The organism is Paenibacillus sp. FSL R7-0128, from assembly GCF_038002245.1.
GTDB classification, from domain to species: Bacteria; Bacillota; Bacilli; order Paenibacillales; family Paenibacillaceae; genus Paenibacillus_AQ; species Paenibacillus_AQ silagei.
The window spans coordinates 7,261,792-7,319,462 of sequence record NZ_JBBOCD010000001.1; the positions used below are offsets into that span (position 1 = coordinate 7,261,792).

Here is a 57,671-nt window from a genome sequence, read left to right on the forward strand (position 1 = left end):
GCTCGTTGCCAAGGTGAACCCTATCCGCTTCTTCCGCAAAATCTATCCGATGCTGACCGTTGCCTTCACTACCAGAAGCAGCTACGCCACCTTGCCGATCAATCTGGAGGTCATCACGAAACGGCTGCATGTCTCACCGCGCATTGCCAGCTTCGTGGCTCCGCTCGGCGCATCCGTCAACTTCAATGGCTGCGGCGGCGTATGGCCGGCCATTGTGGCTGTGTTCACCGCCCAGGTCTACGGGATTCAGCTTACCGGAACTGACTATATCACGCTGGTATTGGTTAGCATCATCTCCTCTATTGGGGTAGCGGGAGTGCCTGGACCGGCTGTAATCTCTACCACCGTTGTATTGACAGCACTAGGCTTGCCGCTTGAGGGTATAGCCATCGTTGCCGGGGTGGAAGCCCTTATCGATATGGGCCGCACCGCAGTTAATGCTACCGGGACTACCGTAACAGCCCTGCTGGTGGCGAATTCAGAGGGCGAATTCGACCGCGAAGCCTTCAACCGTGGGGATAAAGAGGATGATGAGCTCCTCCTGAACCCAATCTAAGCAAGCTCCCTCTATAAAAGCATAAGGACGCCAAAAAGCAGCGATTCCTCCATAACCGGAAGAATCGCTGCTTGGCGTTATTAACAGATAGAACAAATGATTACGTCAAGCTGATCCGCTCACGCCTCCGGGCTGATGTAAGACAGCTCTCGATCAGCCTCATATTCTGCACCGGGTCCTCTTCCGCAATCCAGGGCTTGCCGCTGAAGACTGCTGTAGCGAAATGGTCGGCCTGCTGGACGTAAGGATTGGCTCCGACGGCTTCGACACGCCGGGGCTCTCCGCCGCCGTATATGAAGAACTCCGCATCATCGAATCTCGCATTGAACGGCATCGGAATCTCGATCCGTCCCTGCGTACCGAGCACCTCCAGGAGCTGGCGGTTGTACGCCCACATCCCGCAGTCGAAGATCAGGCTCTTCCCGCCGGGAAACTCCACCAGCCCGGAGGCCATCATATCTACATCATCATGCTCCGGCGAGAACAGCGCGTGCACGGTTACCGCCTCCGGCTCTGTACCGAACAGCAGCCGCGCGGCCGTGAGCGGGTAGCAGCCGACATCATAGAGCGATCCGCCTCCCCAGGCAGCGTTGAAGCGGATGTTGGAGGTATCCGTAGCATCGTTGTAGGTGAACGTGCCGCGGATGGTACGTACCGCGCCGATCGCGCCGCTGGCGATAATCACCTGCAGCTCATTGATGCGCGGATGATGCCGGTACATGTAAGCCTCCGCCAGGTGAACGCCCGCCTTCCGGCAGGCCTCTACCATCTCGGCCGCTTCACGGCTGTTGAGCGCAATCGGCTTCTCGCATAGGATATGCTTACCCGCTTCAGCCGCGCGGATCACCCATTCACAGTGGAGATGATTGGGAAGCGGAATGTAGACGGCATCCACCTCCGGGTCGGCAAGCAGCTCTTCATAGCTGCCGTAAGCCTGCTCAATGCCGAATTCGGCGGCTACGCTGCTGCTCTTCGTGAGTCCGCGGCTGGCCACCGCCCGGATCACTCCGGTCTCGGACTCCTGGATCGCCGGCATTACCGAGCCTGTGGCGATCTGCGCACAGCCCATAATTCCCCAGCGAAGCTTCTCTGCCATAGTTATCACCTTCCTTATCTTAGTGTGACCCATATAACAGCTATACCCAGCACAAGGATTCTTGCCGCACTCATCAGCACGAAATTCTTCACCGCCAGAATGAAGGTCGTGCCTTTATGCTGCTCCTGATAGAAGCGTGCAATATTGCGGCGCAGCGGAATCAGGGTCAGCAGGAGCAGCAGGACCAGGACCGGATGGACCCCGAGCAGCACCAGCACAATCAGATCGGCAAAAGACACATAATAGAGCAGCTTCCACAGCAGCAGCGCATTCTCCCGTCCGATGTACACCGGCAGCGTGTATCTGCGGTTCTCGATATCATCCTCGATATCGCAGATATTGTTCGCCAGCATAATTCCCGCAATGCCCAGAATGGCCGGGACGGAGAACCAGAACAGATACAGCACCTCAAGGAAATTGATATGCAGGCTGATCCATTCGCCCTTCAGCAGCAGAGTGACCACCGCCTGATCCGAATGAATATAGGCCGAGATGAAAATAATGACGAACCCCATGAACAGCCCGGAGAACAGCTCGCCGAGCGGCATCCGCGAGATGGGGATCGGTCCGAAGGAGTACAGGATGCCGATCAGGAAGGAGAGTCCCCCGAGCAAGAATACCAGCAGTCTGGTCTGGAATACCAGAGCAATGCCCCCGCCTGCCGCCAGCACAAGGAGAATGACGATCAGCGCCACCACCGTAGACTCCTTCAGCTTGAAGCGGACAATCGGATTATGGGTCTCATACCCGTAGCCATGGGTTTTGGCGGCCTTTTTGAAATCATAGTAGTTGTTGATCGCTGTTGTCGCCATATCAAAGCTTAAGAGGGATACCAGCATCAACACGAAGCGCAGGATATAGAAGTCCTCGAACCGGTACAGGGCATACAGCGTTCCCAGCAGCAGCGGGAGCATACTGGCCACCTTCGTCGGCAGCTCGACAAACTTGAAGAAAGTTCTTAGATTCACGGCCATTCATCCTTATCAGTCATATGAGCACGTTATTGTGCAGTGGTTGTAATAGTAACCGGCGACCATTCAGCGATAACCGTCTGTCCGTGCGCCGACACGCTGCCTTCCGGGGTCAGGTCCTTCTCCGTCATAATGCCCAGCGCGATGGTGAAGCTGTTGAATTTCACGGGCACATTCCGCTCGCGCCGCACCTCATTGCCATTCACATAGAAGACAGCCTCATTGTTGCCCCGGTGGTAGGTGATGGTGTACGTATTGAATTCGCGCGGCTTGAAGTCCGTATCCTCCTTGAAAATACAGAAGTATTTGGTCCCTCCCGTCTCGGGTACGGTTACCCCGGGGAACGGAAGGATGCCGTACACACTGGCGTATTTGTCGTTGCCGGCGAAGAAATCAAGCGCAGCGCCTGTGGTGAAGTCCAGCAGATTCAGCGACACATAGCCGTCATACAGATCCCCTGGTGCAGTGCCCTGTGTGCGGGCGCGGATCTGGAGCTCGAAGCGGATTTCGCCTTCCTCCGGAATCTTTACCGGCTGGGCCGAATAGTACATATGCTTGGCATTATCCAGAATCTGCACCTGATCATGTCGGCGGCTCAGCTGAGCCCGCACATACAGATACTCATTACGCACAATTACCACTGCTTCCGGCTCACGATACGCCCAGAACGAGCCGTCCGGCAGCTTGAAGCCGCCCGTCTGCCAGACCTTCCCTTCCTCCAGAATGGTATGGAAATCCCCAATTACCGTTTGCTTGCCCTGTGTTGCAGGCATACCTTCGTTCGCTGGCAGATGCTTGTCCATGAATTCTCCCGCTTTCTTTAGTGTAGTAGCCTATCTATTTCTTATATTGTTAAAATAGACCTTGGATCAGCAGCGCCGCTGTCATGACCCCTCCGCAGCGTACCGATGCGCGCTGTGAGGCACCCATAAGAGGCAGATAAGCTTCAGAAGGATTCTCCGGCCGGAGGCTGCGGTAGATCCGTATCGGGGCAATGGCTGTAAGCAGAGCGAGCAGCGCGTATACCGGCAAGATATGAAGCAGCACACATACAATCAGCGAAGCATAGGAGATGTAGAGCAGTACCTGCGAGAAAATCAGCGCTCTGCGCTCCCCCCATACCACGACCAGTGTGCGTTTGCCGGCCTGCCGGTCGGCTCTCCAGTGCAGAAAGTGATGATTGAACAGCAGCAGGGTTGTGAGCAGGCCACTCGGCAACGATAACAGCACCGGCTTAAGGCTGAATGCTCCGGTCTGTACGAAGTAAGCGCCAAGCACCGGCATGAGTCCAAAAGCCAGGAAGATGGCAAGCTCGCTGTAGCCCTTGCCCCGGTAGCCGAACCGCAGCGGCGGCGCCACATAGAAATAGGCGATCAGCGCCCCTCCGGCCACGAACCACAGAATTTCCCAGCCGCTGTACAGGCTGAGCAGCAGGCCGCAGCCAGCCGCAACGGCCAGCAGCCCCCAGGTCAGCAGGGCAAACAGCGACTCACGCATGACGCCCCCGGACAGAAACCCGGAGTTCGTAGAGATGGCTCCAGGTGTATGCTGCGCCTCTGTATCCGTGCCGTTGCGGAAATCCCAGAGGTCATTCACCATATTGGAGAATAAATGGGCCGCAGCCGCTCCGATGAACGTTATTACAAATAAAAACGGATGGAACACTCCCTGCCATACATAGGCCCCGGCTGTTCCCAGGACAACCGGTATGAGCATAACGGGGATCACTCCAAACCGTGAGGCTTTCTTAAATAAGGTCCACTTCTCCAGCATGCCAAGAAAAATCTCCTTTTATTATTATTTGATAATTATTATCATTAAATTATTATACATCAAAATTCGACACTTCGGGCAGATTTACGCTGCAAAATATTCCCTAATCGTGGTACACTATTACCGATGGTACTTATTTCCTATTAAATCTTAAATAATGAAGGGGATCAGATGAAACTCCGCAAAAAAATAATCATCTTCATTAGTTTTGTCGCTATCCTCGGCATTGGCTCCACCTATCTGATGCTTCATGTGTTTCTGCTGAACCGCTTCGAGAAGCTGGACGAGGCAGAGCTGAAGCGCAACCTGAGCAAGGCCACCGCAGCTTATCATCAAGAGCTGGACAACCTGAGAACGGGACTCCTTGATGTTGCCGTCCGGGATGAAACCTACCGCTTCATAGAGAACGTAGTGGCTACCGGCTCTGCGGACTCCGGCAGTACGGCTGCTTATCCAATGAATCATTTCGATATGATTGCCCTGCTTGATCTGGATGGACAACCACTGTACGGCGGCTCCTACGACCTTCCGGCAGGAATATTCACCCCGCTAACTGAGGAGCAACTGACGTTAATTAAGCTGATCCGAAGCCGTCTGCCTGTGCCGGGATCTCCCGGCAAGAGCCGGAGCGGCTTCGTTAATCTGGATAAAGGGACTATGCTAATTACCCTTACGCCTATTCTTAACAGCAGCAAGAACAAGCCGGTCATCGGAACGGCCATTGCCGGACGGATGCTGCACCAGGATGGAATCGCACAGATCTGGGAGGATACCCTGTCCACAATGGAGATGTCGCGTCTCACTACCCCGCTGCTTGCGGACAGCGGAGGGGAACGCGTCTGGACCAGCCCCGCCCGGGGCGGGCAGATGTCCATCCATACCATACTGGACGACCTGTTCGAAGATCCCGGGATGGTCCTCACCCTGAAGGAGCCGCGGCAGTTCTACAACAGCGGGCTCAAGTCGCTCTCCACCTTCCGTATGTTCTATTTCATCTCCATTCTGCTAATGCTGGGTGCCAGCCTCCTCTTCGTGAACCGGTTCATTCTGAGAAGGATGTCCACTCTGGTACGCAACATCCGAATGATCGGCAGCAGCAAGGATCTCTCCATCCGGATTCCCAGCTCAGGCAAGGATGAATTCAGTGAAGTGGAGGTTGAATTCAATCGGATGATTGATTCGCTGGAGCAGACCCAGGATGAGCTGCGGCAGCAATCGATGCTGGACCCGCTGACCCGTCTGCCCAACCGCTCGCTGTTTTTTGACAAATTGAATGAAGCGATTGCCGCCGTTAAGGGAAGTGACCGGCAGATCGTGCTGGTCTTCATTGATCTGGATCATTTCAAGACGGTGAACGATACCCTCGGCCATGACTTCGGAGATGCCATCCTGAAGGAGACCGCCTTCCGCATCACACAGGTTGTCGGCAAGCATGACGTTGTCTCCCGGCTCGGCGGAGATGAATTCACCATTCTGCTCTATGATGTGCCTGATGAAGGCAGCATTGCCCGGCAGCTCTCACGGATTCAGGAAGCCCTCTCCATGCCGCATCGGATCAAGGGGCATCTTCTATATAATACCGCCAGCATCGGCATCAGTATTTATCCGCAGAACGGGGAAGACGCCGATTATCTGGTCAAGCAGGCAGATCTGGCCATGTTCCATGTCAAGGAGACCGGCCGTAATAACATTTTCCAGTATTCAGAGGATCTGGAAGCAGGCATCCGGCGCAAAAAGGTACTAGCCCAGCAGCTCCTCTCCGCTGCCGCCGGGAACGAGTTCGAGCTGCACTACCAGCCGATTCTCAACACGGGACAACTGCAGGTATCCAAGGTGGAGGCCCTGCTGCGCTGGCACAGCCCAGCCTATGGCCCCGTCTCCCCGGCCGAATTCATCCCGCTGGCAGAGAGCAGCGGCTCCATTGTTGGCATCGGCAGCTGGGTGCTGCGCCAGGTCTGCTCTGATATGCGCGATTTCCGCAGCCGGGGCCTTGAGCTCACCGCCGCAGTGAATATCTCCGCGCTGCAGCTCATGCAGCCGGGCCTGCTGGAGCTGCTCTTAGAGCTGCTCGATGAATATGAGCTGCCCGCTTCCAGCCTGGAGCTGGAGATCACAGAGAGCGTGCTCGTCTCCGGGGACGGCATCTTCCTGTCGCTGCAGCAGCTTCGGGCCCACGGGTTCCGGATCTCGCTGGATGATTTCGGCACCGGCTTCTCCTCCCTCAGCTATCTGCGCCGCTTCCCGGTGGATGTGATCAAGATTGACCGCTCCTTCATCTCCGAGATGTCACGGGAGGCCCAGGGCGATGTGCTCGTCAAGGCGATTATCGAGCTGAGCCATAATCTGGGGCTGCGCGTAGTCTCGGAAGGCATTGAGCATAGAGAGCAATTCGATATGCTGCGGGAGCTGGGCAGCGACGAGCTTCAGGGCTACTATATCAGCAGGCCGCTTCAGGCCCAGGCACTGTATTCTTTTCTGGAGCAGGGTAATTATTACACCGGCCGTTAAGAGACTTCTTTTATAGGCAAGCTACTGGCGATATGATATGATAGGCAGGCTGATAACAGCACCCGACTTAGGGTGCTGTTATCCTATGCGAACACTTATGAAAATTGGAGGCTTTCATTGTTATGTCAGCGCAACCGCACACCGCACAGTCCGTCAAAATCGTTACCGCCGACCCCAGCGCCATCGGCTTATTCGGACTAGCCATCGTTACCCTGGTCGCTTCTTCACAAAAGCTCGAAATTACAACAGGTCTCAGCTACTGTATTCCATGGGCCATCTTCCTTGGAGCCTTCGCCCAGCTATTCGCATCCATCCAGGATGCCAAGCACAACAATACCTTCGGCATGACTGCCTTTGGCGCCTATGCGTTCTTCTGGTTCGGCATGGGGGCAAGCTGGCTGATCAAGCTCGGTGTATTCGGTGCAGTGCTGGCAGAGGGCGTGGACCCCAAGCAGCTGGGATTTGTTTTTGCAGGATATCTTGTGTTCACCCTCTTCATGACGCTCGGTGCTGTTGAGGCAAACCGTGTACTGCTGATTATCTTCATCCTGATCGACTTTCTGTTCCTCGGACTCTCGATGGATGCCTTCGGCGTCGCTGCGGAATTCTTCCACAAGCTGGCTGCCGTATCGGAAATGGCTATCGGTATCGTATCGCTCTACGGCTGCGGCGCATCTGTGCTCAACGCCCACTTCGGACGTACCTTCCTGCCGATTGGTGCCCCGCTAGGCATCTTCAAAAAATAGCACCGGCCTTCCAGCCGGGCAGGGCCATGCCCTTCTCTCCAAAGACTCGGATAAATGCTTACTGCCCTTTTATGCAGATGGTGTTTATCCGTTTTTGGATTCAGGCGGGTTTTGTTAGGAATTCCCTTGCGCAAACACGATAATAATGACATGCTATAGAGACCCAAACGACATTTATCGACATTTCCCTGCGGTCTAGGAACCGCTTATTATACACTTTGACATCTGCGGCTTTTATTTTTCCGGTATCGGGGGCAATCCATGGCTTTCCTTAGTAAAAAGCCTTTAAGCATCATCATCGGCTTCATCATCATCCTGCAGCTCTGCCTGTTCTATTATTATTCCGTATCCCTGGCCCGGGAATATAGAGCCGAGAAGGCGGATCTGGCCTCACAGGCGGTCATGCTGGCCTCGAACATCGAAGAGCGGGTGGCCATTGTGAAAGGGGTCAGCTCCTTTATCCAAACCGTCGGCTTCGATGCCGATCCCGCACTAATCCAGAGCTACCTGGTCACCGCACACGCCAAGAACACCAGCAATGTCACGAATATCATGATCGCTCCGGATGGTCTGATCCGCTACCTCTACCCGCTTGAAGGTAATTCGTCACTGCTAGGCAGAAGCCTGCTGCTGGATTCCTCCCTGGCCTCTCCCGGCATGATCCAAGAAACGCTCCGCTCCCGCAGCATTACAATAGACGGTCCGCGCACACTTGCCCAGGGCGGCTATGGCATGGTGATCCGGCAGGCCATCTATAAGGATAACTCTCTGGAGGGCATCGTCTCCGTCACCGTAAAGATGGATAATATCGTTAACCAGCTTGTATATAAGGACAGCAAAATATCTGTCACCACCAAGGATCATACCTTCCTGTTCGGCAATGAAGCCCATTCGAAGGACCCGCAGCTTACGGTTCCCGTGAACACCTATAATCAGCACTGGCTGATGGGTACTTCCATGCAACCGCATAAGAAATGGCAGGTGCTGCTCAGCGTACTGTGGATCGATATTGCTTTTCTGCTGGTGATTGCCTTTATTCTATATATTTTCTGGTATCAGAGCCGCTTCAACCGTGAGCTGGAACGGGTGGTCAGCATCCGGACCCGGGACCTGCGTATTTCCAAGCGTCTCTATGAAAAGCTTGCGCACTACGACAGTCTGACGGAGATCCCCAACCGGCGGTTCTTCATGGACGAATTTGAGCGTCTGCTGCAGAGCTCGGAGCCCACACAGACCTATAGCTTATTCTTTTTCGACCTGAACCGGTTCAAGGAGATCAACGATACGCTTGGCCACTCTACGGGGGATCAGGTGATCAAGACCCTGGCCGGACGGCTCAAATCCGGGAGCCTGCCCTTCAAGCTGTTCGCCCGTACCGGCGGAGATGAATTCGTGATGATCTTCGCGGGTCTGCCGCACACGGATATTCCTGTGATCGCCGGGCGGATCAGCACGCTGATCTCACAGACCCTCCTGATCTCGGGAGCGCATCTGAGCCTGTCCACCAGCATTGGCATCTCCCTGTACCCCGAGCATTCGCAGAATACGGACGATCTGCTGAAATTCGCCGATATGTCGATGTATCAGGCCAAGTCGCAGGAGGACACCAATTACTTCATCTTCGACTGGGAGCTGCGCGAGAAGCTGGAGCAGAAGACGATGATCGCCAAATATCTGCACTCCGCCCTGGAACGGGAAGAATTCGTGCTTTATTATCAACCCCAGATCAACGCCATCACAGGCGAAATGATCGGCATAGAGGCGCTGATCCGCTGGAATCACCCCGAGAAGGGGCTGATTGGACCAGGGACGTTCATCACTGCCGTTGAAGAAGCCGGACTGATGATCCAGCTCACCGATTGGGTGCTGCGCGAGGTGTGCCGCCAGCTCTGCGAGTGGCGCAGCCTGGGGATGCCGCTGCTGCGGACCTCAATCAATATCTCCAACAGCTGGTTCTACAACCGTAACCTGATTGAGAATCTGTTCGCCGTGCTTGACGAGTACGGGCTGGATACCGGTGTGCTCGAATTCGAGATCACCGAGAGCACCGCACTACTAGAGGAGCATTATCCGCTGCTGCAGCAGATGCGCGATCACGGGATCATCGTCTCCATCGATGATTTCGGTACGAAATATTCGTCGCTGAATTACCTGAAGCATTTTCCCGTGAACAAAATCAAGATTGACCGCACCTTCATCACAGGCATCGGCGTCAGCTCCATAGATGAGACCATCATCAAATCCATCGTCTTCGTCGCCTCCCAGCTTGGCTATGACCTGATTGCCGAAGGGGTCGAGACGCAGGAGCAGCTGGCCTTCCTGGTGCAGCATAATTGCCCGCATATTCAGGGATTCCTGTTCTTCCCTCCGCTTCCTGCCGATGAGATCCGCAAGCTGTTCTCCTGAAGCTGTCCGGATGCTTTGCACGCGGGTATGGGGATCGTTATAATTAGCTTCATCCGATGTTAACCCGAAAGGATTCTGAGACCATGAATAGATTGACTACCGGCGAAATGGCCGGAACCGCCCTGTTTGCGCTGATCCTCGCCCTCCTGGCGTACCGGATTATCCGCGGCATGCCGAAGATGGCCGGAGACATTACCGCCTTCCGCAAACGGACCCTCGTCTGGACCCAGGTCGCCCTGGTGCTTACCGTCCTTCAGCTCAACTTCAAGGCCGGAGACTGGCGCTTCGGCATTATCCTCGGCCTGATCGTCCTGTTCACCGGCAGCATCTGGCTGTCCGCCCGCCGCTATGACAACGCCCGCCGGGCTGAGGCTGAGCAGGGAGAGGAGTAGTGAGGAACACGGTGCGTTTGCTGCGTGGAGCGGGGATAGCTGACTGGAGACAACGTGGAGTAACCCGTCCACCATTCGCCCCCCTCTCTATCCGCATCCAGTAGATTATGTGAGCACAATGTATGCTGTTTTCCACATACATTCTGGCCATACGCCTGCATATGAACACAATGTATGCTGTTTTTCGCATACATTCGGCCATACGCGGTATGTGAGCACAATGTATGCTGTTTTTCGCATACATTCGGCATTCGCCGCTGTACCAGCTTATATTTACGTTTCAGGCTCCTGCCAGGGAGCCTTTTCTGTGTCTTCCGGCCGGGCAGCAGGCATACTTTCCCTCTCCCTAACCATACTAATGACATTCTATGGATACCGATGGAGGGCTGATGAATGGGCAAAAAACTGAATCTGCTGATGTTCAGCGGGGAGTATGACAAGGCGATGGCCGGGCTGATTTTGGCGAATGCGGCCAGGGATATTGAGGTGGAGGTTACGATGTTCTTCTCGTTCTGGGGGCTGTTTCTCGTCCGGGACCCGGAGACTATGACGCTAGAGGATAAGAGTATCTATGAGAAGCTGATGGATGTCATTACTCCCAAGGGACCGGAGCAGCTTCCGCTCTCGCGGATGAACTTCAGCGGGCTCGGCAAGCTGATGCTGGAGGAGATGATGGAGGATCAAGGAGCACCGAAGCTTATACATTTTCTGAAGGGCGCGCGCAAAAAGAACATCAAGTTCTACGCCTGCAAGCTCTCGGTGGAGATCATGGGCTTCAAGCCGGAGGAGCTGCTGCCCGAGGTGGAGATTATCGATGCCGCCGCGTATCTGAAGGATGCGCTGGAGAGCGATATCCAGCTCTTCATCTGATGGCTATGGGCTTTAACCTAATTACGCCACCGGGCATATACTGAGGCAGACGAAGACGGATTGGTTACCCCCGGCGGGCATGCAGAGGCTGCGACTCACACGATACTTGCCTTGCGCAGCACCAGCGCCTGCCGGAATCCGTCTCATTGATAGAGCATTCATTGCCTGGAGGGATTGTCCGTGCTGAGTATCCACCGCGCCGCTGCGGCAGACGCGCCGTCTTCACTGCAAGAGCATTTCGCGGCATTCCGTGAGCACACTGTCGGCAGCCGCCATCTGATCTCCACCCCCTACGGACGGCAGCCGCTGCTGTACGCCGACTGGACGGCCAGCGGCCGACTGTATGAGCCGATTGAGCGCAAAATACAAGAGACCTTCGGCCCCTATGTCAGCAATCCGCACACCGACTCCAACACCACCGGCCTGACCATGACCCTGGCTTATCATGAAGCACGGAGCATCATCCGGCAGCATGTGAACGCCGCCCCCACAGATGCCCTGCTCTTCTGCGGCAACGGCACCACCGGCGCGGTGAACAAGCTGCTGCGGATTATGGGCCTGAAGCTGCCGGAATGGCTGAAGCAGGAAACCCTCTGCGCACCGGAGGAGCGCCCGGTTATCTTCATCAGTCATATGGAGCATCATTCCAATCTGCTGCCCTGGCAGGAGAGCTTCGGCGATGTGGTTACCGTTCCATCCGGGCCAGGAGGAGAGGTGGATCTGCAGCAGCTCGGGGAGCTACTGACGATCTACCGGAACCGCCGCTTCAAGATCGGCTCCTTCACCGCCTGCTCCAATGTCACCGGCATGGAGACCCCGTATCATCAGCTCGCTGCGCTCATGCACCGGCATGGCGGGGTATGCTTCGTGGATTTTGCAGCCAGCGCCCCTTATCAGGAGATCAATATGCATCCGGCAGCCCCGCAGGAGAAGCTGGACGCCATCTTCTTCTCGCCGCATAAATTCCTCGGCGGCCCGGGAACCGGTGGCGTGCTGCTGTTCGACACCGCGCTCTGCACCGGCCGGCTGCCGGATGAGCCCGGCGGCGGCACCGTGGTATGGGTGAACCGCTGGGGCGGACGCCGCTACATCGATGATGTTGAGGTCCGCGAAGACGGGGGCACCCCCGGCTTCCTGCAGGCGATCCGCACCGCCCTCTGCGTGAAGCTGAAGGAGCAGATGAACGGAACCGGACAATATATGATCGTCCGTGAACAAGAGCTGTGCCGGAAGCTGCTCTCGGGGCTGGCGCAGATTCCCGGCTGCTCCGTGCTGGAGGGCCTACACCGTAAGCGGCATGGCATTGTCTCCTTCACGCTGAAGGAGATTCATTACAATCTCGCGGTACGGCTGCTGAATGACCGCTTCGGCATTCAGGCGCGTGGCGGCTGCTCCTGCGCCGGTCCGTACGGCCATCAGCTGCTCGGGCTGAACCCGGCGCAATCCCAGGCATTTATCCAGGCGATCCACGCCGGGGACCAGTCGCTGAAGCCGGGCTGGATCCGCCTGTCCCTGCACCCGATCATGACGGACCGGGAGGTGGAGCATATGGTCTTCGCCGTACAGTCTATCGTCAGCAATATTGGAGAATGGAGCAAGGATTACCGCTACAATGCTGTCACCAATAGCTGGCTTCATACCGGGGAGAGAGGCGTTACAGAGGACGGGGAGATTCGTGAATTATTTGTGCTGTAGCGGCGCTTGGCCGCGCAGCTCCCGCTCCCGCGCCAGCCGGGCGAACCTGGCTTCAATCGCTTTAACCCCCCACAGAGAAGCTCCGATAAACAGCAGCACATAGATGATTTCCGCCGGATGACGGATGAACCGCTGCACATCATTGCCGATGTAGGATACCGCAAATACCATAATGGCTTTGCCGGCACACAGTGCAATCAGATAGGAACGCAGCCGCATTCCGGCCAGACCCGCCGCCATATTAATCACCACGAACGGACCCACCGGGAACAGGCTAAGCAGGAACACATAGCTGAACCCGCTCTGGCGGACCCAGGTCATCGCTTTGGCTACCTTGGGCCGCTTGGCCCATTTGGTGAGGTAGGGATGTCCGGCAATCTTGCGGATAATCAGGAAGGTGACCGTGCAGCCTGCGACCAGACCGATCCAGGAATACAGGAACCCCAGCCATAGCCCGTACACCGCCCCGTTAAGCCCTACAATTGCTATAGTCGGCAGCGGAGGTACGAACGATTTCATGAAGGTAAGCCCCACACCCGGCAGCGGCCCGAACGAGCGGTATTGCTCCAGCAGCTGCAACAGGCGCTCCTCGGTCAGCCATGACATAATATCTATATAGAACATTTCTTCAGCGCTCCTCAAGTACGATCTGGAATTTCAATTATACAACACTTCCGGCGGGAAGTAGAAGGAAGCTGGACAAGCGCAAGCTGCCGGAGATATGATGAAATTATGAGAACATTTGATTATAGTCTGCTGGCCAAAAGAGTGCTCGCCCTGTTATGCATCGGCCTGCTCGCCGCAGTGGCGCTGATCCCCCTGCTCGGCTCCTCGTCTGCCTGCTACAGCCCAAGGTCAGGATGGGCCGATTTATCCTCCTGCACCTTCGATAATTCTGCCGTCTACCCGCTTGAAGGGAAATGGGAATTCTATTGGCAGGAGCTGCTGGAACCGCTGGATACCTTATCCGGAACAGCAGAGGCACCGGCCTATATGTCCGTGCCCGGCGCTTGGGGCCGGGCATCGGAGGCTACCGGCTTCTCCCGCTACGGATATGCAACCTACCGTCTGCTGGTTCAGCTGCCGCCGGAGGTTCCCGCCTTCGCCCTCAAGGTGAGCAATATCCGCAATGCCAGCGAAGTATATGTAAATGGCGAGCGGCTGGGCGGAAGCGGAACGCCGGGGGAATCCCGGGAGACCACCAAGCCGCGCAATCATCCGTATTCCCTGATTTTTCACAGCAAGGATAACCTGGCGGAGATTCTGATACATACATCCAATTTCACTTATTCAAACGGAGGCATTGCGGAGCCTATCCGGATCGGCACGCCTGCTGCTATAGCTGCCATCGACCAGCGGAACCGGACCTACGACACTTTGCTGGTGGCAGGCTTTGCTTTTATCGGCTGCTATTTCATCGGCCAGGGCTTGCAGCGCAAAGAGGACAAGTCTTCGCTCCAGCTGGCTGTCTACTGCTTCGTGATCGCCCTCTACATGCTGACTCACAGTGAGAAGCTGCTCTTCGAGTACCTTCCATCCCTCTCCTATGAAGGATTCAGCAAGCTGCAGGCGGTGTCGGGTGTAGTCGGGTTCTATTGCGTGTCCAGCTATACCCATTCTTTGTTTCCCGCACTGTATTCCCGGCTCTTCAAGCGGATCTGCTTCGTATATGCCTTGTGCTTCTGCACCATTGTACTGTTCACCACACTGCCTGTATATTCGCGGATTACAGGGGTCCTGCTGGCCTTCAGCTTCATCTCTGTCTGCTATACCTTCTATGTCATGGTCAAGGCTGCCTGGCTGAGGGAGACCGGTTCTAACTATCTGCTGATCGGTGTGATTGCCGCAGTCATGTTCACCTTATCCTTAGCCAGCAATCTGTTCTTCGGTACCGAACTCTACGCTGTTCCGCCGGTAGCCGGTCCGATCTTCATTCTTGCCGAAGGGCTGTTCCTGTCTGCGCGCCACGCCCATGCCTACGAGACCATTAAGCAGCTGTCCCGGCAGTTGGAGCGCAAGGACAGGGATAAGGATGAGTTCCTGCTGAAGACCTCCGCCGAGCTGCGTATGCCGCTGAATGCCATCATTAACGTGGCTTTATCCATGCATGAGGGAGCCGGAGGACCGCTAAGCCCGTCCCAGCGGGAGGATATGCGGCTGATTCTCGGTACTGGCAGAAGGCTGGCCTTCCTGGTCAGGGATATTCTCGATTATGAGCAGATCAAGCGCCAGCGCATCACCCTGCAATGGGGGACCGTCGATGTCCAGGGGGTGGCAGCCATTGTCATTGAGGTCTTCCAGTTCCTGAACAAGAAGGGCAGCATCCGCATCAAAAATCACATCCCGCCGGGCCGCTTCCTGGTCCAGGCTGATGAACAGCGGCTGATGCAGATCCTCTATAGCCTGCTGGATAATGCACTGAAATTCACGGACCGCGGCAGCGTGGTCATCGAGGCCGCCTGGCAGGAGGAGTTCCTCTCCATTGCCGTCACCGATACCGGAAAGGGCATTCCCGAGGATCAGCTGGAGTGTATCTTCCATGACTATGAGCAGCTGAGCGAGGCCGATTCCCTTGAGACCGGAGGCCTCGGGCTGAGCCTTGCGATCAGCCGTAAGCTGGTAGAGCTGCATGGCGGGAGCATCTCCGTCTCTTCCCGGGTTGGCCGGGGCAGCACATTCACCTTCACGCTTCCGGGCAACGAGACGGAAGCCGCCGCTGCCGCCCAAGCCGGAGAACAGGCGCTCTTAAGACAAGCGTATACCCAGCCGGAAATGCTGGATGACCTCTGGAAATACCGGTCGGCTGATCCGCCGCAGTCCAGCGGACAAGCCGTTCCCTATGCGCCGCGTATCCTGATCGTAGATGACGACTATGCCAGCCTGAAGGCTCTGACCAACCTGCTGTCGCTGGAGAATTACAGCATCGCAAGCCGCAGCAGCGGCAAGGAGGCGCTTGCGCTGCTGGCTGTTGACCGTAATTTCGATCTCTGTATGATCGATGTTATGATGCCCGAGATGTCCGGCCTTGAGCTATGCAGGATCATCCGCCAGACTTACACCCCGCTGGACCTGCCGATCCTGATGGCTACAGCCGGGCAGCAGCTTCACTTCAACGAGGCGGCCTTCCGCGCCGGAGCCAATGATTTTATCCATAAGCCTTATATCTGGAGTGATCTTAAGGGACGGGTTAACACGCTGGTTCAGCTAAGGCGGTCTGTCTCCGAGCGGCTCAGCTCGGAGATCGCCATGCTGCGTGCGCAGATCAAGCCGCATTTTCTGTACAACGCTATTAATACAATCATCTGGATGAGTACGCGTGACACCGAGAAGACGCAGCTGCTGCTATACGATCTGAGCCATTTCCTGCGTGGCAGCTTCGACTTCAGCAACCAGGAGACCGCCATTCCATTTGAGAAGGAACTGGAGCTGATCGAAGCCTATCTGTCACTGGAGCAGGCCCGGTTCGGGAAGCGGCTGAATGCCGAGTATCATATTGAGGTTAGTGAATTCCCGCTGCCGCCGCTGATTGTGCAGCCCATTGTAGAGAATGCTGTTCGTCACGGACTGATGGAGAAAATTGACGGAGGAACAGTGATCATCTCCACCCGGCAGGAGGGCGGTGATATCCTGATCACCGTCTCGGACAACGGAAAGGGAATGAGCGATGAACAGCTATCCTCGTGGATGAAGGACGACTACCGATCTTCGCATGGCGAAGGCACCGGAATCGGCCTGCGGAACATTAACCGCCGGCTGCTCACACAGTTCGGGCGCCCGCTGATTCTTACCCGGGGAGCCAGCGGAGGTATAGATGTACTGATAACAATCCCATGGAAGGAGGAGGTCTCCTGAGTATGAGCATCTCTGTAATGGTAATTGATGACGAATGGCCGGCACTGGATCAGATGAAGCGGCTGCTGCTCCAGTGTGAAGGAGTATCCTCTGTCCTGACGTACGATAACCCGCGCGAAGCCCTCGCTGCTGCTTCCGAACTGAAGCCGGATGTTCTATTCCTGGACATCCAGATGCCGGAGCTGTCCGGCCTCACTTTTGCCGAGAAGCTGTTGCCAGTATCTCCGGACACAGACATCGTATTCGTAACCGCCTACCGGAATTATGCTGTCGAAGCCTTCGACTTGTCTGCGATGGATTATCTGCTGAAGCCCGTTGATCCTTCGCGGCTGCTCAAGACCTGGAACAAGCTGCTCAGTAAGCGTCTAGCGCCTGGGGCTGCCGGAGCAGCCGGAGCAACTGGAGCAGCCGGGAGGACAACTGCGTTCCGGCTCCTGGGGGATTATGAGCTAACCAGCCCTCAGGGCTTGGTGAAGTGGAGAACACATAAGGCCCAGGAATTATTTGCGTATCTGTGGATTCACAGGCAGGGCAGTGTCAGCGTGATCCTGAATGATGTGTTTCCGCAGTGGAATTACGAGAAGGGCAAGCAATATCTGCACACTACAGTCTACCAGATCCGCACCACCTTGAAGAAAGCCGCGCTGGAGGACAAGATTGAGCTGACCTTCGGCAGGGAAAACTACAGGCTGGAATCGAGGGGGATTGAGGGGGACATTGAGAAATTCCAGGAAGCTGCGGCGCTTGCGCTGCAAAGCAGCCAGCTAGAGGGTATGCAGCAGGCCGCCGCTCTGTACACCGGTGATCTGCTTCAGTCGCTGGACAGCCTCTGGGTGTATTCCGCCCGTGACAAATACCGCCGGCTGTACCTCAAGCTGCTGGAGCAGCTTACCCTGGGATTGGTGCAGGCTGCACGGCCACACGAGGCCGAAGATTACGCCATGCGCCTGACGGAGCTGGAGCCGCTGGAGGAGAGCTACGCCCTGCGGCTGATTGCGATCTATTACGAAACCGCCAAACCCCTGCGCGCCCAGCGCAAATTCACCCAGTTCAGTGAATCCTACATTGCAGAGACCGGCGACGCCTTGCCGGACTGGTTCGTCGACGAATACCGGCGGCTGGGTAAATAGGGTCCGGGTATTTTCAGGGGGGGAATTGGGTTGTGTTATACTATCATAAAATAAATCCCAATATTCAAGTGAGGTGCTATCCTAATGCTGCCCCAAAGAGAAGAATTACAACGGTTACTAAAAAAGGCAAACCAGCATGCAGTCGCAGAAGCCAAGAAAGCAGGAGCTTCCATCTATTATATAAAAAACGGGAAACGAATTCGTGAAGATGCCACTGGTCAAAAATTCGAAATTACTTATGATGTAGCCGGTAACCGGACTGAGCTTGTTAGTCATGAGTGAATCTAAATCTGTAATGACGGTTTTTGCCGGAACTAATGGAGCTGGAAAAAGCACAATTAGTTTCCAGTTGAGGGACTATGTTGGAACCATTATTGATCCTGACCAGATTGCTAAGAGGATTAATCCGGAAAATCCCAGAAGTGCAGATCTGTCTGCTGGACGAGAGGCTGTAAAGCAAATAAGGGAACTAATCAGTCATAAAGAAAACTTCGCTATAGAAACTACTCTATCGGGAAGTTTTGTCTTACGTCACATGAAGACAGCTAAGCAACAAGGTTATAAAGTCGTCATGTATTATATTGGATTACAGGATGTGCAAATGCATATAGATCGGGTAGCTTCAAGAGTGGAGCAAGGAGGGCATTGGATTGCCGAAAAAGATATCCGCTGGAGATACGGTGAATCCTTGAGCAACCTGAAACCTGCTTTAGAGATCTCAGATGAAGTCACCATTATCGACAACACCAGTGAACCTGAGGTGGTGATGGAAATCCAGAACTCACAAATCGGCTTTTGCAGAGATGAAATTCCTGCATGGGCTAGAAAAGCTTTAGAATTTTATTTGTAATCCCGGCATTTTTTCGATATTTTACGCCATGGTTCGACGTTTATCAGTATTTTATCAGTGACAATTGTTACCATTGTTCATATACAAGATCATTCGTGCATAGGGATGCATCATTATGATGGCAATGGGGGATGTAACATGAATAAAAGGAATAGATTCAAGCGGGCAATCAGAGGGATGAAGGTACTGCCGCTTATGATGTCCATGATTCGTGAGGCTGCAGTGGATACCACCGCTCCTGCGATGTTTGTTGAGGTGACCACTGACAAAGAGGCCTATAATCCGGGGGATGAAGTTACCGTGCTGGTGCATTTAAAAGACTTCGCGCCAAATGACCTTGGCTACAGCTATCTTAACTTCATTATCCAATATGACAGCCAGGTATTTGATAACCTTGAATATACACAGCATTCGGTCTATACGGAAGGAAATTATACGGCTGGCAATGAGGTCGATAACCTGTTCCAGTTCAATTTCCAGAGTCCTGTGGATGGCAGTATCTATCTCGGAAAAAACACAAGTATGCGCGGCATTGATATTCAGGTTGAAGCGGGCAGCGGGCAGCAGGCGATTCCGGCAGTAGATCAGACGCTGGTCACGTTCAAGCTGAGGGTCAAAGAACTTACACTTGCCTCCTCCTCAACGATCAGCCTGGCCAATGAATTCACCAGAATCCGCACCTCTGAAGCCGCGAATAGCATCTATCTCTACTCGCCCGATGTCACAGCGAACGCCCCGGCAAGGATCGAAATTAGCCAATCTCCGTCCGTCTCCGTCTTCTCTGCACTGGAGTCCGTTAACCGTCTTCTGACGTAGCAGTGTACCCTGCAACTGCGGCAGCTCCATCCACATACATATCCCTTACATCATTAGCTGCCGTCTATATTTCTTGTACTATGGTGTATATACATATCCTAATCTCACACTCTGTATCAAGCGGATTGTAATACAGACCAAGGATCGCGGCTACGGAACAATGGCGCTGAAGCTGCTGATCCATTGGGCATTCAATCACACGGATACGCACCGGCTGTGGCTCGACGTTAAGGATTACAATGTCAGAGCGCAGCATGTCTACGAAGCGGCCGGCTTCAAAAAGGAAGGCACCCTCCGCGAATGTATCCGGACGGAGGGTGGATTTGAATCGCTGACAATCATGTCGATCCTTCGTGAGGAATATAAGGGGAATGATTCACTGTAATGCGGGTTCACCGATGAATCTCAGCAGCAGCCTGTCTGCTTCCGCCCACAAGCAGCGTCGTCACATGCTTACGTGCGTCCGCTGTGAGCAGCAGCAGCTCCACCGGCCCGCCGGCCGGCTCCCTGCGGATGAAGGTAACCCTGGCACCGTCCAGATCCTCATAGATCCCGGCCACGGTATAGCCTAGCCCGATGAGATTGTCAATTTCCTGCCGTTCCCGGTCGAACTCTGCAAATGCTGACATCCTAGACCACTCCTCCGCTGATTTCTGCCTGGGCCGGATGGGGAGCTTCGGCCTCGAAGCGCTTGCGGTGCAGGTATTTACCCTGTCCTGCGGCACCGACGAATACTTTGTCCCGGATCACGAACTCTCCCCGGCTCAGCACAGAGACCGGCTCTCCCTTGACTTCCAGCCCCTCGAACGCATTATAGTCCACGTTCATATGATGGGTCTCTGCCGACAGTGTCCGTTCCACTGCAGGATCGAAGATCACGATATCAGCATCGCTGCCCACGGCAATCGTACCCTTTTGCGGGAACAGGCCGAACAGCTTGGCGCTTGAGGTGGCGATGATATCCACGAATTTGTTGAGCGTGATCCGGCCCTTCTGCACCCCTTCGGAGTAGAGGACACTGAACCGGTCCTCGATGGTGGGTCCACCGTTCGGGATCTTCGAGAAATCCCCCCGTCCCAGCTCCTTCTGTCCCTTGAAGTTGAATGAGCACTGGTCGGAGCCGATGGTCTGCAGCGTCCCGCTCCAGAGGGCATCCCAGAGCACATCCTGATTCCACTGTTTGCGCAGCGGAGGAGACCAGACATACTTGGCGCCTTCGAAGTCCGGCTTCGCCAGCGCCGACTGATCCAGCACCAGATACTGCGGGCAGGTCTCGCCGTAGACGCGCAGCCCTTTCTTGCGGGCCTCCGCAATCTTCCAGGCCGCCTCGGCGCAGGTGACATGCACCACATAGAGCTGTGAATCCGTCAGCCCGGTCAAATACGCCGCCCGGCCCGTCGCCTCGCCCTCCAGCTCAGGGGGACGGGTCAGCGCATGATAGAGCGGATCGGTATTCCCTGCGGCCAGCGCCTGGTCCACCAGATATTCGATAACATCGCCGTTCTCGGCATGCACCATAACCAGCGCCCCTTCGTGCTTCGCCGCCTGAAGCGTCTTATACAGAACCCCGTCGTCCGCCTGGAACGTGTTCTTGTAGGCCATGAACACCTTCAGCGAGGTGATGCCCTCCTGCTCGATAATCTGCGGCAGCTCGCTGAGCACCTTGTCATTCAGCTCTGATACCATCAGGTGGAAGCTGTAGTCGATGACCGCTTTATCCTGCGATTTGTGATGCCAGGTATCTACAGCCTGCTGGAGCGGCTGCCCCTTCGTGGTCAGGCAGAAATCGATGACCGTGGTGGTTCCGCCGTAAGCAGCGGCAATCGTGCCGGTCTCGAAGTCATCGGCGGTAACTGTACCGCCGAAGGGCATATCCAGATGGGTGTGGGGATCAATCCCTCCCGGAAAGACATAACAGCCGGAAGCATCAATGATCTCCGCTCCCGGCGCTTCCAGATTCAGGCCGATGCCACTGATGATTCCATCCTCAATCAGGACATCCCCCGTGTACGTATCTGCCGCTGTAACGATAATTCCGTGCTTGATGATCTTCTTCATCTTATCCCACCTCCGCTTCCGAATAAGAACCGTTAACCCCGCTGATGATCCGGCTGCGCTGATTCCAGCTCATCGGGGCCGCTCCGCCCTCCAGTGCAATCATATCAATGGCTCCGTCTGCCGGGCAGACAATCGAACACAGATTGCAGCCCACACAATCCTCCTCACGCACTTGCAGAATCGCCTTGCCCTCCGCATTCGTCAGCATATCGATGCATTGATGAGAGGCGTCTTCACAGGCAATATGGCATTTATTGCAGTTGATACAGTTCTCCTCGTTGATCCGCGCAACGACTTGATAGTTAAGGTCAAGATCGCCCCAGTTGGAATACTTAGGCACCGACTTGCCAATCAGCTCGGTTACCGAAGCCAGCCCCTTCTCGTCCAGGTAATGGTTCAGACCGTCGATCATCTCCTCCACAATCCTGAAGCCATGATGCATAACCGCTGTGCAGACCTGAATACCTGTCGAGCCCATCAGCATGAATTCGACGACATCCTGCCAGGTGGAGATGCCGCCGATGCCGGAGATCGGTACACCGACTTCACGGTCCCGGGCACATTCTGCCACCATGCTAAGGGCAATCGGTTTGACGGCCGGGCCGCAATAACCGCCGTGCGCTCCCTGGCCGCCGACATTCGGAATCGTATTCCAGCTGTGGATGTCCACCCCGGCCAGACTGTTGATGGTATTGATCAGGCTGATTGCATCCGCTCCGCCCTTGACGGCGTGCCGGGCCACCACGGTAATGTCGGTGATGTTCGGCGTCAGCTTCACAATGACCGGGGTGGTTGCCACCTCCTTGACCCAGGCGGTCTGCGCCTGCACCAGATCAGGCTGCTGGCCCGAAGCCGCGCCCATGCCGCGTTCAGCCATGCCGTGCGGACAGCCGAAGTTCAGCTCCAGACCGTCTACCCCGATGGCCTCCACGCGCTTCACAATCTCATGCCACTTCTCCCGCTTCGGCTCCACCATCAGGGAAGCAATGATCGTATGGTCCGGGAATCTCCGCTTCGTCTCATAGATTTCCTTCAGGTTGACCTCCAGCGGACGGTCGGTAATCAGCTCAATATTGTTGAAGCCCGCTACACGCTGGCCGCCAAAATGAACGGCGGCGAACCGGGCCGAGGTATTGATGACCGGCTCTCCGAGCGTCTTCCACACCGCGCCTCCCCAGCCTGCCTCGAACGCACGCTGCACCTGATAGCCTGTATTGGTAGGCGGCGCAGAGGCCAGCCAGAACGGATTCGGTGACTTGATGCCTGCAAAATCAATACTGAGATCTGCCATTGCCATTCCCTCCCCTTCTAAGAAATACGCTTTATACGGCAGAGCCGACTACGCCATCCTGACGGCCTGACCACTGCTTCACAATCGCATAGGCAACATCCTTGCCCTGCTGCGCGGCTGAGACCACCATGGCCTCCCCCGTTCCTGCCCCAAAAACAATATCGCCGGCAGCATAAATCTGCGGATCAGAGGTACGGCCGGTCGCGGGATCAATCTCCACTACCCCCCGCTTATGCTTAAGCCCCAGCGCCTCAATGAGGTCCATCCGCCGCTTCTGGCCGATAGCCACCACTACAGCATCCACCGGGAGCAGGAATTCCGAGCCTGCCACCGGCACGGGAGACAGGCGTCCATCCGGCCCGGCCTCACCGCTCAGCTCCATCCGCACACATTCCAGTGCCGCGACATTCCCCTGCTCATCCCCGACAATCCGCTTCGGCAGCGTCAGCCAGTTGAACTCCACACCCTCCTGCTTGGCGAATTCATATTCAAAATCATAAGCCGTCATCTCCCCGCGAGTCCGGCGGTAGATCATCTTCACGTTCGCCGCGCCGAGCCGCACCGAGCAGGTGGCCGCATCAATGGCCGTATTGCCTGCACCAATGACAGCCACACGCTGTCCCATCAGCTCCAGGGCAGGAATCCCGGTCTTGGTGGTCTCCACCAACTCAATTGCATCATAGACACCGGACAGCTTCTCGCCTTCAATCCCCAGCGGAGGGACGTACCCCATCCCGGCCGCCAGCACAATGGCATCATATCCGGCCTTAAGCTCTTCTATGGAAATATCCACGCCCACCTTCATTCCCGTGCGGATCTCTACGCCCAGCCTCTCCACCTGCTCCACTTCCCAGAGCGAAATATCCTGCGGCAGCCGGAAGGAGACAATCCCGTGGGTATCCAGGCCTCCGGCCAGCGGCTTCGCCTCATAGATCACCACCTGGAAGCCTTCGCGCGCCAGCTCTCTGGCCGCTGACAGACCTGCCGGTCCGCCGCCGATCACCGCTACTTTCTTGCCGTTAGGCTCACCTGCCCGGAAGAGCTGAAGGCCGCTGCGGATCGCCCAATCCGTGGCATAACGCTGCAGCAGGCCAATCTCAATCGGTGCGGAAGCGCCGTTCAGCACACAGGCCCCCTCGCACAGCTCCTCCGTAGGACATACCCGTGCGCAGCTTGCGCCGACCGGATTGGCGTCCATGATCGTCTGCGCCGCCCCTCTGAGATTGTCGGTAGCGATTCTTTTGATGAAGGAAGGGATATTGATGCTGGTCGGACAGGCCTGGATACAGGGCGCATCATAGCAGTACAGACAGCGGTTAGATTCTTCGATAGCTCCTTTGCGGGTAAGCCCCGGCTCTGCCTCGGCAAAATTACGCATGAACAGCTCAGGTGTAAATGTGGTTAACGGTGAAGATTGCTCCATTGGGTACCCCTCCTTCTGGCCAAAGTAGCTTCCACTCTCGGCTTCGATTTATGTTATATAATATAACATTATTACGATGATCGCCTTAATATTTTGCATACTTGTAAGAATTATTGTAGTAAAATAAACTTCAAGCCGATAAAATCGCTAATCGCACTCCAATTTGAGTTAAGTTTCCTGACATATTATATTCAAACTATAGTCAATTCGTTTTTTCGTTACATTAGACAGATTGTCTAATTTCAAAAGTCTATTTTTTACCTGTGAGAATGGCCTGAGAACTATGTTAACGAGGGGGAAGCTTATGGACTTTGAACTTGTATTTACGATCCGCGACGCGCTGAAGCGGCCGCTGTTCGCTGAAGCTGAGCTGATCGGGGGAAGAAACGGCCTGAACCGGGCAGTCCGCTGGGTGCATGTGCTGGAGAGCGCGAGCCTGGAGAGTCTGATTCACGGGGAAGAGATGATTCTGACTACCGGAATGAGCGCAAGCACGGATCTGGACGCCGCCCTGTCCTTCATGCAGAATCTGATTGATAAGAACGCCGCCTGCCTGTGCATTGAGCTGGGAGCCTACTTCAGTGCCATTCCGCAGGAGATGATCAATCTGGCCAACCTGCATGATTTTCCGCTGATCCAATTCGCCCGCACTGTACGGTTCGTCGACATTACACTCGATCTGCATTCTCTCATCATCAACCGCCATCACCGGATGCTGCAAGAGCTGGAGAGCATCTCCCGCGAATTCCACCGGCTGACCCTAACCTCCCAGGGGACTCTTAAGGTCCTGCAATTGTTATGTAAAAGCACCCGCACACAGATTCTCTATATGCAGCTGCAAGGTAAACCCCTCTTCTTCCCCGCCCTCGCGCCCGAGGAGCAGCGCCCGCTGCTGGGCTTCTTCGAGACCTTCAGCGAAGAGATGGAAGGGGTACAGCCCGAGGCGGCCCCCTATATCCGCGAATACGGCCACAAGACCATCGCCGTGAAGCCCGTTGGAGCCTTGGATCAGACCTGGGCCTATATCCTGATGGTCTGTAATCACAAGCCGCAGGAATTCGACTGTCTGCTGCTCGATTCCGCCTCCTTATCCATCGCACAGGAGCTGCTGCGCACGCGGTACATGGAGGAGCGGAAGCTGTTCTCGGAGAATCTGTGGGTGGATGAGCTGGCCTCTGGACGCACTCAGGACGACAACCGGCTCAAGGGGCTGGTCGGCCCGGACTTCAACCTGGTCAATGAGCTGCCCTACCGGGTCTGTCTGATCGAGATTGAGAATCCCCGGGATGTCAAATGGAACAGCTCGGAGAATGACTGGGAATCCATCACCTTCCATCTTTCGCTCATTCTGCGCTCCATCTTCGAGAAGTACTCCCTCCGGCCGTTGATCACCCTGAAGAACAACCGGCTGACCGTCATTGCACTGGATATCCAGTCCAAGCTGCCCGGCAAGCTGCGCCTGCAGCAGGCGCTTGATTCCCTGCAGCATATCCGTGCGGATGAGAAGTTGAAGGACCTGCAGCTCGTCATCGGAGTCAGCAAGTCCCACAAGGGCCTGAAGCATGCTCATGCCGGTTACCAGGAAGCTGTACAAGCGCTGTCCCTCTATTCCTGTTACCAGAAGCCGGTCCTGATGTATGAGGAGTTAGGCGTCTTCCAGCTGCTGCTGAGCCTGAACGACGGCAAGACGCTGGAGAATTTCATCCGCAGCTATATCGGCCCGCTGATTGACCATGATGAGGCGAAGGGCAGCGAACTGCTGCTGACGCTGCGCGTCTACCTCGATCATGACGGGTCGAAGCAGATCGCCGCCCGCAGCCTCTTCATCGTCAGGCAATCCCTCTACTACCGGCTGGACAAAATCACCGAGCTGCTCGGCGAGGACTTCATGCTCCCGGAGAACCGGATCTCCATTCAGGTCGCCCTGCGCGCCTACCAGTTCCTGTACCCGGAGAAATTCACTCTGCCCAGCTCCCGTTCAGCACAGCTGTGAAGGTATCGATGATGAACTGCACATCCTCATCCGTCGAGGATAACGGCGGAGCGAAGGTGAGCACATTATTGAAGCCAGCCACCGTATCGCCGTTCTTGCCGATGATCAGCCCCTTGGCTTTGCAGTCGGCAATAATTCCTTTAACCACACTTAGCTCAGCAGGCACTCTGGTGGCCTTATCCGCCACCAGCTCAATCCCCAGGACCAGCCCGAAGCTGCGGATATCGCCAACCAGCTTATGCTCCAGAAGCCCAGCGAACCCGCCTTCCAGCCTGCGGCCCAGAATTCCGGCGCGTTCGACCAGCCGCTCCTGCTCCAGAATCTCCAGGTTGCGCAGGGCAAGCGCACAGGCAGCCGGATTGCCGCCGAAGGTGTTCACATGACGGAAGTGCCCGTAGTCATCGCTGTTATCCTTGAAGGCCTCATAGATCTCCTTGCGCACAGCGGTAGCCGATAACGGCAGATAGCCGCTCGTCAGCCCCTTCGCCATCGTGACAATATCGGGCTTGATTCCGAAATTGTGATGTCCGAACTTGCGGCCGGACCGCCCGAAGCCGCAGATCACCTCGTCGATAATCAGCAATACGCCGTAGGTCCGGCAGATCTCCTGCACCCGGTCCATATAGACCTGATGCGGCACGATCACGCCCCCGCCGGTAATGACCGGCTCCATAATTACCGCCGCTACAGACTCTGTGCCTTCCCAGACGATCATATCCTCAATCGCCTGCGCACACTGGAGGTTGAACGCTTCTTCGGTCATGCCGGCCGGGCGGCGGTAGCTGTCCGGCGGCGCTACATGCAGGAACCCGCCGCCCAGCGGCTCGTACTTGTACTTGCGCTGCGCCTGCCCGGTCGCCGCCAGGGCGCCCAGCGAGCTTCCGTGATAGCCCCGGTAGCGGGCAATGAATTTATGGCGGTCAGGCTGGCCGGTCTGCTGCTGGTACTGGCGGGCGATTTTGAAGGCTGCTTCGTTCGCTTCCGAGCCGCTGTTGGAGAAGAAGATGACATACTCATCCTCCAGCCATTCATTCAGCTTCTCGGCCAGCGCGATGGCCGGCATATGGCTCTGCGTCAGCGGGAAATACGGCAGGCTCAGCAGCTGGTTGTACGCCGCCTCCGCCAGCTCCTTGCGCCCGTACCCCACATTCACGCACCACAGGCCAGACATGCCGTCCAGGAATGTGTTGCCGTCGATATCGGTAACCCATGAACCGCTTGCGGAAGCGGCAATCATCGGCGGATGCTGCTCACTGTAAGGAGTCATATTATGCCACAAATACCGCTGGTCCTTCTTAACCGCCAGCTCACTTTCTTTGCCCAGACTCTGCACGGCACACTCTCCTCCTTGGCTTTCCTTCTTTTAGTAACGCGCGGTAATCATTTTCTTGCGGGTGTAGAACTCCACACCGTCACGGCCGTTCGCGTGCAGATCTCCATAGAACGATTTCTTGTACCCTGAGAAAGGGAAAAATGCCATCGGCGCAGGTACGCCCAGATTGACACCCAGCATCCCCGCATCGATCTCCTCACGGAATTCACGGACCGCCCTGGCGCTGTCAGTATAGATGCAGGCCCCGTTGGCAAAGGGCGACTCATTCGTGACCGCTATCGCCTCCGCCAGATTCTTCACCCGCACCACTGACAGCAGCGGCGCAAAGATCTCGTCACGCCAGATCTTCATACCCGGTACCACATGATCGAAGATTGTCGGGCCCAGGAAATAGCCGTTGCCCGCAGCCGCAGCATCCTTGCGGCCATCCCGCACCAGCACCGCTTTCTCGTCAAGCCCAGCTTCAATGTAATCAATCGTCCGGTCTTTGTTCGCCTGCCGGATGACCGGGCCCAGGAACACACCCTCCTCCTTGCCGTTCCCGATCTTCAATCCATCTGCGGCCGCAGCGATCCGGCTCACCAGCTCATCGGCAATGTCCTCCTGCACCACCACTACAGCGCAGGCCATGCACCGTTCGCCCGCCGAGCCGAAGGCTGCGGACAGGATATTTTTCACCGCATGGTCCAGATCGGCATCCTTCAGCACGATCGAATGATTCTTCGCGCCGGCCAGCGCCTGCACCCGCTTGCCGTGCGCAGTCCCCTGCTTATAGACATATTCCGCCACCGGCTGCGAGCCGACGAAGGAGACCGCCTTCACCTCCTCATGCGCCAGCAGGCCATCCACCACCTCATGCGCCCCGTGCACCACATTCAGCACCCCCGGCGGGAAGCCCGCTTCTGCGAACAGCTCGGCCAGCCGGTTCACCAGCAGCGGTGTCCGCTCGGAGGGCTTCAGCACAAAGGCGTTGCCGCAGGCTACCGCCAGCGGGAACATCCAGCAGGGCACCATCATCGGGAAGTTGAACGGGGCGATGCCGCCCACAACTCCCAGGGGATAGCGGTACATGCCGGACTCTACGCCTGTCGCGATATCCGGCAGCTGGCTGCCCATCATCAGCGTGGGAGCGCCGGCGGCGAATTCCACGCATTCGATGCCGCGCTGCACCTCTCCCAGCGCTTCCTCCAGGCTTTTACCGTTCTCCAGCGTGATCAGCTCCGCCAGCTCCTTGCTGTGCTGTAACAGCAGCTGCTGGTACCGGAAGAAATAGCGGGCCCGGCGCGGGACGGCGACTCTTTTCCACTCGGAATAAGCTCTGGAAGCTGCCCGCACGGCTGCATCCAGCTCCTCCCGGCTGGAGATCGGCACATAGGCAATGATTTCGCCGGTCGCCGGGTTGAACACTTCCTCCTGCCGCCCGGAGGAGGACTCCACCCAAGCTCCATTTATATAGTTCTTCACCTTACTGGCCTGCCCCGTGAGCAGTGTCATCGTCCGCACCTCTTTTCCTGTGTTCGTCCGCTACCCTAGAAGAGATGACCGCCTTACCAGGCGGCCATCTGCTTCAGCTATGAAGGAATCCTGTTGCCTGTTATTTCGCCGCCATCTCCACAATCTCGTTCGTGTAAGCCTCCTCCACCTTGGAAGCCGTCTTGATGACCCCGAATTTCAGCGCGATATCGGCAGTCTGCTGGAAGGCGGCAGCATCCGTATAGCCCAGCTTGGAAGCATCGAAGCCCTCCGGCTGGATCAGCTTGGCAACCTCTGTCATCATCGTCAGCTGATGCTCCCGGGTTGTACTGCCCGCTTCCGCAAGCTTCATCACACTGTCCACAGCTGCTTCGGGATCAGCAATCGCATCCGCCCAGCCCTTCAGAGAAGCGCGGACGAACTTGGCCGCCGTCTCCTTGTTGCCCTCCAGCCACTCCTTATTGGCGAACAGATTGTCTTCGAGCATCGCCACACCTTCGTCATTCATGTCGATAACACTGAGGTCCTCTGCCTTAATGCCTGACTCCAGCACCACCTGATATTCGTTATAGGTCATGGCCGAGGCCGCATCCAGCTCACCGCCGAGGAACTGGTCCATCGTGAAGCCCTGCTTGGTGAAGTTCAGATCCTTGCCTGAATCCAGCTTGTATTTATCAAAAAGCGCCAGAAGCTCAAACTCATTGCCGCCCATCCAGTTGCCCACCTTCTTGCCCTTCAGCTCAGCCGGTGTAGTGATGCCCGCCTCCTTCTTGGATACCAGCACCAGCCCGCTCTTCTGGAAAATCTGGGCGATCTGCACCAGCGGCATCTCCTGCTCCTGGCTGGTCAGCAGACTCGCCACCCAGTCCACCCCGATATCGGCCGAACCGCCGGCCACCTGCTGCTCAGGCACGATATCCGGCCCGCCCGGCAGAATCTCAACCTTCAGGCCCTCCGCCGCATAATACCCTTTGTCCTGCGCCAGGAAGTACCCGGCGAATTGGGCCTGAGGCACCCATTTGAGTTGAAGCTTCACGGTAACCGGCTCAGCCGCCGGTTCTGTGGTTGCCGCAGCTTCCGGTGAAGCTGCCGCCGCATTCCCCGCAGTTGCTTCTGCTCCGGAGGGACTGGCGTTGTTGTTGCCGCCGCAGCCCGCAAGCAGCGAGATCAGCATTAGAGCCGCCGCAAGCCATAATCCTCCACGAGTTTTGCCCTGTTTGCCCTTCATCATAGCAACTCCCCCTACCAATCATTTTTTTGTAAGACGGCCTAACACAGTATGATTGCGTTCTTGTTGCCCTATGCAGGAATTACACACTACGTACGCCGGGAAGGGTGCCACTTGATAAACACCTTCTCCAGCCGCTCTACGACCAGGTAAAAGATTACTCCGGCAACCGCGGCAAGCACGATGCAGGACCAGCCCAGCGGCATCTTCGCCACCTTGATGGAATTCGAGAGCAGATAACCCAGCCCCCGCGAGGAGAAGAAGAACTCTCCGACAATCGCCCCGATCATGCTCGCTGTAGCGTTGATCTTCAAGGCGGTGAATACATAAGGCAGACTGTTCTGAATCCGCAGATGGCGGAATACCGCCCGTTTGCCTGCCGCATAGGAATGCATCAGGTCCAGCGCCAGCGGGTCCACAGCCGCCATGCCCTTGTAGGCATTGATCGCCATAGCCGCCATAGTGGTCGCGGTCACAATTGCCGCCCGCGAGCCGATGCCGTCCCCGAACCACAGGTTCATGATAGGGGCAAGCGCCACTATGGGCACGGCATTGAGTGCAGCTACCATCGTGAGACTGCCGCCGCCCCAGCGGGGCCAGGCCGTAGCAGCCAAGGCAATCAGGAAGCCGCAGCCGGAGCCGATCAGCATACCAAGAACGGCTTCAGTGAGGGTATACCCTGTATAAGAGAGCAGCAGACTGAGATTGTCCCGCATCGCTTCAGCGATGGCGGAGGGCAAGGGGAGCTGATATTTCTTCAGATCGAAGATGCGGTGAAAGATCTGGAGCTCCCACAGCAGCAGGAACAAAGCTCCGGCAAGCAGCGGCAGCACGAACCCGGGGTTCAGCCATTTCAGGAATTTCCATGGATCTCCGCCTTGATCCGTATCTGGCGTAATAACGTTGTTAGATGACGAGAATTCGCGAACCGTATTACTTTCCATTAGCGGCTGCCTCCTTGGGGACGGAATTCCGGCTGCCAGGGGGCTACCAGACGTTCCACCAGACTCATCAGCCAATAGCTGGCCATGCCCAGCAGAGCACCAACCAGTACCGTAGACCAGAACATATACGTATGGGAGGGTCCGTAATAGAGATTGCGGAGCATAATGACCCCGATCCCGCGCTGCGCACCCATGAGCTCAACCAGAATTGCACCCGTTACAGCCAGCGGCGCTGCAATCTTCAGCCCGCTGAACAGCCCCGGCAGCGCTGCCGGGAAGCGCAGCTTCCAATATACAGCCCACGGTTTAGCGGCATAAGAGTGCATCAGCTCCAGGGCAGAGGGGTCCACGCTCCGCAGACCGCGCAGCATATTCAGCGCCACCGGGAAGAAGGTGATATAGCCGGAGATGATGATCCGCGACAGCTGTTCATCCCGCACAATCCCGTATATAATCGGCGCCAGTCCCAGAATCGGAATCATCTGCGAAGCAACCGCATACGGGAAGGCAAGCTGCTCTATCGTCCGGGAGAGACTCATCAGCACGGCCAGCAGCACTCCAGAGAGCGCTCCGATCAGGAAGCCCACCCCGGCATTGCCGAAGGTAGCTCCCCCTTCACGGAGAAGGGTGCCGCTGTACTGCCACAGAGTAAGCGCCACCTCGTGGACATAAGGCAGCTTGGACTGGGCCAGCGGCGTCTTCGCCACATGCAGCAGCCACCAGGAGACCGCCTCCCACAGCACCAGCAGGCCGCAGATCCAGACAAACAGCGGTAGCGCGCGGTTCCGCATTAACGCACGGTTCAGCTTCATCACTACACCCCTTCGAAGCTGTCGCGGATACGGGCAATCAGCTCGAAGAACTCCGGACTGTTCCTCATGTCCGCCGTACGCGGACGGGGCAGCGGAATATCGACAACCGCCGAGAGCCTGCCCGGATGCGGAGACAGGACGAACACCCGGTCCGACAGGAAGATCGATTCGGGAATACTGTGGGTAACGAACACAATCGTGCTCTGTACCTTACTCCAGACGGAGAGCAGCTCTTCATTCAGCCGCTCGCGCGTGAATTCATCCAGCGCCGAGAACGGTTCATCCATGAGCAGGATTTCCGGCTCTATGGAGAGCGCCCGGGCAATGGCTACACGCTGCTGCATCCCCCCGCTGAGCTGCCAGGGATACTTATCAGCGAACCCCTGCAAGCCCACGAGATCAAGCAGCTCCAGCGCTTTGTCCTCACGGATCGATTTCTTGACGCCCAGCAGCTCCAGCGGCAGTGTAATATTATGCTTGACCTTCCGCCAGTCATACAGCACCGGACTCTGGAACACGATACCGTATTTCTGTGCCAGCCGGGCCTCTTTGGGGTTTTTGCCTGCCACCATGATATTTCCAGCCGTTGGTGTTATAAGATCTGCCATCAGCCTCAGAAGAGTAGTCTTTCCGCACCCGGAAGGACCCAGCAGGGAGACGAACTCCCCCTTGGCAATATCGAGACTTACCTGATGCAGGGCCAGCACATCTGCCGTCTCCGTCTGGTAACGCATTTCGACATGCTCCAGCTGTATTTCAGGAATTTTTGCTGCTACTAGTGACATCTCCAGTCCCCCTCCATCCCTGAATCTATTCAATGTTAATTAACATCACATAATTATCTTAACTCTCGTCCTCTTCCTCATTTCATGTAGGATTAATTAACATGTTACACGTTGCCTGCGAATCCCACATTAGACAAAGCGTAACATTGAGACTGTGAAATTCCGTCACTTTGTCTAGGGAGCCGCTTACAGTGTAAATAATAGAGCTGATTGCCGATAAAAATAGTAAGTAACTATAAGTGAAAACGGCGTTGCCATTGCATTTCATTTTGTGTCCAGGAGACTATTCACAATGTCCAATGCTTATCCCAATTCATGGAGGCGCTCCCCATGGCATCTCTGATTTCCAACTACATTATTATCGTTTCGATCTCCGGTGTGCTGAACGCCTTGCTCGCCCTGTTTGCTTTTTACAGGAAGACTGACTTCTCGGGCCTGCGCGCATTCATCGTCAGCTCCGCCGCCTCGGCGGTATACACATTCGCCTTCGCGCTCGAGCTCTCGGGGAACTCGATGGAACAGATTAAGTTCTGGATCAAGCTGGAGTATCTCGGAATGCCGTACATCGCGCCCTCCAGTCTGCTGATGATCATGCACTTCGTGGGCTTAGAGAAGCTAGTCTCCCGAAAACTGCTGGTCCTCCTCTACTCCGTCCCCGTGATCTCCACGGCGCTTGTCTGGACCAACGACTCCCATCACTTGTTCTATAAGGCTATCTACTTCCGGGAAGGCGCGCCTGCACCGCTGGTGGATATCGTCATGGGACCCTGGTATATCGTGCAGGGCAGTCTGACCTTCGGCTGTATGCTGGCCGGTATGTGCCTGATCCTCTGGCGCTGGGGGCGGATGCGGCGGGCTTATCTGCGGCAGATGCTGATTATTTTTGTCGGACAATTCCTGCCTGCGCTGGGGGCCTTCCTCTATCTGATGGACCTGACTCCATATGGAACAGACCCTGTACCTGTTGTGATGAGCGTAACCTCGTCCCTGTATATATGGGCCATTCTGTCCAGAGGGATGCTGACCGCCGCACCAATTGCCCGCGAGAATCTGTTCGAGAGCATGCGCGACGGCGTACTGGTCATGGACCTCTCCGACAAGCTGGTGGATTATAACCGGGCCGCTGCCGAGATGCTTGAGGATCTGGATGCCTCCGCCATCGGCCGCCCGCTGGCCCAGCTCTTCCTGCCTGCCGGCAAGGAAGCTGTCGATTATGTAATGAATTCCAATCCGCAGATCAGCGAGGAGCAGGAGCTGGTATGGCATTCCGGCGGAGAAGTCTGCTATTATCAGGTCCGTTCCTCTCCGGTCCAGAAGCATGACGGCCATCTTGCCGGGCGGATGATCATGCTGATTGATGTTACCGAACGCACCCTGCTCCAGGAAAAGCTGCTGCAGCTCGCCACTATCGACAGCCTGACCGGCATCTACAACCGGACCCACTTCATGGAGCTGAGCCGGCAACGGCTGCAGGAAGCTGCCGGCTCCGCCGCCCCCTTCTCGGTCATCCTGCTGGATATCGATTTCTTCAAGAGCATTAACGACCGCTACGGGCACCATCACGGGGATATGGCCTTACAGCATGTAGTAAGCGTATGCCGCCAGCATGTACGGGAGGGGGATGTCTTCGGACGGTACGGAGGTGAAGAATTCGTCTTAAGCCTGCCGGGAGCCCCCTTGAAGGAAGCAGCCCTGATCTCTGAGCGTATCCGCAGGGACATCGAGCAGAGCACCTTCTCCACCATCACAGGAACAATTAAAATCACAGCCAGCTTCGGCGTGACTGAAGCCTTCCGCCGTTCGATCTCACTGGAGGAGCTGCTCTCGGAAGCAGACCATGCCCTCTACTCCTCCAAGCGTAACGGCCGCAATAGCGTTCATCTGTATGGCGTCTCCTCCATCACCCGCTTCAAGCCCATGTGATGGAGGAGAAGCCCATCTTTTCCTGCCCCGCGCGTCACCTCACGCTTTCCCTCTGCATAACAAGTAGAAACGGCTTCGCCGTCCTTTCAAAGGACGGTACCGTTTCAGCGAGAAATAGGAGGATAATTTATAGCGTGAAACAAAAATTCTTATATTTGAATAAATGGCACCCGCCGGGTATATCCGCCTGCTCTTTTGGTGATACCAGCTTCCATAGCCCCTTTTTCTCCAGTTCTTTCCTGTCCCTGCACTGATTTCCGTCATTCCTGTTCTCCTGTTGTTTGCATAGGCGGGTTTTCAGTTTAATAAGAGTTAGCCGATCCGTTCGGCAGAATTCAGGTTCATGCGACATGGAGGGGGTTCTATGATCAAGATCGGGCTGACCGGCTTCGGAGACCATGAGGAGCTGTACGGCAAAATCAAACCTGCCGACCGCCTGCCCGCCTACAGCGCCCATTTTCCCATTGTGGAAATTGACAGCTCCTTCTACGCGGTTCAGCCGGTCCGAAATTACGAGAAATGGGTCAACCAGACGCCGGAGGCGTTCCAGTTCATTGTGAAGGCTTATCAGGGAATGACCGGACATCTGCGGGGGAAAAAGAATTACTACGATACGCCGGAGGAGATGTACCGGGCCTTCCATACCTCTATCGCCCCTGTCCGCTCAGCGGGCAAGCTGGCGATGGCGCTGTTTCAATTCCCGCCCTGGTTCGACTGCACCAAGGACAATGTGGATTTCCTGCGCGAAGCGAAGGAGCGGCTATTGGATGTACCCGCTGCCATCGAATTCCGTAATGATTCCTGGTACAGCCCTGAGATGCGTGAGCGGACCCTCGGGTTCCTGGAGCAGGAAGGCTGGATTCATACGATAGCCGACGAGCCGCAGGCAGGTTCCGGCTCCATCCCGATTGTCCCTGTCGCCACCCGGCCGGACCTCACCTACGTAAGGCTGCACGGGCGCAACACCGCAGGCTGGAATCAGAGCAGTCACCCAGACTGGCGCAAGCTTCGCTATCTGTACCGTTACAGCACCGAAGAGTTAACGCAGTGGCGGGACCGGCTGCTGGAGCTTGAACAGACCTGTAAGAATATTTACGTGGTATTTAATAATAATTCTGCCGGGGATGCCACTCCTAATGCCCAAGAGCTGCAATCGCTGCTTGGGATCGACGGCGGGCTGGCCCCGCGCCAACTGGACTTATTCAACTGATGTACAGAGGTCTACATAAATCTCTTCTACTCCCTGCTGAAGCATTTGATCACCGTCCCATTCGTCTTATATTTGTAGAGGAGGCCAAAGAATTATGAAGAGAAATCATACTATGATGCAATTTTTTGAATGGCATGTCGCGGCGGACGGAGAACACTGGAAACGCCTTGCCCAGATGGCCCCGGAACTGAAGGCGGCGGGCATTGATTCGGTATGGGTCCCCCCCGTTACCAAGGCCGTCTCGCCCGAAGATACCGGTTATGGAGTCTACGATCTGTATGACCTCGGTGAATTCGATCAAAAGGGTGATGTGCGCACGAAGTATGGAACCAAGCAGGAGTTAATCGACGCGATTGCCGAGTGCCTGAAGAACGGCATTGCGGTCTACGTGGATCTGGTCATGAACCATAAAGCCGGAGCGGATGAGACCGAGGTCTTCGAGGTTATTGAGGTGGACCCGAACGACCGCAACAAGGATATCTCCGAGCCGTTCGAGATTGAAGGCTGGACCAAATTCGATTTCCCGGGACGCGGCGAGGAATACTCCAGCTTCAAGTGGAATCACACCCACTTCAACGGAACCGATTTCGATGCCAAGGAAGGCCGCAACGGCGTATTCCGGATTGACGGCACGAGTAAAGGCTGGAATCAGAATGTGGATGATGAATTCGGCAACTACGACTATCTGATGTTCGCCAACATTGATTACAGCAATGACGATGTGAAGAATGAGATGCTGAACTGGGGCAAGTGGCTGGTTGACACCCTGCAATGCAGCGGGTACCGCCTGGATGCGATCAAGCATATCAACCATGAGTTCATCAAGGAATTCGCCATGGAGATGAAAAAGAAGCGCGGCGAGGACTTCTACATCGTCGGTGAATTCTGGAACTCCAATCTGGAGGCCTGCCGCGAATTCCTGAACACTGTCGATTACCAGATCGATCTGTTCGATGTCTCTCTTCATTACAAGCTGTACTCCGCCGCACTGGCAGGCCGGGATTTCGACCTGACGCATATCTTCGATGATACGCTCGTACAGACGCACCCCGCGAATGCCGTCACCTTCGTCGACAATCACGATTCCCAGCCTCATGAGGCTCTGGAATCCTGGGTGGGCGACTGGTTCAAGCAAAGCGCCTACGCCCTGATTCTGCTGCGGCGCGACGGATATCCCGTTGTCTTCTACGGGGATTATTACGGCATCGGCGGCCCTGCGCCGATGGAAGGCAAGAAGGACGCCATCGATCCTCTGCTCTGTGCTCGCTACACCAAAGCTTACGGTGATCAGGACGATTACTTCGACCATCCGAACACTATCGGCTGGGTCCGGCGCGGCGTTCAGGAGATCGAAGGCTCCGGCTGCGCTGTAGTCATCTCCAACGGAGACAACGGAGAGAAGCGGATGTTCGTGGGCGAAGCGCGCAGCGGAGAGGTATGGGAGGACTTCACCCATAACCGCGGGGAGTCCGTCACCATCGGCGAAGACGGCTGGGCCGTTTTCCCGGTGAATGGCGGAAGCGTCTCCGTCTGGGCGCTGCCCGAGCCGAAGCCAGCCGATGCCTGCGCGGAGGATTGAGCTTGTAAAGATTAATGCCGTCCCTGTTATTAGGGGACGGCATTTTTTTATAGGTGAGAAGTGACTCGGGATGGATCAAGGGTATTAGGAGCTCATCAGATCTAAACGTGTGAGAATTACTTTAGATAATGGCTTGCTGAGGTTTACCGCGCCCCGATTAGGGTGCAAGGGGGGCTAATTGCAATTTGTACAACTAAATCGCCGGATGTCCCGTTAAATCTCCGTTTAGTTGTATTTCCTGCAATTAAAATGCCTCTATACTTGGATTTTCGCCCATTCGGGCAAATTTAGTTGTATAGACTACAATTAGAAGAGGCAGTCCACCCTTCTCACTGTTTTTAGTTGCACAGAATACACTTATCCCCATTTTTTCGCTACGAACGAAGCTTCATACTTTACCGAACCCACCTATTACTTTGCAACTTCACTGCTTTCGCAGCCAATTTCCCATTTTATCCACAAATTATACACAAAAGAAATATATTACTCTATTTACACGCAAACAAGTTACTCATTGGCTCATTTGACACTCATCCGGCCAAACTCAGCGCCACCACTGGGATTTTCCCACAATGTTATCCACATTTTATCCACAGTACGTTCAGCATCTGACGGATGCCTATAGAATTACTATTGTGAACAACGCGAAATAGGCGAATCCACGCCACAGGGGCTATGAATTCGCCTATTTATGCTGAGCAAGACATAACTTGCAGTTAGCATTTGCACTTTTGGTCAGCAGCTTGCGCTTAAGGGGTTGTGGTTGTTTTGTCCCCGTCAGCCCAGACGCCTGTGTCATGGTTCAGAATACGTTCGATCGGATATACCTTCCATACCGCCGTTACTACAGCCGAACACAAGACTGCTTTGAGCAGGTCCCCCGGAAGAAACGGCCACATGCCTGCCGTCAATGCCTTGCCGAGTGAATCCATACCTGTAGAATAGGCCAGCCACCCCACACCGCCCGGATAAACTAACAGTGCCCCGAAGATAAAGTTAGCGGCCAGCAGCTTCACGAAGGTGTATTTGTCCTGCTTAATGCGTTCAGCGAAAAAGCCGATCAGCCAGGCCACGAACGGCCAGGAGAAAATATATCCTGCGGTAGGGCCAACCAGGACCGCCAATCCTCCGCTTCCGCCCATCACCTGGAATCCGGCAGCGGCGAGTCCGATCACGATCAGTACAGCAAGCGCCCCGTAACGGGCCCCAAGGATTGAACCAGCCAGCATTACCGCGAGGGTCTGCATGGTAATGGGTACCGTGGAGAAGGGCAGCGAGATTTTCAAATAACTCAGAGCTATCATGACGGCGGCGAATAAGGCACTGAATATCAGGCCGCGGGTGGTCCATTTCTTCATGGCCGAGAGGTTCCCCCTTTTTTTAAAAAATATAAGAATTTATATGTTTCACGCTACAAATTATCCTTCTATTTCTCACCGAAACGGTACCATCCTTTAAAAGGATGGCAAAGCCGTTTCCACATGGGATCACTATAACATCACCCTCCAGATACATCAATTCTGAAATCTTTGTTATAATGGGTAGCAATTGTTGACTAGAGCTGGACGGAAAGCAGGCATGAGGATGATCAGGGCGCATAATATAAGCTTGTCCGTGCGGGAGGGGCAGCATCGCCGAACGGTACTGCAAGGGATTAACATTCATATAGGGCCTGGGGAATGGGTAGCGCTGACAGGGGCCAACGGCTGCGGCAAAACCTCGCTAATCCGCTCCTTCAACGGACTGAACACCCCCTCCGGCGGCAGTCTGTCCGTGGCCGGACTGGATCTGCGCCTGCCGGAGAACCGTATGGCTGTTAAGCAGCACGTGCAGCTTGTGTTTCAGAATCCCGAAGCACAGACAGTTGGCTCCACTCCCTTCGAGGATATCGCCTTCGGACTGGAGAACCGGGGACTGGAACGGGGGCGGATGATTGCACGAATCCATGAGATTCTACAGCAGGTAGGACTAAGCCATAAAGCGGAGGCAGAGGTATCTACACTATCCGGCGGAGAGCGCCAGCGTCTGGCGGTAGGCTGCTGCCTGGCACTGGAAGCCGAAATGATTATTTTCGATGAGGCTACCTCGATGCTGGACCCTGAGGGAAGATCGGATATTCTGGAGCTGGCCCAGGGGCTATGGCAGGCAGGGACTACCATCCTCTGGGTCACGCAGCGGATGGAGGAGCTGGCTGCAAGCCCGCGCATTGCGGTGCTGGGCAAGGGGCAATTGCTCTATGACGGCAGCCCGCGCAGCCTGTTCTATACCTCGGAGCTGCCGGAGACCCTCGGCTGGCTTCCTTCTCCGGCCGTCCGGGTCGGGAAGCTGCTGCAGAAGCAGGGCTGGCCGCTTCACCTGCTGCCGCTGACCGGACAGGATCTGGAGGAGCTGCTATGAGAATTCGTACGGAGCATCTTTCCTTCTGCTATGAAGGCAGCAGGCCAGCGGTTCAGGATATCTCTCTGGATATTCCTACAGGTACACTCACTGTCCTCTGCGGAGTGAACGGGAGCGGTAAGTCTACGCTGCTCCGTCTGCTCGCGGGCCTTGCACAGCCCTCCTCCGGGCAGATACTTTATGATCACGGGAAGAAGACGGACTTCAAGACTGCCGAAGCTGTGTCCATGGTATTCCAGCAGCCGGAGACGCAGCTGTTCGCGGGTACGGTGCATAAGGATATCGAATATGGCCTGATGGAGCGCGGGGTGTCCAAGGAGAAGCGGACAGAGATCATCGCGGGCGCCCTGGCGAAGACCGGGCTGGCTTACGATGAATTCGCCGGGCGCTCTCCCTTTCTGCTTAGCGGGGGCGAGAAGCGGCGCGTATGTATTGCGGGTGCCCTGGCCGTACAGCCCGGGCTTCTGATTCTGGATGAGCCGACCGCAGGGCTGGACCCTCAGGCAGCGCAGGCACTGCTCGAAATGGTACAGCAGCTGCGCAGTAGCGGCCTGACCCTGATCATCGGCACCCATGATCTGGACAGCTTCCTGCCGGTTGGCGACAAGGTCATCGTGATGAAGCAGGGTGCTATCCATTATGACGGCCCTGCTCCGGCATTGACTGCTGATCCCAGCCTGCTGGCAGACGCCGGACTCACGCCCCCCGTCTATGCTTCTATGGGACGCAGAGCGGTGCAACATGGCCTGCTGGAAGCAGTCCCGGACAATCTGGAGGAGCTGCTGATAGGGCTGGAAAAGCACCCGCTGCCTATGCCGCAGACGGACAGGCGGCCGGCAGGCACTGGCGCCTCTGTCCGCAGCGGCGCCATGCCACCCGGCAACCAGAATACCAAAACCAGCGAACAACACAGTGCGGAATACAGCTTAGAAGGCAGCTGGAAGCGAGATCATTCTCCTCGATCCTCCAGAACAGAGAGGGTTCAGACGATAATCAGGCCTGGCAATCCAAGACTAGAACAGAACACCCCGCTCAGGCCCGGCTGGCAAGGACTCGATCCCCGGGCCAAATGGCTGGGGATGATTCTCGGCTCGCTGGTCCTGTTAGGGATGAACACTCTGCTCCCGCTGCTGCTTACCGCCGGGCTGCTGGCCGGGCTCGCGGCTTCGGCCCGCATCTCCTGGCGCCGGGCCTTCCGCTTCTTCCGCCCGTTCCTGCTGATGTTCCTGTTCCTCTGGCTCCTGTCCGGGCTTAGCTGGAGCTCTCCCGACTTCGCACTCGGGCCGCTCAGCTTCAGCTATGCAGGACTGGAGCGCGGGGGAATCAGTGTGCTGCGCTTCCTGCTACTGATTGCCCTGGGCTTCCTGTTCACCGAGACGACCACCGGTGCCCCCTTGCGCGAAGGTCTGGAATGGGGCATCGCTCCGCTGCGGGCCCTGGGCATCCGCACCCGTAACTGGTCGCTTGCCGTATCCGTGACCCTGCAGTTCGTGCCGTGGATTCTCGGCAAGCTGGCCCAGCTGCAGCTTGCGCTGGGCTCACGCGGAAGGCGCGCCCGCGGGGTGGCCCGCTGGTCCCCGAGGCAGATCGCCCTAATCATCGTGCCTCTGCTGATTCTTGTCCTGGGTATGGGCGACGAGCTGGCGACAGCCGTAGAATCACGGGGGTATGATCCCGCCAAGCAGCGGACCCCGGTCTATCAGCTCCGCTGGAGCAGGCGTGATACACTGGCAGCGCTAGGTATCCTGGCGGTTGCAGCTATGCTGTGGTGGGTAGCGCGTATCCGCTGAGCGGGTACGGGACGATTCAGCGAACAAAATCAACTTAGCGGATGGATAGTGTATGAACTTATACGTCTGCGCAGCTAATACAGTTAAACCCTTCTTACCTATCCGCCCACTTGTGGGGCATCCGGCGAAATCAGGGGCACTAGTGCCCCTGATTTTTGCTTCCATTGGCCTTAATTCGTTTTACTCTCCTTCGCGTCAGCCAATTGTATGCTGTTTTTGGCATACATTTGGCCCGTGCGCCTGCACGCCAGCACATTGTATGCTGTTTTTGGTATACATTCGGCCCGTGCGCCTGCGTGCCAGAACTTTGTATGCTGTTTTTCGCGTACACTTTTGGGACACCATTTACTCATTCAGCATGCGTACGGGCACTTCCCCCAACTCTGTGCACACTCCTAATCAAAAGTAAGCCGCCCCCTCCAGCAATCGGAGAGGGCGGCACCTTTTTTGCTGCCACAGCAGCTTTATTTACTTCAATGTACTCGCAATGACCGAGATATCACCAGATGAATAATCCAGGAAATACGCTGTTTTCGACTTTATATTAGCGTACAGAAATTTCGTGTTGCCATTCTTCGGCCATTCCTGATTCTTCAGCAGCGCCGCGCCTCCCTGAGAGAATAGGGACCATGAGCGCCCCTGCAGATCCCCCACAAACACCTGACCATTAATGACTTCCGTTACCCACCCGGAAATGTCGCCATCCTCTTTGAAGACCTGTTTGACAGAAGCCGTTTCTTTGCTAGTGGATTTGTTGATTAACTGGAAGACCTTCTGAGCCTCATCGGCTGAAGGACGGCTTACATTCCCCGGTACGGGCTGATAAGTGTAGGAAGTGTAAGCTGCATAGAAGTTCCCGCTGGAATGAATGGAGAAGTCTGTATTGAAGTCCTTGATTACCGTCACATTTCTTGAATACAAATTAACCAGCTTCACCAGATAGTCCGTGCTCATAATCCCTTGTGCCTGATACTTAACGGCCAAATACGGGTATGCCTGAAAATCCCAATCCATTACGGATACATTTTCATATCCCTTGTCAATAAACTTGGCATTATAAGTCACACTCGGCTTTGCCCAGGGATATTGATACAGGCTGAAGTTGTTTCCCGCTTGGACCATGATCCGTTCATTGGTTTTGCCGGTTGGAGCTACCCATTTTACTTTGTCCCCTGCCGTTTTAAGCGGGATATCCGTTTTGCTGAGGAGACGTCCATCAGAGGAGAATACGGATTTCGAAATTTTAGTGCCTTTGCCTTGTTTAAGAAGCACAATTTTCGGCGGACTGCTCATCACCTGTAGGTCCAGGATACGGCTGGAGTCCTCTGATATCGTAGTCGCAGTGTTTGTATGTAGGTCAACGATATCTGCTTTATTATTCACATGATCCACAAGTGCCGCTGCATTTCCGCTAATCCATACCACGTCGGTCCGCTCATTGACCGGCTGCTCTTTGGGATTCGCATTCACCGGACCGGCGGTAATCAGCATGCTCATAGTCAAAACAGAAATAAGCAATACTTTCTTGAACATAGAATAATCCTCCTGTTACGCGATTTTTGAATCCTTGTTTATGACGCTTGAATATAAAAAGTTGCAGAAAAACAAAAATTTTCCGTGACTTCTTATCGCCTTATCCGGCCTTCCGTATACTACAAGGCTTACTCGCCAATCGCCAGTAGGCTATTCATCTCACTTCCCCTCCTCCGGATGCCTGGAGACCAGCCTCACCAGATCCAGGGTCAAGAGAGGAAGAGTCACCGCAGCAGGATAGGCCAGATAACGCGGCTCCCATACCGGGTTGAACTTCTCCTTATACCGGCGCAGACCGGAGAAGCCATACCAGTGGCCTCCGCGCTCAAAAACCAGCCGGGCAAGCTTCTCCTCCCGCAGCGCTCCAAAGCGGCCCCCGACATTGGACAGCGGGGCAGACCCAAGATTGAAGCTTCTGTAACCGCGCGCTTTCGCCCATTCCAGCAGACACAGGAACAGGTAATCCATAGTTCCGTTCGGAGTATCCTTGTGATGGCGCATCAGATCCACCGAGACCGTCTTCTGCCCGTCATAACCAGGAGCCATGGAGGCAAAAGCCAGCAAATGGCCGTCTGCTCCACGCAGCAGCGCCAGCGGTGCGAGTTGGAGGTACGGCTCGCTGAACCAGCCCAGCGAGTAGCCTTTCTCCCTGCGCCCGGCCAGCCATTCCTCTGACAACAGGCGAAGCTCCTGCAGCAGCTCCTTCGAATGCTGGGCCTCCGTGATCTCGAAATGGTAGCCCTCGCGCTCGAACCGCCCCTTCACATTACGCAGGCTGGCGTTCCGCGATCCGCTAATACTAAAGTCCGCCAGCGGGACCAGCGCTTCTTCCCCCAGCTTAAAGAACCGGTAGCCCTGCTCATGATAGAGCGGAAGATGCGCCGGGGTCACCTGATAGAAGACTACAGATAGTCCATACAAATCAGCAGCCTGCCTGAACTCACTGATTCCGTTATTAAGCAGATTCATCGGCCCAAGCGGATCACCCAGTACCACCAGCTTGTCCCGGACTCTGGCGAAGGCGAACAGCACCTTGCCTTCCTGGGCCCAATAGAAGCTTTTGTCGCCAAGAAACAGCATATGGCTTAAGGCATTGCCCCAGCCCTCCGAGAGGAAGCGCTCCAGCCGCGCCATATCCTTATTCGCGAGAAGCGTATCTGCCTTGTGCTGCGGCCTGAGGGCTACAACCATCGTCAGCAGCAGCCAAGAGAAAATCAGTCCGCCGGCCGCCGTGGCGGCCACATTACTGTGCTGCCGCAGCCATTCCGGCTGGATGCCGGGCGGGAGATGCTTCAGGAAGCCGTGATGGGTATAACTCGCCAGCCCGTAATAGCTGAGGGCTACAGTTGAAGTCAGGAGCAGCCACCATAAGGTGCTTTTGGCGCTAAACGGAACGCTGACCCGATAGAACCGGCTTCGTGAGATCCAGAGAATCATCGCCACCACCAGCAGGAACAGAGCCTCCTCGTAATCGAACCCCTTCGTGAATGCAAATACCGCCCCACCCAATAGGAGCAGGCTCGTCCAGACATAAGCCCTGCGGACACGCAGCGAGATTCCCCGCGACAGCAGAATCAGCATAAAGCCGATTAGCACGGACAGATGGTGCGAGATCTGCATCACTGGCAGCGAGAGGAGCTCCTCTGTCACCTTCAGCCTGTAGAGCAGCTCAGGCGTAGCTGCCGACAGCAGCAGAAGCAGACCGCTGGCCAAGACCAGCTTGCCGAGTGCCCATACGCCCAGATCGCTGAGGAAGGTATATTGACCGGGCCAGCCCCATATTTTCTGCCAGACCGTCAGGGGGGCTTCTACTCTGTCGCCGCTGCGTTCAGCGCCCTTCGTACCCGGCAGCCCGAACTCCAGCGCAGCCAGCACCAGTCCGAGCAGCCAAGGGATAATGTAATAGAATAATCTGTAGATGACCAGAACTGCCATTGCATGGTCGCTCTTGATGCCAAGCTGGGTAAGCCCGAGCAGCGCAATCAGATCGAACGCACCGATGCCGCCGGGAGCCATACTTAGAATTCCCGCTATCGCAGCCACTACATAGATACTGAAGACGGTGAGAAACGGAGCGCTTCCGAGCATCTCACCGGCAATGAACCAGAAGGTCAGCCCGGCGAACACCCACTCCAGGAAGGAGGCACCCACAGAAGCAACCACAGTAAGCCAGGCGGTTCTCCCCTCACCCCGGTTGACCCATTTGGCGAAGAGCGCAGAGCGCTGGAGGAGTACAAAGAACGGCAGATACAGTGCTATCCCCCAGACTGCAAAACCCAGCCAGCGATGCGCCTCCAGCAGCCGGTCCGCCGGCAAAAGTCCGGTTATCGTCCCCCACCCAAGCAGCGACAGCCCCGTAATCATCAGCGGTGACAGGAACACAATGGCCGGCGCGAGCAAGGATGCAGGCACACTGCTCCGTTTATAGAGCAGCGTTCTAAGGCCCGCGCCAGCCAGACCGGCGAATCCAATCATATTATTGAACGTATTGGCGATCCAGGCATAACGGAAGGTCCGCAACCAGCCGATCTGCAGGCGGAAATGCCGCCGGATCAAGTAATCATAAGTACTCATGACCGCCACCGACAGCAGCGAAATTCCCAGCATCTGCATAATAGAGGGTACGGGAACGGATTTCAGATCACGGATAATTTTGCCTAAATGAATTTGCTTCAGCTCATGCTGCCCCTCCAGATAGACCAGACCGATAATCAGCAGCGGAAAAAGCGCACGCACCGCCTTAATCCGGTAGATGGATATCAGCAGCCGTACGAGCTTGAAGCGTTCCAATTTATTTTTGATTACAGTATGCATGACTTCACCTGTCCTCACTGCCGAACGCTCTTGTTGCCTGAACATATTCAGCCCTCTTCATACGAACCCATTATAACAAGATCCGCAACAGAACTCCCGTATAATGGTCACATGCCTATAAGAGTTAGACGGCGGGCGGAGGATAAGTCCCTGCATCAGATTTATATTTATCCGGTGATGGCGGGAAGCGTATACATCTATATTTGCACAAGTGGAAACGGCTTTGCCGTCCTTTTAAAGGACGGTACCGTTTCAGCGAGAAATAGAAGGATAATTTATCGTGTGCAACATATTAATTCTATATTATAAAAGCACCCGGACTGCGGTTAGTCCGGGTGCTTTTATCATCGTACCAAGGGTTGTCATCCCCTAACGGAGAGCCTGTCACCATGGCAATGGCGGCTCCCTTCAGAGACATGCTGTTCTCGCTCAGGCTATACTCGGATGTCGAATCTCCCTGCGCTGTCGGTGGTTGCGTTAGCAATCTCCTGAACGGATGCTGCTGTCAGCTTATGGTTACCGGCAGGCTTGTCCGGAGGCGCAGCAGCGCTCTGGGCAGAAGCGGAGCTGCCCGCAGCCTGTGACTTCTGGGTAATTTGTGCTTCGATTTGCTTGATCTGCTGTTCTAGCTGCTTGGTTTTGGTTCCTTTGGCTTGCTCGCTGTCCTTGCTTGCGCTTACTTTCTCAAGCTCAGCTTCCAGCTTCGCCTTCTGCTTCTCAAGTGCAGCGGTATCGCTGGCGCTGGAGGATGTATAAGATACAGATGATGAAGCGGCAACGGATGAGACATTCATGGGTGTCCCTCCTTTCACCTCTTCAATATATCCCTTTTCTCTACAATGAACGTTAAAATGCGCTGAAAGTTTGCTGAATATCCCTTCAACCCTTCCTGGCCCTCCGGTTCACCAGCATAACGCTCAGCAGGATGATGACCAGCCCGGCGATGGTATTGGCATAGACCTGCTCCTGCAGGAAGATTACGCCCCACAACAGGCCAAATACAGGCACGAGGAAGGTAACACTGACGGTCTTGACCGGGCCGATATTGGCAATCAGCCGGAAATACAGCAGATACGCCACTGAGGTGCAGATCAGCGAGAGGCCGAGGACAGAATATACAGCGGCGGAAGAAGGCAGACGATCCGGGGCAAAAATCACCGCCAGCGGCAGCAGCACCACACTTGCACCCAGCTGTTGTCCCGCAGCAAGCGCCAGCGGAGTGAGACCGGAGCCTACGCGTGATGCGTATAATCCTCCGAACGCATAGCAGAGCGCGGCTCCAAGAGAGTAACCAACGGATAAAAGAACCGTGCCGGTCAGCGGAAGCGGACTCCAGCCGACCAGCACGCCCACACCTACAAGGCCTATGATCAGCCCGGCTGATTTGGCCGCCCCCGGCTTCTCCTTCCGGGTCCCCCACGCCGCCAATGCCGCGAACATCGGGGTTGTTGCATTCAGAATCGCCGCCAGCGAGGCGCTTAAGTGCAGCTCGGCCATACAGATCAGCGTGAACGGGAGCGCCGCGTTAACCGCACCGAGCAGCAGGAAAGATCTCCAGTGCTTCAGGAGGCCCAACCTGCGCCGGGTCAGCAGCGCATAGAGCAGCAGAGCAGCTCCGGCAATCGTAACGCGCAGCTCTGTCGTGAAGACCGGACCGAGCTCCGGCGAGGCAATCCGCATGAACAGGAAGGAAGCCCCCCAGGCAAAAGCAAGCAGCAACAGGGTAGCAAAGTCCTTGCGGCTCACAGCTTGACCTCTCTTCTGCACAGCAGCAGATAGGACAGAACCGACAGGAGGCCCGCTCCCGCGATGACCAGCGCCATCGGCAGGGCCGAGCCACTGCCGCCAAGTCCGACCAGCGGAGCCGCGCAGCTCCCCAGCAGCAAGGGAAGCAGACCCAGAAGCGCAGAGGCGCTGCCAGCCGTCTCCCCCTGATCCTGCATCGCCAGCGAGAAGCTGGTCGTACCCACAAGACCTACACTTGCAACCACAGCGAACAGACAGATTAGGATCGGCAGCAGCCCGCCATCGGCGAGGAGGGTAATCAGCAGCAGAATACCTCCAGAGGTACTGAGCAGAAGGCCGCAGATCAGCAGCTTACGCTCACCCACTCTGGCCGACATCCGCCCGGCAATCTGCCCGGTCAGAATAATGCCGAGGCCATTCACGGCGAAAATCAGGCTGTACATTTGCGGGGATACCCCATAAATCGTCTGCAGAACAAAGGATGATCCCGAGATATAAGCGAACATGCCTGCCATAACAAAGCCCTGGGAGAGCGCGTAGCCCATGAATCCGGCATTGCCGAGCAGGATGCGGAAGGTACGCAGGGTCCCTCTGAGCCCGCTGCGGATACGCCGTTCCTTAGGCAGAGTCTCCGGCAGCCGCAACAGGATGACCGCCGCGAAGAGCAGCCCGCATACGAACAAGACGATAAATACCCCCTTCCAGTCCGTCACTCTCAGCAGTTGCCCCCCGATGACCGGCGCTGCAATCGGACCCAGTCCGTTGACAATCATCAGCAGCGAGAAGAACTTGGTTAATTCCGAGCCGCTGTACATATCGCGGACCGCCGCACGGGAGATTACCACCCCTACCGATCCGGCCAGGCCTTGAATGAAGCGCAGCACAATCAGCAGTCCGATGGACGGGCTGAACGCACAGAGCAGCGAGGATACCGCATAGATCATCATTCCGAACAACAGCGGAATCCGGCGCCCATGCACATCACTGAGCGGTCCGGCCACAAGCTGGCCCGAAGCCAGTCCCAGCAGGAAGAAGGTCAGGGTAAGCTGAATCATGGCGGGACTGGTATCGAAATAGAGACCAAGGGCAGGCAGGGCAGGCAGATACATATCAATCGACAGGGGACCAATGGTAGCGATGGCTCCCAGAATCACGGCAAGCTGCAGCCGCTGGCTTCTGGACGGCCCGCCCTCGGCCAGGCTTGTCACCGAATTTTGCTTCATCATGAACAGGATACATCCTTTCTTGCCCGTAACCTTTAGTAAGACGGCAGAGCCATTTATGTTCAGGTCCGTTTATATATTTCTCCATACTACCGATTACCGCTGGAATGTTCAATGAATTTCTGGTTGGGCGGGAAAGCGCGGCAGCTTGGCAGGAACAACAAAAAACCGCCTGCCGTAGCCGCCAATCCTCTCGGTGATCGGCAGGCCCGCAGGCGGTTATCTCAGGTGGTGCTGTTGTTACTCCTCAGAATCGGTAAGAGCGGCCAGCCAATCTCTTGCCGCCTCCGCCTCGGCGGCGCTCAGGCGGTGCCCCTGATTGCCCCAGTGCGAGGTAACCTCTGCCCCGGCACCGCTTAACAGTGCTTCCAGCTCCCGGGTCTCCTCGGAGCGGATAATCGGATCATTGGTCCCTGCCCCGATAAAGACCGGAACCCCCTGCAGCGAAGGAATCGCCAGGCCGCGCAGCGGAACCATCGGATGCAGCAGCACTGCCGCCCGGAAGATTCCTCCGTAGTGGAACAGCAGGCTGCCCGCAATATTCGCGCCGTTAGAATAGCCGACTGCTACCAGGTTATCAGCATCGAAGCCGTATTTTGCAGCCGCTTCATCCAGAAACTGCTTCACCTCATGGGTGCGGAAGATCAGATCCTCCTCATCGAAAATCCCCTCCGCCAGCCGCCGGAAGTAACGCGGCATGCCATTCTCCAGTACGTTGCCGCGGATGCCCAGCACAGATGCTCCGGGTGCCAGCAGCTCTGCAAGCGGCAGCAGATCACGCTCGTTGCCGCCTGTGCCGTGGAATAAGACCAGTGTTGGCTGGGTTACGTCTGTACCTTGCTCAAATACATGAATCATACCGGCTTCACCTCCAGTTCACGGATTTCAAACGGGCTGAGGTTCGCTTCAATCGCCGCACGCTGCGGCTCAAACCAAGCCGGAAGCATCAGCTTCTGCCCCAGCGCCTCCGGTGCTTCATCACGGGCAAAGCCCGGAGGATCGGTTGCAATCTCGAACAGAATTCCGCCTTCTTCCCGGAAGTAGATGGCATTGAAGTACTGGCGGTCCTGCACCGGAGTCGGCTGGTAGCCGTGACTCTGAACCCGGCGTCCCCACTCCAGCTGCTCTTTGTCATCTGCGGCCCGCCAAGCAATATGGTGAACGGTACCTGTACCGCCGCCGCCCTGCGGAACTGGAGTGGCCTTCAGATCAATAATATTGCCGATATTGCCTGAAGCTCTGTAGCGGATGTAGCCGTCCCCTTCAGCGATACGCTCCATTCCCAGGGTGCGGGAGAGTGTATCCGCTGTCCGGTCCGGGGCTGTGCTGTAGAGGACAGCACCCCCGAAGCCTTTAACCGCATGCTCTACCGGAACGCCGCCAAACGACCAGGTGCTCAGCGCACCCTCTTCACGCTCCACCAGTTCAATCCGCAGTCCGTCAAAATCCGCGAAAGAGAGATACGACTCGCCAATCCGGGTAACCTTAGTCACAGGAATCTGGTAAGCGGCCAGCCGCTGCTCCCAGAATCCGAAGGAGCCGGCCGGTACAGCATAAGTGGTCACACCGACCTGTCCTCCGCCGATTCTGCCTTTGCGGCCATGAGCCCAAGGGAAGAATGTGATGATCGTACCCGGCGCACCCTGCTCATTGCCGAAGTAGAGGTGGTAGACCTCGGGGGCGTCGAAATTGATGGTTTTTTTGACGAGCCGCAGGCCTAGAATTCCGGCATAGAAATCAGCATTACGCTGAGCGTCTCCAACAAAAGCGGTAACATGATGAATCCCTGCAGTATGCATAGTCATGAGTGAACCCTCCTGATAGTTGTGATGATGATGCGCTTATTTTAATTGAAGAATATTGCGTCTAGTGAAATCGAACCCGCGCCTGTCAGCGCTATACCTACAGCGACTACCAGCACCGTTAAAGGAAACTCAATCCCGTTCGCTGTGGACCAGAATCCGTTAGGAGCATGAACCTTCACAATGGCACCGAGCATCGTTGCCGCAATCAGCACCGCAGCCACCGGAGTCAGCAGACCCAGAGTGAACAGCAGGCCTCCGACCAGCTCCATCAGACCTGCCAGCACCGCCATACGCACGCCCGGCTTGATACCAATCGACTCCATCCAGCCGCCTGTTCCCTTAGGTCCATATCCGCCGAACCAGCCGAACAGCTTCTGTGCACCATGCCCGATGAACGCTACACCAATCACCAATCTCATCAACAATAAACCTACACTAACCATTTTAAACACTCTCCATTCTCTTGGTTTTAATTATCTTAACATTAAGATATTTGCTAATAAAATTGCTGAGCTATTATTCTCTTCTTTCGTTCAGCTTGCTAACAAGCAGACAACCTTACCGCAGCTGGGCTGCTACGGACTCACTTCTATACTCCCTTGCCCAGCTTCTTCAGCAGCAGCGTCGCCTGAGCCTTCTCTTCGCTGTCCAGTCCGCCCATCAGGCTGTGAATAGAATCGACATGCTGCGGGAAAATATCATCAAACAGCTCCCGTCCCGCCTCCGTAATCTCGGCATACGTAACACGGCGGTCATCCTCGCAAGGAACGCGCTTCAGCAGTCCCCGCTTCTCCAGCTTGTCGATATTGTAGGTGATGCTGCCGCTGGTGACCAGAATCTTCTCGCCAATCTGCTGAAGTGGAATCCGGTTTCTATGATACAGCACCTCCAGCACCATAAATTCCGCCGAGGCCAGCCCGTGACTCTTCATATCCTTCACCGCCTGATCCATCAGGCTCTTGTACGCCTTCGACAGAACGACGAACAATTTAAGCGATGCTGCCTGCTCCTGCTCCAGCGTAGTATCTGTCTCTGTTCTTGCTGTCTTATTCTTGCTGCTCATTTGGTACACCTCCTGACCGGCTGCATTTATCTTCAAGTTAATTATCTTTAAGTTAAGATAAATATACGTTATTGGAAGCAGTCTGTCAAGCGCGGGAGGTGAATTAATTTTCATTCCGCCCGGCGCAAGGAAGGATCGCTCTATGCTGCGGTCATGTGAAGCCTAATTCTTACAAAAAAGCTAACCTCTGCGGGTAAATCCCCCCCAACCCGCGCAACAATCACCCCCTCCAACTCCCGCAATAAGCAAGTGGAAAATCTACATCTAATAGAGCTGAATTTCGCCACTTTGGGCGGATCATCCTTAATTAAGTGCCTTTTATCCAGCTGCTGTTTTAGCAGGGTTTATTCGTTCATCAGCAAGTGGAGAAAATCCATCTATCTCCCGCTCCGCATATTTGACCTGTTCTCTAAAACGGCGTAGACTTTCAAAAGGTGAGTATACACCGAAGCAGACGGCTCTTAGCAAGCAACTTATTGGGTATTCCTAATACTTCAAATGAATCCTATTCTAATCTTATACCAAGGCTACAAAAGGAGGCTGATTATGGAATCGAAGGCTCATCATCATTCCGGGGCCGCCGCGCGCAGTGCTGCGGCGGAAGAAGCCCCCGCGCCGCGCGTGCTGATCGTGACGGCAGTCGCGGCTGAGCGCGAGGCGGTCCTGCGCGGCCTCGCCGGCAGCCGCAGGTTCGACGTCATCGCGGCGGGCGCCGGCCCCGCTGCGGCAGCGGCGGGCACCGCCGCCGCCCTGGCAGCCGGCTCGTACGGCTGCGTCGTCAGCGCCGGGATCGGCGGCGGCTTCCCGGGACGCGCACCCGTAGGCTCGCTGGTCATCGCCAGCGAGATGCTGGACGCGGCCCTCGGCGCAGAGACGCCGGAGGGCTTCCGCAGCGCTGCCGAGCTCGGCTTCGGCAGCGTGTCCGTGCCTGCGCCGGGCGGCACGGTACAGGCCCTTGCGGCCGCGCTGGCAGCGGCCGGCCTCACGGTAAGCACGGGCACCGTGCTTACCGTGTCCACCGCGACCGGCACCGCCGGGACGGCCGCGGCTCTGGCCGCGCGCCACCCGGAGGCGGCAGCGGAGGCGATGGAAGGCCACGGGGTCGCCGTGGCCGCCCAGGCGCTGGGAATCGCGGCGCTGGAGCTGCGCGCGATCTCGAACCCGGTCGGCCCGCGCGACCGGGCCGCGTGGAAGATCAATGAAGCGCTGGACGCTCTGGCAGCGGCGGCGGCTATTTTACGGGAGGTGCTGTAATGACACAAGAGCTTCATATTGCTTATTCCCCTTGTCCTAACGATACCTTTGTCTTTCATGCCTGGGCGCAAGGCCTGATTCCCGGCGCACCCCAGCTGGATGTAATGTTTGCCGATATCGATATTACGAACGGGCTTGCAGCAGACGGCGCCGGGCCTGAAGTGCTCAAGATTTCCTACGCCGCCCTTCCCTGGGTGCTGGACAAGTACAAGCTGCTCCCTTGCGGCGGTGCGCTGGGACGGGGCTGCGGCCCGCTTGTACTAACCCGCAAAGGCGCAGGCGCCATCAAACATCCGCGCGAGCTGTCCGGCCGCAGAATTGCCGTCCCGAGCGAACGCTCTACGGCATACCTGCTGTTCCGTCTTTGGGTAGCACAGCAGGTGCAGGGCGGTCCGGCCGAGATCGTCGTTATGCCTTTTGATGAGATCATGCCTGCCGTGCAAAAGGGAGAGATCGATGCCGGACTCGTCATCCACGAAGCCCGCTTCACTTACCCGTCTTACAATCTCAACCTGCTGACTGACCTCGGGAGCTGGTGGGAGAGCGATACCGGCTTGCCTATTCCGCTTGGTGCGATTATTGCCCGCCGCGATCTGGACCCTGAAGCCATTACCGGCTGGATTCGCAGCTCACTCCAGTATGCCTGGGACCATCCTCTGGACTGCCAGGAATACGTGCTAAGCCACGCCCAGGAGCTATCGCCGGAAGTGGCCAAATCGCATATTGATCTTTACGTCAATGAATTCACGATGAGCCTTGGCGAGGACGGCTATGCGGCCATCTCTGCACTGCTGAACCGGGCTGCTGCGGAAGGGCTTGTGCCTGCGGTTGATCCGGCGCTTTTGCGTTAGCAGGGGGGAGCTTCATGACCCCCCGTTCCTTTTGAACAGCAGGCATGACTAACTTATCCTACATTTAGCTACCTATAGCAAGGAGGCCATTCCTATGATTCCTTCAGGCAACAGCAAGGCTAATATCGACCGTTTTTTGGGGTACCAAAATGACTACGACCGTTACCGGCCGGAAGCGCCGCCGATGGTGATTGAACTGCTCACCAGTTACCTGGGCCACCGTCCTTCCCATGTTGCAGATATTGGCTGCGGCACCGGCCTGTCCACCTTTCTGTGGAAGGATGCCGCCAATGCAGTGACCGGAGTGGAGCCAAACCCGGATATGCTGGGCAAGGCTCAGGACAAGCTCCGTCTTCTCGGCAGCGGAGCGGATAACCTGTCTTTTGTGCAGGGCTACTCCAACCAGCTTCCTTTCGATACGGAGAGTGTGGACATTATCACCTGCTCCCAGTCGTTCCACTGGATGGACCCGGACAGCACTCTTCAAGAAATCGCCCGTTGTCTGCGACCCGGCGGAGTCTTTGCCGCCTACGACTGTGACTGGCCTCTGGTGCTGCAGCCCGCTATTGAAGCCCGTTACAACCGGCTGATTGCGGCTTCGGATGCCATGCTTGCGGAACTTCAGCCCGGTGCCGACCAGGCCAGCAAATGGGACAAGGAAGGTCATTTGAACCGGATCAAAGCCAGCGGACGGTTTACTTACGCGAGAGAGATTGTTTTTCACAATATGGAGTCATGCGATGCACAGCGCTATATCGGGCTGGCCCTCAGCCAGGGCGGCGTCCAGTCCCTCCTGAAGCTCAGCCCGGCCTCACTTGTGCAGGACATCGCAGAATTCTCGGCACAGGTAGAGGAGTTCTTCCAGGGCCGGACCTTGCAGGTACCGGTTAGCTACCGGATGCGGACCGCTGTGAAGTAACCATCCCCGTTAGCAACCAAGCTCCTGTCTAAATAGTACAAGTAGAATCAAAAACGCGCCCCAGTTATCCCCGCAAAGGAACCGGGGCGTTTCAATGTCTCGGAAGACTTAACCAGGGACATTCCATGTCTGCCCTTCCTTTTGTTCACTGTATCTACTAATCCGCTCTATTGACCATTGGAATATTATCACATATTATTACACCAATGAAATAAAAATCTAATTACTGGGATTAGGTCAGGTGGTGTTATATGAAGTCCACAACCACGATTCGCGATCAGGTAACCGCATATTTGTCTAATCAGGGCCTGTCCATTAATCAGTTTGCCATCTCTTCAGGAATTAATTCCGGCACACTCAGCCGTGTCGTTAAAGACCGTCAACCGATTGCCATGGATCATCTGGAGCGTATTACCCGGGGTATGGGCCTGCCGGAGGACTACTTCTATACCTTATACGTGGACGAATGCTTTCATCATTCGGCCCCCACCTGGCGGCGCTTGCGGCCGTTTCTTGTGCGTTCAGCGGCGCTCGGCCGTCTTGACTGTGTTGAACAGGTAGTTAGGAACCTGCTGGAGAATCTGGTCTATGCCCCTATGCTATTCGAAGTTGCAGAAGGATTGTTCGAGCAGGGATTGTGGCACGCAGCAGCATTATTGTATGAGAATGTGAGCACCAGTGAGAAATATCAGAATTCCGAACGGCTGGCAATATGCCAATATCGCTTGTTCCGGATTGGCCTCGGTGATGACCAGAGCAGTAATCTGCGGGTAGCCATCCTGTTCGAATGCTTCATCGACCGGCTGAATGAGGCGGATCAGCTGGACGGATTGAAAGACCTGCTGGATGTCTACTACTCTCTGCAAAAGTGGTCCAAGGTGAACGAGCTTGCCGAGAAAATGCTTGAGCTGGCTACCCTCCGTTACAATCTCCAGCTCCGCTCGAAACGTAAACCGGACAACGAAAGATCACCTTCAAGTCCGCTGTATTTATATATTCTCCGTTCCCATCTCTTTTTATCAAGTGTCTGTATGGAATATGGGGACTATAAGTCTGCAATAGAGCGTGTAAGCCTTTATACAGATGTGCCTTGGATACAAGAAACTAATGACGAAAAAGAGCGGATATTAGCCCAATTCAAGGAGTGGGGTAGAGCAAATATCTATTTGTATCGTATACTCGATGGGCAGTTAGAGGTACTAAATAATTATGTGGAATTTATATCTACCCAGCCAGACGAGATATTCACGGCAATGTATAACATTGTTAAATCTGCAAATCGGTATAATTGGAATATAGACCATATTCTTGAGCGCTTCTCTAGTTACATCCCTTACAGAACATATAACTCCGAATTCGGTGAATATAACCAGCAAGTTATGGCAGACAAGCATGCCCGCTTTCTTGCTGAATTAGCAGCCTATTACCTTCACAATAAGTATTATGAGAAGTTTACGAATGTACTGCGAAGCCTGGAATCCTCCGCTAAAATCAACAACGAAAGTATAGCCATTACTTGTGTTGATCTATTTGAACAATACAGGTATACAGCAGGAGAAGAAGAAATGGAAAAATACAAACTTTTAATTAGAACAGCACGAAATTCAAAAGCAACATCATTTCATCAAGCTTATAGTTCTATGCAGTGATACCCATCCGTATACGAATCGGCGTGAATTAGGCGCACTTCTTGCTGCATTCTAGCTTTCCCCCAGCATTTACCCTATACTTATACCAGCGAGACGAAGAACGTCCCGGTTACCCCTTTATGGGGAAGCCGGGGCGTTTTCTATTTTCCGGAGAGGATGAGGAGCATGACTTTTGAAGAAGCACATGAACAATTTATCAGCGGACACTTGAATTGCAGACCTGAGGGGGAACGAAGAGCACGCTTGGAAAGGGGGCATCGGCATGCCGAGGTGCTGTTCTTGAAGAATGTATGGTGGCCTTTGCGGGGACATTTTACCGGACTTCACCCGGAGTATGAGGTGATGGATTGGCGGGGACGATCTTATTTCGCTGACTTTGCTTGGCTGCCCGGATACGTAAAGCTGCTGATCGAAATCAAAGGCTATGCTTCGCATGTACGTGATATGGACCGCAACAAATACTGCGGCGAGCTGAACCGCGAGACCTTCCTGTACGCCATGGGCTATCATGTGATTTCCTTCGCATACGATGATGTTGAACAGCGTCCCGAGCTCTGCATAACCTTGCTGCGGATGGTGCTGGGCAGATATCAGCCTGCGGCAACCCCAGTATCGCGCGTACAGTTGATGGAGCAGGAGGTCATCCGGTTAACCGTTCATCTAGCCCGGCCTATTCGCCCGCAGGATGTAAAGCAGCATTTCTCAATTGATTACAGAACCGCTGTCCGCACCTTGCGAAGTCTGTCTGACAAGGGCTGGCTCGTACCGGTTCCCACCAGCAATCAGGAACGAACCGCACGATATGAGTTGAAGCGCGGTGTACTGGAATATTTTAATTAGCCTTCGGCAAATAATTGGAAAAACGCATCTTAATTTCGCTATTCCCAAGGAATACTCGACAACAAGTGGAAAAC

At 55.6% G+C, this 57,671-nt stretch carries 49 protein-coding genes (1 of these 49 running past the window's edge); 24 read left to right on the forward strand and 25 right to left on the reverse strand.

Annotated elements, in window-relative coordinates; all coding sequences use genetic code 11:
* Positions 1 to 556, forward strand: the 3' end of a protein-coding gene (locus tag NST26_RS31080; protein ID WP_200869579.1) for a dicarboxylate/amino acid:cation symporter. The gene continues 815 nt to the left of window position 1, outside the view; 556 of the gene's 1,371 nt are visible here — the last part of the coding sequence; its start codon lies off the left edge, out of view; it ends in the stop codon at positions 554 to 556.
* Positions 557 to 656: 100 nt separating this feature from the next.
* Here NST26_RS31080 and NST26_RS31085 read toward each other — a convergent pair whose 3' ends face one another.
* Genes NST26_RS31085 through NST26_RS31100 form a run of 4 tightly spaced genes read right to left on the reverse strand, consistent with a single transcriptional unit; the run spans position 657 to position 4,396 of the window.
* Positions 657 to 1,652: a Gfo/Idh/MocA family protein gene (locus NST26_RS31085; RefSeq protein ID WP_340957457.1), complete on the reverse strand. Its 996-nt coding sequence runs from the start codon at positions 1,650 to 1,652 to the stop codon at positions 657 to 659.
* 14 nt (positions 1,653 to 1,666) lie between these two features.
* Positions 1,667 to 2,620: a 1,4-dihydroxy-2-naphthoate polyprenyltransferase gene (locus tag NST26_RS31090; RefSeq protein ID WP_036728342.1), complete on the reverse strand. Its 954-nt coding sequence runs from the start codon at positions 2,618 to 2,620 to the stop codon at positions 1,667 to 1,669.
* Between the two features lie 32 nt (positions 2,621 to 2,652).
* Complete coding sequence (locus tag NST26_RS31095) at positions 2,653 to 3,426, reverse strand: DUF6081 family protein (protein ID WP_235191976.1); 774 nt, start codon at positions 3,424 to 3,426, stop codon at positions 2,653 to 2,655.
* 49 nt (positions 3,427 to 3,475) lie between these two features.
* Positions 3,476 to 4,396, reverse strand: a complete 921-nt coding sequence (locus tag NST26_RS31100; RefSeq protein ID WP_327196473.1) for a prenyltransferase — start codon at positions 4,394 to 4,396, stop codon at positions 3,476 to 3,478.
* Between the two features lie 171 nt (positions 4,397 to 4,567).
* On the opposite strand from NST26_RS31100, the gene NST26_RS31105 reads away from it, so the two are divergent.
* The 6 genes from NST26_RS31105 to NST26_RS31130 all read left to right on the forward strand — a co-directional run bounded on the left by NST26_RS31105 (position 4,568) and on the right by NST26_RS31130 (position 13,013).
* Positions 4,568 to 6,904 (forward strand): bifunctional diguanylate cyclase/phosphodiesterase, encoded by a 2,337-nt coding sequence (locus tag NST26_RS31105; RefSeq protein WP_340957454.1) that lies wholly within the window; start codon positions 4,568 to 4,570, stop codon positions 6,902 to 6,904.
* A gap of 122 nt (positions 6,905 to 7,026) precedes the next feature.
* The gene (locus tag NST26_RS31110; protein ID WP_036692138.1) at positions 7,027 to 7,650 is read left to right on the forward strand and encodes an acetate uptake transporter; all 624 of its coding nucleotides are present in this window, start codon (positions 7,027 to 7,029) and stop codon (positions 7,648 to 7,650) included.
* 261 nt (positions 7,651 to 7,911) lie between these two features.
* Positions 7,912 to 10,056: a bifunctional diguanylate cyclase/phosphodiesterase gene (locus NST26_RS31115; protein WP_051478262.1), complete on the forward strand. Its 2,145-nt coding sequence runs from the start codon at positions 7,912 to 7,914 to the stop codon at positions 10,054 to 10,056.
* Positions 10,057 to 10,139: 83 nt separating this feature from the next.
* Positions 10,140 to 10,448, forward strand: coding sequence for a hypothetical protein (locus NST26_RS31120; RefSeq protein ID WP_036728227.1), 309 nt, complete (start codon positions 10,140 to 10,142; stop codon positions 10,446 to 10,448).
* Between the two features lie 393 nt (positions 10,449 to 10,841).
* Positions 10,842 to 11,318 (forward strand): DsrE/DsrF/DrsH-like family protein, encoded by a 477-nt coding sequence (locus tag NST26_RS31125; protein WP_076080972.1) that lies wholly within the window; start codon positions 10,842 to 10,844, stop codon positions 11,316 to 11,318.
* 180 nt (positions 11,319 to 11,498) lie between these two features.
* Positions 11,499 to 13,013, forward strand: a complete 1,515-nt coding sequence (locus NST26_RS31130; RefSeq protein WP_036728224.1) for an aminotransferase class V-fold PLP-dependent enzyme — start codon at positions 11,499 to 11,501, stop codon at positions 13,011 to 13,013.
* Here the strand turns inward: NST26_RS31130 and NST26_RS31135 are convergent.
* Complete coding sequence (locus NST26_RS31135; RefSeq protein ID WP_036728222.1) at positions 12,999 to 13,637, reverse strand: TVP38/TMEM64 family protein; 639 nt, start codon at positions 13,635 to 13,637, stop codon at positions 12,999 to 13,001. The two genes, NST26_RS31130 and NST26_RS31135, sit on opposite strands and share 15 nt — an antisense overlap.
* 108 nt (positions 13,638 to 13,745) lie before the next feature.
* On the opposite strand from NST26_RS31135, the gene NST26_RS31140 reads away from it, so the two are divergent.
* The 6 genes from NST26_RS31140 to NST26_RS31165 all read left to right on the forward strand — a co-directional run bounded on the left by NST26_RS31140 (position 13,746) and on the right by NST26_RS31165 (position 20,046).
* Positions 13,746 to 16,865 carry an ATP-binding protein gene (locus NST26_RS31140; RefSeq protein ID WP_340957448.1) on the forward strand — a complete coding sequence of 1,040 codons (3,120 nt, stop codon included), beginning with the start codon at positions 13,746 to 13,748 and terminating at the stop codon, positions 16,863 to 16,865.
* A 2-nt stretch (positions 16,866 to 16,867) separates the two neighbouring features.
* Positions 16,868 to 17,995: a response regulator gene (locus NST26_RS31145; RefSeq protein WP_340957447.1), complete on the forward strand. Its 1,128-nt coding sequence runs from the start codon at positions 16,868 to 16,870 to the stop codon at positions 17,993 to 17,995.
* Positions 17,996 to 18,079: 84 nt separating this feature from the next.
* Positions 18,080 to 18,277, forward strand: coding sequence for a hypothetical protein (locus NST26_RS31150; RefSeq protein WP_036728216.1), 198 nt, complete (start codon positions 18,080 to 18,082; stop codon positions 18,275 to 18,277).
* On the forward strand, positions 18,270 to 18,845 hold the full coding sequence (locus tag NST26_RS31155) for a zeta toxin family protein (protein ID WP_340980618.1): 576 nt from the start codon (positions 18,270 to 18,272) through the stop codon (positions 18,843 to 18,845). Before NST26_RS31150 ends, NST26_RS31155 begins: the two co-directional genes overlap by 8 nt.
* A 138-nt stretch (positions 18,846 to 18,983) precedes the next feature.
* Positions 18,984 to 19,661 carry a cohesin domain-containing protein gene (locus NST26_RS31160; protein ID WP_340980620.1) on the forward strand — a complete coding sequence of 226 codons (678 nt, stop codon included), beginning with the start codon at positions 18,984 to 18,986 and terminating at the stop codon, positions 19,659 to 19,661.
* A 73-nt stretch (positions 19,662 to 19,734) separates the two neighbouring features.
* Positions 19,735 to 20,046, forward strand: coding sequence for a GNAT family N-acetyltransferase (locus tag NST26_RS31165; protein WP_340980621.1), 312 nt, complete (start codon positions 19,735 to 19,737; stop codon positions 20,044 to 20,046).
* Positions 20,047 to 20,053: 7 nt separating this feature from the next.
* On the opposite strand, the gene NST26_RS31170 is transcribed toward NST26_RS31165, so the two are convergent.
* Genes NST26_RS31170 through NST26_RS31185 form a run of 4 tightly spaced genes read right to left on the reverse strand, consistent with a single transcriptional unit; the run spans position 20,054 to position 24,433 of the window.
* Positions 20,054 to 20,290: a hypothetical protein gene (locus tag NST26_RS31170; protein WP_340980622.1), complete on the reverse strand. Its 237-nt coding sequence runs from the start codon at positions 20,288 to 20,290 to the stop codon at positions 20,054 to 20,056.
* 1 nt (position 20,291) lies between these two features.
* Positions 20,292 to 21,719, reverse strand: a complete 1,428-nt coding sequence (gene hydA / locus NST26_RS31175) for a dihydropyrimidinase (protein ID WP_340980623.1) — start codon at positions 21,717 to 21,719, stop codon at positions 20,292 to 20,294.
* Between the two features lies 1 nt (position 21,720).
* Positions 21,721 to 23,010, reverse strand: a complete 1,290-nt coding sequence (gene preA, locus NST26_RS31180; RefSeq protein WP_036728203.1) for an NAD-dependent dihydropyrimidine dehydrogenase subunit PreA — start codon at positions 23,008 to 23,010, stop codon at positions 21,721 to 21,723.
* 31 nt (positions 23,011 to 23,041) lie between these two features.
* Positions 23,042 to 24,433, reverse strand: coding sequence for an NAD(P)-dependent oxidoreductase (locus NST26_RS31185; RefSeq protein ID WP_339252039.1), 1,392 nt, complete (start codon positions 24,431 to 24,433; stop codon positions 23,042 to 23,044).
* Between the two features lie 304 nt (positions 24,434 to 24,737).
* On the opposite strand from NST26_RS31185, the gene NST26_RS31190 reads away from it, so the two are divergent.
* On the forward strand, positions 24,738 to 26,426 hold the full coding sequence (locus NST26_RS31190; RefSeq protein WP_340980625.1) for a PucR family transcriptional regulator: 1,689 nt from the start codon (positions 24,738 to 24,740) through the stop codon (positions 26,424 to 26,426).
* Here NST26_RS31190 and NST26_RS31195 read toward each other — a convergent pair.
* The 6 genes from NST26_RS31195 to NST26_RS31220 form a co-directional block, all read right to left on the reverse strand.
* Entirely contained in the window at positions 26,392 to 27,759 is a 1,368-nt protein-coding gene (locus NST26_RS31195) for an aspartate aminotransferase family protein (RefSeq protein ID WP_340980627.1), read from the reverse strand. The two genes, NST26_RS31190 and NST26_RS31195, sit on opposite strands and share 35 nt — an antisense overlap.
* A gap of 30 nt (positions 27,760 to 27,789) precedes the next feature.
* The gene (locus NST26_RS31200) at positions 27,790 to 29,253 is read right to left on the reverse strand and encodes a CoA-acylating methylmalonate-semialdehyde dehydrogenase (protein WP_339252045.1); all 1,464 of its coding nucleotides are present in this window, start codon (positions 29,251 to 29,253) and stop codon (positions 27,790 to 27,792) included.
* 100 nt (positions 29,254 to 29,353) lie between these two features.
* Entirely contained in the window at positions 29,354 to 30,463 is a 1,110-nt protein-coding gene (locus NST26_RS31205; protein WP_340980629.1) for an ABC transporter substrate-binding protein, read from the reverse strand.
* Positions 30,464 to 30,549: 86 nt separating this feature from the next.
* Positions 30,550 to 31,404: an ABC transporter permease gene (locus NST26_RS31210; protein WP_340980631.1), complete on the reverse strand. Its 855-nt coding sequence runs from the start codon at positions 31,402 to 31,404 to the stop codon at positions 30,550 to 30,552.
* Entirely contained in the window at positions 31,404 to 32,216 is an 813-nt protein-coding gene (locus tag NST26_RS31215) for an ABC transporter permease (RefSeq protein ID WP_340980633.1), read from the reverse strand. The genes NST26_RS31210 and NST26_RS31215 overlap by 1 nt, the downstream gene beginning before the upstream one ends.
* Before the next feature lie 2 nt (positions 32,217 to 32,218).
* Positions 32,219 to 33,001, reverse strand: coding sequence for an ABC transporter ATP-binding protein (locus tag NST26_RS31220; RefSeq protein ID WP_340980635.1), 783 nt, complete (start codon positions 32,999 to 33,001; stop codon positions 32,219 to 32,221).
* A gap of 330 nt (positions 33,002 to 33,331) precedes the next feature.
* Between NST26_RS31220 and NST26_RS31225 the strand changes: the two genes are divergently transcribed.
* From NST26_RS31225 to NST26_RS31235, 3 genes are all read left to right on the forward strand, one after another.
* Positions 33,332 to 34,924, forward strand: coding sequence for a histidine kinase N-terminal 7TM domain-containing diguanylate cyclase (locus tag NST26_RS31225; protein ID WP_340980636.1), 1,593 nt, complete (start codon positions 33,332 to 33,334; stop codon positions 34,922 to 34,924).
* Positions 34,925 to 35,288: 364 nt separating this feature from the next.
* Positions 35,289 to 36,134, forward strand: a complete 846-nt coding sequence (locus NST26_RS31230) for a DUF72 domain-containing protein (protein ID WP_340957421.1) — start codon at positions 35,289 to 35,291, stop codon at positions 36,132 to 36,134.
* 94 nt (positions 36,135 to 36,228) lie between these two features.
* Entirely contained in the window at positions 36,229 to 37,713 is a 1,485-nt protein-coding gene (locus NST26_RS31235; RefSeq protein WP_339252054.1) for an alpha-amylase, read from the forward strand.
* Positions 37,714 to 38,462: 749 nt separating this feature from the next.
* On the opposite strand, the gene NST26_RS31240 is transcribed toward NST26_RS31235, so the two are convergent.
* Positions 38,463 to 39,071: a biotin transporter BioY gene (locus NST26_RS31240; protein ID WP_339252056.1), complete on the reverse strand. Its 609-nt coding sequence runs from the start codon at positions 39,069 to 39,071 to the stop codon at positions 38,463 to 38,465.
* Between the two features lie 226 nt (positions 39,072 to 39,297).
* Here NST26_RS31240 and NST26_RS31245 point away from each other — a divergent pair, with 226 nt between their 5' ends.
* A complete protein-coding gene (locus NST26_RS31245; protein ID WP_339252058.1) occupies positions 39,298 to 40,110 on the forward strand; it encodes an ATP-binding cassette domain-containing protein in 813 nt (270 codons plus the stop codon).
* Positions 40,107 to 41,900 carry an ATP-binding cassette domain-containing protein gene (locus NST26_RS31250; RefSeq protein WP_340980639.1) on the forward strand — a complete coding sequence of 598 codons (1,794 nt, stop codon included), beginning with the start codon at positions 40,107 to 40,109 and terminating at the stop codon, positions 41,898 to 41,900. Before NST26_RS31245 ends, NST26_RS31250 begins: the two co-directional genes overlap by 4 nt.
* 468 nt (positions 41,901 to 42,368) lie before the next feature.
* Here the strand turns inward: NST26_RS31250 and NST26_RS31255 are convergent, their stop codons facing one another.
* The 9 genes from NST26_RS31255 to NST26_RS31295 all read right to left on the reverse strand — a co-directional run bounded on the left by NST26_RS31255 (position 42,369) and on the right by NST26_RS31295 (position 52,084).
* A complete protein-coding gene (locus tag NST26_RS31255) occupies positions 42,369 to 43,433 on the reverse strand; it encodes a hypothetical protein (protein WP_340980641.1) in 1,065 nt (354 codons plus the stop codon).
* A gap of 159 nt (positions 43,434 to 43,592) precedes the next feature.
* On the reverse strand, positions 43,593 to 46,247 hold the full coding sequence (gene mprF, locus NST26_RS31260) for a bifunctional lysylphosphatidylglycerol flippase/synthetase MprF (protein WP_340980891.1): 2,655 nt from the start codon (positions 46,245 to 46,247) through the stop codon (positions 43,593 to 43,595).
* Between the two features lie 434 nt (positions 46,248 to 46,681).
* Positions 46,682 to 47,041 (reverse strand): FlxA-like family protein, encoded by a 360-nt coding sequence (locus NST26_RS31265; protein WP_340980643.1) that lies wholly within the window; start codon positions 47,039 to 47,041, stop codon positions 46,682 to 46,684.
* Between the two features lie 85 nt (positions 47,042 to 47,126).
* On the reverse strand, positions 47,127 to 47,993 hold the full coding sequence (locus NST26_RS31270) for a DMT family transporter (RefSeq protein ID WP_340957407.1): 867 nt from the start codon (positions 47,991 to 47,993) through the stop codon (positions 47,127 to 47,129).
* Positions 47,990 to 49,219, reverse strand: a complete 1,230-nt coding sequence (locus tag NST26_RS31275; RefSeq protein ID WP_442792666.1) for a multidrug effflux MFS transporter — start codon at positions 49,217 to 49,219, stop codon at positions 47,990 to 47,992. The genes NST26_RS31270 and NST26_RS31275 overlap by 4 nt, the downstream gene beginning before the upstream one ends.
* A gap of 237 nt (positions 49,220 to 49,456) precedes the next feature.
* Positions 49,457 to 50,074 carry an alpha/beta hydrolase gene (locus NST26_RS31280; RefSeq protein ID WP_036728168.1) on the reverse strand — a complete coding sequence of 206 codons (618 nt, stop codon included), beginning with the start codon at positions 50,072 to 50,074 and terminating at the stop codon, positions 49,457 to 49,459.
* Positions 50,071 to 51,021, reverse strand: coding sequence for a ring-cleaving dioxygenase (locus tag NST26_RS31285; protein WP_155991603.1), 951 nt, complete (start codon positions 51,019 to 51,021; stop codon positions 50,071 to 50,073). Before NST26_RS31285 ends, NST26_RS31280 begins: the two co-directional genes overlap by 4 nt.
* Before the next feature lie 41 nt (positions 51,022 to 51,062).
* A complete protein-coding gene (locus NST26_RS31290; protein WP_036728167.1) occupies positions 51,063 to 51,464 on the reverse strand; it encodes a DoxX family protein in 402 nt (133 codons plus the stop codon).
* Positions 51,465 to 51,610: 146 nt separating this feature from the next.
* The gene (locus NST26_RS31295; protein WP_036728164.1) at positions 51,611 to 52,084 is read right to left on the reverse strand and encodes a MarR family winged helix-turn-helix transcriptional regulator; all 474 of its coding nucleotides are present in this window, start codon (positions 52,082 to 52,084) and stop codon (positions 51,611 to 51,613) included.
* Between the two features lie 546 nt (positions 52,085 to 52,630).
* On the opposite strand from NST26_RS31295, the gene NST26_RS31300 reads away from it, so the two are divergent.
* From NST26_RS31300 to NST26_RS31320, 5 genes are all read left to right on the forward strand, one after another.
* Complete coding sequence (locus tag NST26_RS31300; RefSeq protein WP_340957403.1) at positions 52,631 to 53,338, forward strand: futalosine hydrolase; 708 nt, start codon at positions 52,631 to 52,633, stop codon at positions 53,336 to 53,338.
* Positions 53,338 to 54,189, forward strand: a complete 852-nt coding sequence (locus NST26_RS31305; RefSeq protein WP_340957402.1) for a 1,4-dihydroxy-6-naphthoate synthase — start codon at positions 53,338 to 53,340, stop codon at positions 54,187 to 54,189. Before NST26_RS31300 ends, NST26_RS31305 begins: the two co-directional genes overlap by 1 nt.
* Before the next feature lie 94 nt (positions 54,190 to 54,283).
* Positions 54,284 to 55,108 (forward strand): class I SAM-dependent methyltransferase, encoded by an 825-nt coding sequence (locus tag NST26_RS31310; protein WP_340957401.1) that lies wholly within the window; start codon positions 54,284 to 54,286, stop codon positions 55,106 to 55,108.
* 251 nt (positions 55,109 to 55,359) lie between these two features.
* Positions 55,360 to 56,757 carry a helix-turn-helix domain-containing protein gene (locus NST26_RS31315; protein ID WP_051478253.1) on the forward strand — a complete coding sequence of 466 codons (1,398 nt, stop codon included), beginning with the start codon at positions 55,360 to 55,362 and terminating at the stop codon, positions 56,755 to 56,757.
* A gap of 165 nt (positions 56,758 to 56,922) precedes the next feature.
* Entirely contained in the window at positions 56,923 to 57,597 is a 675-nt protein-coding gene (locus NST26_RS31320; protein WP_036728157.1) for a hypothetical protein, read from the forward strand.
* Positions 57,598 to 57,671 lie beyond the last annotated feature (74 nt).

Bases quoted from the DNA above. Each gene is read 5' to 3' on its own strand.
- NST26_RS31285 (WP_155991603.1), bottom strand. From the start codon at position 51,021: ATGACTATGCATACTGCAGGGATTCATCATGTTACCGCTTTTGTTGGA.
- hydA (WP_340980623.1), bottom strand. From the start codon at position 21,719: ATGAAGAAGATCATCAAGCACGGAATTATCGTTACAGCGGCAGATACG.
- NST26_RS31220 (WP_340980635.1), bottom strand. From the start codon at position 33,001: ATGTCACTAGTAGCAGCAAAAATTCCTGAAATACAGCTGGAGCATGTC.
- NST26_RS31150 (WP_036728216.1), top strand. From the start codon at position 18,080: ATGCTGCCCCAAAGAGAAGAATTACAACGGTTACTAAAAAAGGCAAAC.
- NST26_RS31255 (WP_340980641.1), bottom strand. From the start codon at position 43,433: ATGTTCAAGAAAGTATTGCTTATTTCTGTTTTGACTATGAGCATGCTG.
- NST26_RS31300 (WP_340957403.1), top strand. From the start codon at position 52,631: ATGGAATCGAAGGCTCATCATCATTCCGGGGCCGCCGCGCGCAGTGCT.
- NST26_RS31265 (WP_340980643.1), bottom strand. From the start codon at position 47,041: ATGAATGTCTCATCCGTTGCCGCTTCATCATCTGTATCTTATACATCC.
- NST26_RS31295 (WP_036728164.1), bottom strand. From the start codon at position 52,084: ATGAGCAGCAAGAATAAGACAGCAAGAACAGAGACAGATACTACGCTG.
- NST26_RS31310 (WP_340957401.1), top strand. From the start codon at position 54,284: ATGATTCCTTCAGGCAACAGCAAGGCTAATATCGACCGTTTTTTGGGG.
- NST26_RS31280 (WP_036728168.1), bottom strand. From the start codon at position 50,074: ATGATTCATGTATTTGAGCAAGGTACAGACGTAACCCAGCCAACACTG.
- NST26_RS31185 (WP_339252039.1), bottom strand. From the start codon at position 24,433: ATGGAGCAATCTTCACCGTTAACCACATTTACACCTGAGCTGTTCATG.
- NST26_RS31235 (WP_339252054.1), top strand. From the start codon at position 36,229: ATGAAGAGAAATCATACTATGATGCAATTTTTTGAATGGCATGTCGCG.
- mprF (WP_340980891.1), bottom strand. From the start codon at position 46,247: ATGCATACTGTAATCAAAAATAAATTGGAACGCTTCAAGCTCGTACGG.
- NST26_RS31155 (WP_340980618.1), top strand. From the start codon at position 18,270: ATGAGTGAATCTAAATCTGTAATGACGGTTTTTGCCGGAACTAATGGA.
- NST26_RS31230 (WP_340957421.1), top strand. From the start codon at position 35,289: ATGATCAAGATCGGGCTGACCGGCTTCGGAGACCATGAGGAGCTGTAC.
- NST26_RS31305 (WP_340957402.1), top strand. From the start codon at position 53,338: ATGACACAAGAGCTTCATATTGCTTATTCCCCTTGTCCTAACGATACC.
- NST26_RS31320 (WP_036728157.1), top strand. From the start codon at position 56,923: ATGACTTTTGAAGAAGCACATGAACAATTTATCAGCGGACACTTGAAT.
- NST26_RS31215 (WP_340980633.1), bottom strand. From the start codon at position 32,216: ATGAAGCTGAACCGTGCGTTAATGCGGAACCGCGCGCTACCGCTGTTT.
- NST26_RS31190 (WP_340980625.1), top strand. From the start codon at position 24,738: ATGGACTTTGAACTTGTATTTACGATCCGCGACGCGCTGAAGCGGCCG.
- NST26_RS31095 (WP_235191976.1), bottom strand. From the start codon at position 3,426: ATGGACAAGCATCTGCCAGCGAACGAAGGTATGCCTGCAACACAGGGC.
- NST26_RS31275 (WP_442792666.1), bottom strand. From the start codon at position 49,219: ATGATGAAGCAAAATTCGGTGACAAGCCTGGCCGAGGGCGGGCCGTCC.
- NST26_RS31140 (WP_340957448.1), top strand. From the start codon at position 13,746: ATGAGAACATTTGATTATAGTCTGCTGGCCAAAAGAGTGCTCGCCCTG.
- NST26_RS31170 (WP_340980622.1), bottom strand. From the start codon at position 20,290: ATGTCAGCATTTGCAGAGTTCGACCGGGAACGGCAGGAAATTGACAAT.
- NST26_RS31100 (WP_327196473.1), bottom strand. From the start codon at position 4,396: ATGCTGGAGAAGTGGACCTTATTTAAGAAAGCCTCACGGTTTGGAGTG.
- preA (WP_036728203.1), bottom strand. From the start codon at position 23,010: ATGGCAGATCTCAGTATTGATTTTGCAGGCATCAAGTCACCGAATCCG.
- NST26_RS31135 (WP_036728222.1), bottom strand. From the start codon at position 13,637: ATGTTCTATATAGATATTATGTCATGGCTGACCGAGGAGCGCCTGTTG.
- NST26_RS31145 (WP_340957447.1), top strand. From the start codon at position 16,868: ATGAGCATCTCTGTAATGGTAATTGATGACGAATGGCCGGCACTGGAT.
- NST26_RS31210 (WP_340980631.1), bottom strand. From the start codon at position 31,404: ATGGAAAGTAATACGGTTCGCGAATTCTCGTCATCTAACAACGTTATT.
- NST26_RS31110 (WP_036692138.1), top strand. From the start codon at position 7,027: ATGTCAGCGCAACCGCACACCGCACAGTCCGTCAAAATCGTTACCGCC.
- NST26_RS31200 (WP_339252045.1), bottom strand. From the start codon at position 29,253: ATGACACTGCTCACGGGGCAGGCCAGTAAGGTGAAGAACTATATAAAT.
- NST26_RS31315 (WP_051478253.1), top strand. From the start codon at position 55,360: ATGAAGTCCACAACCACGATTCGCGATCAGGTAACCGCATATTTGTCT.
- NST26_RS31115 (WP_051478262.1), top strand. From the start codon at position 7,912: ATGGCTTTCCTTAGTAAAAAGCCTTTAAGCATCATCATCGGCTTCATC.
- NST26_RS31250 (WP_340980639.1), top strand. From the start codon at position 40,107: ATGAGAATTCGTACGGAGCATCTTTCCTTCTGCTATGAAGGCAGCAGG.
- NST26_RS31290 (WP_036728167.1), bottom strand. From the start codon at position 51,464: ATGGTTAGTGTAGGTTTATTGTTGATGAGATTGGTGATTGGTGTAGCG.
- NST26_RS31225 (WP_340980636.1), top strand. From the start codon at position 33,332: ATGGCATCTCTGATTTCCAACTACATTATTATCGTTTCGATCTCCGGT.
- NST26_RS31085 (WP_340957457.1), bottom strand. From the start codon at position 1,652: ATGGCAGAGAAGCTTCGCTGGGGAATTATGGGCTGTGCGCAGATCGCC.
- NST26_RS31245 (WP_339252058.1), top strand. From the start codon at position 39,298: ATGATCAGGGCGCATAATATAAGCTTGTCCGTGCGGGAGGGGCAGCAT.
- NST26_RS31160 (WP_340980620.1), top strand. From the start codon at position 18,984: ATGAATAAAAGGAATAGATTCAAGCGGGCAATCAGAGGGATGAAGGTA.
- NST26_RS31205 (WP_340980629.1), bottom strand. From the start codon at position 30,463: ATGATGAAGGGCAAACAGGGCAAAACTCGTGGAGGATTATGGCTTGCG.
- NST26_RS31125 (WP_076080972.1), top strand. From the start codon at position 10,842: ATGGGCAAAAAACTGAATCTGCTGATGTTCAGCGGGGAGTATGACAAG.
- NST26_RS31105 (WP_340957454.1), top strand. From the start codon at position 4,568: ATGAAACTCCGCAAAAAAATAATCATCTTCATTAGTTTTGTCGCTATC.
- NST26_RS31240 (WP_339252056.1), bottom strand. From the start codon at position 39,071: ATGAAGAAATGGACCACCCGCGGCCTGATATTCAGTGCCTTATTCGCC.
- NST26_RS31120 (WP_036728227.1), top strand. From the start codon at position 10,140: ATGAATAGATTGACTACCGGCGAAATGGCCGGAACCGCCCTGTTTGCG.